50 protein-coding genes and 2 pseudogenes (1 of these 52 running past the window's edge) are annotated in these 57,671 nt (G+C 55.1%); 18 read left to right on the forward strand and 34 right to left on the reverse strand.

Features of this window, described 5'->3' with window-relative positions; genetic code table 11:
- A pseudogene (locus BLO51_RS18315) lies at positions 1–179 on the forward strand (transposase); the annotation flags it as partial.
- Positions 180–272: 93 nt separating this feature from the next.
- On the opposite strand, the gene BLO51_RS28700 reads toward BLO51_RS18315, so the two are convergent.
- From BLO51_RS28700 to BLO51_RS18325, 3 genes are all read right to left on the reverse strand, one after another.
- Complete coding sequence (locus BLO51_RS28700) at positions 273–974, reverse strand: ABC transporter permease (protein WP_143006921.1); 702 nt, start codon at positions 972–974, stop codon at positions 273–275.
- 485 nt (positions 975–1,459) lie between these two features.
- On the reverse strand, positions 1,460–2,452 hold the full coding sequence (locus BLO51_RS18320; protein ID WP_090674174.1) for an acrylyl-CoA reductase family protein: 993 nt from the start codon (positions 2,450–2,452) through the stop codon (positions 1,460–1,462).
- A 27-nt stretch (positions 2,453–2,479) separates the two neighbouring features.
- Complete coding sequence (locus BLO51_RS18325) at positions 2,480–3,382, reverse strand: LysR family transcriptional regulator (protein WP_090674176.1); 903 nt, start codon at positions 3,380–3,382, stop codon at positions 2,480–2,482.
- A gap of 109 nt (positions 3,383–3,491) precedes the next feature.
- Between BLO51_RS18325 and BLO51_RS18330 the strand changes: the two genes are divergently transcribed.
- Positions 3,492–3,863, forward strand: coding sequence for a CidA/LrgA family holin-like protein (locus tag BLO51_RS18330; RefSeq protein WP_090674178.1), 372 nt, complete (start codon positions 3,492–3,494; stop codon positions 3,861–3,863).
- Positions 3,860–4,540 (forward strand): LrgB family protein, encoded by a 681-nt coding sequence (locus BLO51_RS18335; RefSeq protein ID WP_090674179.1) that lies wholly within the window; start codon positions 3,860–3,862, stop codon positions 4,538–4,540. The genes BLO51_RS18330 and BLO51_RS18335 overlap by 4 nt, the downstream gene beginning before the upstream one ends.
- Before the next feature lie 85 nt (positions 4,541–4,625).
- On the opposite strand, the gene BLO51_RS18340 is transcribed toward BLO51_RS18335, so the two are convergent.
- The 3 genes from BLO51_RS18340 to BLO51_RS18350 form a co-directional block, all read right to left on the reverse strand.
- Positions 4,626–4,889 carry a YqkE family protein gene (locus BLO51_RS18340; protein WP_090674181.1) on the reverse strand — a complete coding sequence of 88 codons (264 nt, stop codon included), beginning with the start codon at positions 4,887–4,889 and terminating at the stop codon, positions 4,626–4,628.
- 17 nt (positions 4,890–4,906) lie between these two features.
- The gene (locus BLO51_RS18345) at positions 4,907–5,458 is read right to left on the reverse strand and encodes a histidine phosphatase family protein (protein WP_090674183.1); all 552 of its coding nucleotides are present in this window, start codon (positions 5,456–5,458) and stop codon (positions 4,907–4,909) included.
- A gap of 102 nt (positions 5,459–5,560) precedes the next feature.
- Positions 5,561–5,989: a DUF1284 domain-containing protein gene (locus tag BLO51_RS18350; RefSeq protein ID WP_090674185.1), complete on the reverse strand. Its 429-nt coding sequence runs from the start codon at positions 5,987–5,989 to the stop codon at positions 5,561–5,563.
- A 182-nt stretch (positions 5,990–6,171) separates the two neighbouring features.
- Between BLO51_RS18350 and BLO51_RS28705 the strand changes: the two genes are divergently transcribed.
- Positions 6,172–6,651 carry a hypothetical protein gene (locus tag BLO51_RS28705; protein ID WP_143006922.1) on the forward strand — a complete coding sequence of 160 codons (480 nt, stop codon included), beginning with the start codon at positions 6,172–6,174 and terminating at the stop codon, positions 6,649–6,651.
- Positions 6,652–6,694: 43 nt separating this feature from the next.
- On the opposite strand, the gene BLO51_RS18355 is transcribed toward BLO51_RS28705, so the two are convergent.
- Both BLO51_RS18355 and BLO51_RS18360 read right to left on the reverse strand, forming a co-directional pair.
- Positions 6,695–7,480, reverse strand: coding sequence for a DUF4367 domain-containing protein (locus BLO51_RS18355; RefSeq protein WP_090674187.1), 786 nt, complete (start codon positions 7,478–7,480; stop codon positions 6,695–6,697).
- A complete protein-coding gene (locus tag BLO51_RS18360) occupies positions 7,473–8,045 on the reverse strand; it encodes an RNA polymerase sigma factor (RefSeq protein WP_090674189.1) in 573 nt (190 codons plus the stop codon). The genes BLO51_RS18355 and BLO51_RS18360 overlap by 8 nt, the downstream gene beginning before the upstream one ends.
- Before the next feature lie 317 nt (positions 8,046–8,362).
- Here BLO51_RS18360 and BLO51_RS18365 point away from each other — a divergent pair, with 317 nt between their 5' ends.
- Positions 8,363–8,746: an AbrB/MazE/SpoVT family DNA-binding domain-containing protein gene (locus BLO51_RS18365; protein ID WP_245719729.1), complete on the forward strand. Its 384-nt coding sequence runs from the start codon at positions 8,363–8,365 to the stop codon at positions 8,744–8,746.
- A gap of 69 nt (positions 8,747–8,815) precedes the next feature.
- Here BLO51_RS18365 and BLO51_RS18370 read toward each other — a convergent pair whose 3' ends face one another.
- The 9 genes and pseudogenes from BLO51_RS18370 to BLO51_RS18410 form a co-directional block, all read right to left on the reverse strand.
- Positions 8,816–10,588: a sensor histidine kinase gene (locus BLO51_RS18370; protein ID WP_090674192.1), complete on the reverse strand. Its 1,773-nt coding sequence runs from the start codon at positions 10,586–10,588 to the stop codon at positions 8,816–8,818.
- 70 nt (positions 10,589–10,658) lie between these two features.
- Positions 10,659–11,462 (reverse strand): response regulator transcription factor, encoded by an 804-nt coding sequence (locus BLO51_RS18375; RefSeq protein WP_090674193.1) that lies wholly within the window; start codon positions 11,460–11,462, stop codon positions 10,659–10,661.
- 83 nt (positions 11,463–11,545) lie between these two features.
- Positions 11,546–13,207 (reverse strand): extracellular solute-binding protein, encoded by a 1,662-nt coding sequence (locus BLO51_RS18380; protein ID WP_090674195.1) that lies wholly within the window; start codon positions 13,205–13,207, stop codon positions 11,546–11,548.
- A 67-nt stretch (positions 13,208–13,274) separates the two neighbouring features.
- Entirely contained in the window at positions 13,275–14,162 is an 888-nt protein-coding gene (locus BLO51_RS18385) for a carbohydrate ABC transporter permease (RefSeq protein WP_425415818.1), read from the reverse strand.
- A gap of 13 nt (positions 14,163–14,175) precedes the next feature.
- Positions 14,176–15,039 carry an ABC transporter permease gene (locus BLO51_RS18390; RefSeq protein WP_245719732.1) on the reverse strand — a complete coding sequence of 288 codons (864 nt, stop codon included), beginning with the start codon at positions 15,037–15,039 and terminating at the stop codon, positions 14,176–14,178.
- Between the two features lie 341 nt (positions 15,040–15,380).
- Positions 15,381–16,211, reverse strand: coding sequence for a carbohydrate ABC transporter permease (locus BLO51_RS18395; protein ID WP_090674201.1), 831 nt, complete (start codon positions 16,209–16,211; stop codon positions 15,381–15,383).
- 13 nt (positions 16,212–16,224) lie between these two features.
- The gene (locus BLO51_RS18400; protein WP_090674203.1) at positions 16,225–17,124 is read right to left on the reverse strand and encodes a carbohydrate ABC transporter permease; all 900 of its coding nucleotides are present in this window, start codon (positions 17,122–17,124) and stop codon (positions 16,225–16,227) included.
- Between the two features lie 116 nt (positions 17,125–17,240).
- A pseudogene (locus BLO51_RS18405) lies at positions 17,241–18,525 on the reverse strand (ABC transporter substrate-binding protein).
- A complete protein-coding gene (locus tag BLO51_RS18410; RefSeq protein WP_090674205.1) occupies positions 18,522–20,651 on the reverse strand; it encodes an amylo-alpha-1,6-glucosidase in 2,130 nt (709 codons plus the stop codon). The pseudogene BLO51_RS18405 and the gene BLO51_RS18410 overlap by 4 nt, the downstream one beginning before the upstream one ends.
- 231 nt (positions 20,652–20,882) lie before the next feature.
- On the opposite strand from BLO51_RS18410, the gene BLO51_RS18415 reads away from it, so the two are divergent.
- Positions 20,883–21,893 (forward strand): LacI family DNA-binding transcriptional regulator, encoded by a 1,011-nt coding sequence (locus BLO51_RS18415; protein WP_090674207.1) that lies wholly within the window; start codon positions 20,883–20,885, stop codon positions 21,891–21,893.
- A 136-nt stretch (positions 21,894–22,029) separates the two neighbouring features.
- Here BLO51_RS18415 and BLO51_RS18420 read toward each other — a convergent pair whose 3' ends face one another.
- The 3 genes from BLO51_RS18420 to BLO51_RS18430 all read right to left on the reverse strand — a co-directional run bounded on the left by BLO51_RS18420 (position 22,030) and on the right by BLO51_RS18430 (position 25,141).
- Positions 22,030–23,685, reverse strand: coding sequence for a hypothetical protein (locus BLO51_RS18420; protein WP_090674209.1), 1,656 nt, complete (start codon positions 23,683–23,685; stop codon positions 22,030–22,032).
- Positions 23,686–23,688: 3 nt separating this feature from the next.
- A complete protein-coding gene (locus BLO51_RS18425) occupies positions 23,689–24,477 on the reverse strand; it encodes an ABC transporter ATP-binding protein (protein ID WP_090674264.1) in 789 nt (262 codons plus the stop codon).
- Positions 24,478–24,637: 160 nt separating this feature from the next.
- A complete protein-coding gene (locus BLO51_RS18430) occupies positions 24,638–25,141 on the reverse strand; it encodes a hypothetical protein (RefSeq protein ID WP_245719730.1) in 504 nt (167 codons plus the stop codon).
- A 152-nt stretch (positions 25,142–25,293) separates the two neighbouring features.
- Here BLO51_RS18430 and BLO51_RS18435 point away from each other — a divergent pair, with 152 nt between their 5' ends.
- Positions 25,294–27,735, forward strand: a complete 2,442-nt coding sequence (locus BLO51_RS18435; RefSeq protein ID WP_090674211.1) for an O-antigen ligase family protein — start codon at positions 25,294–25,296, stop codon at positions 27,733–27,735.
- A 365-nt stretch (positions 27,736–28,100) separates the two neighbouring features.
- On the forward strand, positions 28,101–29,339 hold the full coding sequence (locus tag BLO51_RS18440; RefSeq protein WP_090674213.1) for an aminopeptidase: 1,239 nt from the start codon (positions 28,101–28,103) through the stop codon (positions 29,337–29,339).
- Positions 29,340–29,481: 142 nt separating this feature from the next.
- Here BLO51_RS18440 and BLO51_RS18445 read toward each other — a convergent pair whose 3' ends face one another.
- On the reverse strand, positions 29,482–30,069 hold the full coding sequence (locus BLO51_RS18445; protein WP_090674214.1) for a thymidine kinase: 588 nt from the start codon (positions 30,067–30,069) through the stop codon (positions 29,482–29,484).
- Between the two features lie 356 nt (positions 30,070–30,425).
- On the opposite strand from BLO51_RS18445, the gene BLO51_RS18450 reads away from it, so the two are divergent.
- Positions 30,426–30,884: a GNAT family N-acetyltransferase gene (locus BLO51_RS18450; RefSeq protein ID WP_245719731.1), complete on the forward strand. Its 459-nt coding sequence runs from the start codon at positions 30,426–30,428 to the stop codon at positions 30,882–30,884.
- Between the two features lie 82 nt (positions 30,885–30,966).
- Here the strand turns inward: BLO51_RS18450 and BLO51_RS18455 are convergent, their stop codons facing one another.
- Positions 30,967–32,799 carry a PAS domain-containing sensor histidine kinase gene (locus BLO51_RS18455; protein WP_090674216.1) on the reverse strand — a complete coding sequence of 611 codons (1,833 nt, stop codon included), beginning with the start codon at positions 32,797–32,799 and terminating at the stop codon, positions 30,967–30,969.
- A 428-nt stretch (positions 32,800–33,227) separates the two neighbouring features.
- Here BLO51_RS18455 and BLO51_RS18460 point away from each other — a divergent pair, with 428 nt between their 5' ends.
- Positions 33,228–33,596 (forward strand): hypothetical protein, encoded by a 369-nt coding sequence (locus BLO51_RS18460; RefSeq protein WP_090674218.1) that lies wholly within the window; start codon positions 33,228–33,230, stop codon positions 33,594–33,596.
- 77 nt (positions 33,597–33,673) lie between these two features.
- On the opposite strand, the gene BLO51_RS18465 is transcribed toward BLO51_RS18460, so the two are convergent.
- From BLO51_RS18465 to BLO51_RS18475, 3 genes are all read right to left on the reverse strand, one after another.
- The gene (locus tag BLO51_RS18465) at positions 33,674–34,414 is read right to left on the reverse strand and encodes a hypothetical protein (RefSeq protein ID WP_090674220.1); all 741 of its coding nucleotides are present in this window, start codon (positions 34,412–34,414) and stop codon (positions 33,674–33,676) included.
- Between the two features lie 172 nt (positions 34,415–34,586).
- Positions 34,587–35,135, reverse strand: coding sequence for a hypothetical protein (locus BLO51_RS18470; protein WP_090674221.1), 549 nt, complete (start codon positions 35,133–35,135; stop codon positions 34,587–34,589).
- A gap of 104 nt (positions 35,136–35,239) precedes the next feature.
- Complete coding sequence (locus BLO51_RS18475; protein ID WP_090674223.1) at positions 35,240–37,036, reverse strand: ABC transporter substrate-binding protein; 1,797 nt, start codon at positions 37,034–37,036, stop codon at positions 35,240–35,242.
- Positions 37,037–37,192: 156 nt separating this feature from the next.
- On the opposite strand from BLO51_RS18475, the gene BLO51_RS18480 reads away from it, so the two are divergent.
- The 3 genes from BLO51_RS18480 (at position 37,193) to BLO51_RS18490 (ending at position 42,296) form a co-directional block, all read left to right on the forward strand.
- Positions 37,193–37,546 (forward strand): hypothetical protein, encoded by a 354-nt coding sequence (locus BLO51_RS18480; protein ID WP_090674225.1) that lies wholly within the window; start codon positions 37,193–37,195, stop codon positions 37,544–37,546.
- A 24-nt stretch (positions 37,547–37,570) separates the two neighbouring features.
- Positions 37,571–39,100 carry a DUF4153 domain-containing protein gene (locus tag BLO51_RS18485; protein WP_090674226.1) on the forward strand — a complete coding sequence of 510 codons (1,530 nt, stop codon included), beginning with the start codon at positions 37,571–37,573 and terminating at the stop codon, positions 39,098–39,100.
- 82 nt (positions 39,101–39,182) lie between these two features.
- Positions 39,183–42,296 (forward strand): hybrid sensor histidine kinase/response regulator, encoded by a 3,114-nt coding sequence (locus tag BLO51_RS18490; RefSeq protein WP_167670257.1) that lies wholly within the window; start codon positions 39,183–39,185, stop codon positions 42,294–42,296.
- Between the two features lie 89 nt (positions 42,297–42,385).
- On the opposite strand, the gene shc is transcribed toward BLO51_RS18490, so the two are convergent.
- From shc to BLO51_RS18510, 4 genes are all read right to left on the reverse strand, one after another.
- Positions 42,386–44,296: a squalene--hopene cyclase gene (gene shc / locus BLO51_RS18495; RefSeq protein ID WP_090674230.1), complete on the reverse strand. Its 1,911-nt coding sequence runs from the start codon at positions 44,294–44,296 to the stop codon at positions 42,386–42,388.
- A gap of 109 nt (positions 44,297–44,405) precedes the next feature.
- Entirely contained in the window at positions 44,406–45,164 is a 759-nt protein-coding gene (locus BLO51_RS18500) for an HAD family hydrolase (protein WP_090674232.1), read from the reverse strand.
- 118 nt (positions 45,165–45,282) lie between these two features.
- Positions 45,283–45,684, reverse strand: coding sequence for a bactofilin family protein (locus BLO51_RS18505; RefSeq protein ID WP_174551272.1), 402 nt, complete (start codon positions 45,682–45,684; stop codon positions 45,283–45,285).
- Positions 45,684–46,694 (reverse strand): M23 family metallopeptidase, encoded by a 1,011-nt coding sequence (locus tag BLO51_RS18510; protein ID WP_090674235.1) that lies wholly within the window; start codon positions 46,692–46,694, stop codon positions 45,684–45,686. The genes BLO51_RS18505 and BLO51_RS18510 overlap by 1 nt, the downstream gene beginning before the upstream one ends.
- Positions 46,695–46,819: 125 nt before the next feature.
- Between BLO51_RS18510 and BLO51_RS18515 the strand changes: the two genes are divergently transcribed.
- Positions 46,820–47,200, forward strand: a complete 381-nt coding sequence (locus BLO51_RS18515; RefSeq protein WP_174551270.1) for a hypothetical protein — start codon at positions 46,820–46,822, stop codon at positions 47,198–47,200.
- On the opposite strand, the gene BLO51_RS18520 is transcribed toward BLO51_RS18515, so the two are convergent.
- From BLO51_RS18520 to BLO51_RS18535, 4 genes are read right to left on the reverse strand one after another with little or no spacing between them, the layout of a single operon-like run.
- Positions 47,195–48,625: a GerAB/ArcD/ProY family transporter gene (locus BLO51_RS18520; protein WP_090674238.1), complete on the reverse strand. Its 1,431-nt coding sequence runs from the start codon at positions 48,623–48,625 to the stop codon at positions 47,195–47,197. The genes BLO51_RS18515 and BLO51_RS18520 overlap by 6 nt on opposite strands.
- A 30-nt stretch (positions 48,626–48,655) precedes the next feature.
- A complete protein-coding gene (locus BLO51_RS18525) occupies positions 48,656–48,889 on the reverse strand; it encodes a hypothetical protein (protein WP_090674240.1) in 234 nt (77 codons plus the stop codon).
- Positions 48,886–50,067, reverse strand: coding sequence for a Ger(x)C family spore germination protein (locus tag BLO51_RS18530; protein ID WP_090674242.1), 1,182 nt, complete (start codon positions 50,065–50,067; stop codon positions 48,886–48,888). Before BLO51_RS18530 ends, BLO51_RS18525 begins: the two co-directional genes overlap by 4 nt.
- On the reverse strand, positions 50,064–51,692 hold the full coding sequence (locus BLO51_RS18535; RefSeq protein WP_090674244.1) for a spore germination protein: 1,629 nt from the start codon (positions 51,690–51,692) through the stop codon (positions 50,064–50,066). The genes BLO51_RS18530 and BLO51_RS18535 overlap by 4 nt, the downstream gene beginning before the upstream one ends.
- Before the next feature lie 191 nt (positions 51,693–51,883).
- Here BLO51_RS18535 and cls point away from each other — a divergent pair, with 191 nt between their 5' ends.
- A complete protein-coding gene (gene cls / locus BLO51_RS18540; protein WP_090674245.1) occupies positions 51,884–53,314 on the forward strand; it encodes a cardiolipin synthase in 1,431 nt (476 codons plus the stop codon).
- Positions 53,315–53,341: 27 nt separating this feature from the next.
- On the opposite strand, the gene ligD is transcribed toward cls, so the two are convergent.
- A complete protein-coding gene (gene ligD, locus BLO51_RS18545) occupies positions 53,342–54,247 on the reverse strand; it encodes a non-homologous end-joining DNA ligase (RefSeq protein WP_090674247.1) in 906 nt (301 codons plus the stop codon).
- A 182-nt stretch (positions 54,248–54,429) separates the two neighbouring features.
- Between ligD and BLO51_RS18550 the strand changes: the two genes are divergently transcribed.
- The 3 genes from BLO51_RS18550 to BLO51_RS18560 form a co-directional block, all read left to right on the forward strand.
- Entirely contained in the window at positions 54,430–55,113 is a 684-nt protein-coding gene (locus BLO51_RS18550) for a response regulator transcription factor (RefSeq protein WP_090674249.1), read from the forward strand.
- On the forward strand, positions 55,110–56,591 hold the full coding sequence (locus tag BLO51_RS18555; protein ID WP_090674251.1) for a sensor histidine kinase: 1,482 nt from the start codon (positions 55,110–55,112) through the stop codon (positions 56,589–56,591). Before BLO51_RS18550 ends, BLO51_RS18555 begins: the two co-directional genes overlap by 4 nt.
- A gap of 243 nt (positions 56,592–56,834) precedes the next feature.
- On the forward strand, positions 56,835–57,671 hold the 5' portion of the coding sequence (locus tag BLO51_RS18560) for an ATP-dependent DNA ligase (RefSeq protein WP_090674252.1). The gene runs 117 nt beyond the window's last position; 837 of the gene's 954 nt are visible here — the first part of the coding sequence; the start codon lies at positions 56,835–56,837; the stop codon falls past the right edge of the window.

Genomic DNA, 57,671 nt, shown 5'->3' on the forward strand with positions numbered 1-57,671 from the left:
CGAGCAAATTGCCGAGATGTACAAGGCAAGATGGGGCATCGAAGTTTTCTTCCGATGGATCAAGCAAAACTTGAATGTCCCTGTTCTGTTTGGATCCACGAAAAATGCCGTATTCAACCAGTTGTTCGCTGCACTCATGACGTATGTCGTCTTGAGATGGCTATATGACCATTCCAAATCGCTCATCATCGCTTGCAAGTCCATGCCACTCATCCGATTTAAGGAACTCATGCAAGAGAATCAATTCCAGGCGGAATGGCTCATTGCTGTTACTAAGATTCTGGATAAATACGTCTATTTCTCACGTCTTGATATCCCAAAAGTTGGTTAATCAACAGGCGTGAAATAAAGGGGATGTTTGCTGTTCTCGATAGTCCCTTCTGTGTACTCTCGATTAGAGTAACTAATGGATTCATCTTTATAATCGTATTGGTAATATCAGTAACTGTAGATTTTCGATTACTGTCTAAAATAATTCTCGCGCCGGATGTTATAGGAAACGGGTTTGGTTTATAAAGCAGTATCAGGTAATCCGTTGAGTTAGCAAAAGAAGCGCCCATAACACCAATTACTTCAAAATCTTCGCCTTGAAATGAAATGTATTTTTTTTCATTATTTTCTTTAACGTATTTTGTCATTTCCTTTCCAATAACAGCTTTTGCACTTTTATCCGTTTTTGAAAAGAAACGACCCGTTATTATTGGAGGCGACCAATCATCACTTTGTTCCAATAATAAACGATGTGTATCGTTATATTCGATAAAAACTCTGTAACTTGATTTTGATCGTAGAGATTTCAGCCAATCGTAATTATCATTATTAATAAAAACTGCATGATGATTCGTGTAAAGCTCGTTGGATAATACATGAAACCTTTCTTGTTTTTCTATATATATTAGGAAACAATAACAGAGTGAATAAAGACAAATAAAAAAAAGGATAAATATAATGTCTTTTTTTTGGGGTGCAAACATGTTACTTTCCTCATTTCACTGTAATAAAGGTAAAGGCTACTTTAAAAGATAAAGTAGCCTTTATTTCATACACATATGAATTTGATATGTGATCATAAAGGGATTTATTCATTTCCCCAGAAGTACTAATTATTACCTTAATTCGCTTTTTCATACTTTAAACATCCTAATTAAAAGTAAATTATAGAAATTCAAACTAAGATGACTTACCTTATTTTATCTCATATGGAAAATGAATTACAATAGGATAATTATCCTAGTATGTTTTCGCCTATTCGCTATTCGACATGGGTAAAATATAACTGGAGGGCTGCATGATAGGCTGGTTTTTACCTACTACATTTTTGGTATGAATGCTTCGTTGCATAGGGTGAAAGGGGAGTGGTTTGGAGGATTCATATGATAGGCAATCGGCGAAATAGAATGCGTGCCGTAGGAGGCCCCCGAAAACTACACTGCCGAAGTTTTCGGGCGGCCCCCCGCGTTTATCTAAGCTTCACAACAACCTTCCCGCGGACGCCGCTTTGCAGAATGTGCTGCAGAGCGGCAGGCAGTTCGTCGAGCGTCGTTTCCGCATGGACCATCGCTTCAAGCCGCGGCGGCTTCAGATCGGTCGCCATCCGTTCCCATAGCCGCTGCCGGAGCGGAAGTGTGCAGTAGGCGGAATCGATGCCGAGCAGGTTCACACCGCGAAGAATGAATGGGAACACGGCCGCCGTAAATTCGGCGCCGCCGGTCAGTCCGCTAAGCGCCACGGAGCCGCCGCGGCGGATGGCGCTAAGAATATGAGGCAGCGCGGCCCCGCCCACCGGATCGACGGCGCCCGCCCACCGTTCCTTGGTCAAGGGCTTGACCGTGTCCGGGTACAGCTCTTCCCGGTGAAGAATCGAACCGGCTCCCAGCTCGCGCAGGTAGTCATGCTCCTGCGCTTTCCCCGTGCTGGCCGTGACTTCGTACCCCGATGCCGCAAGCATGGAGACGGCGTGGCTTCCGACGCCGCCGGTCGCTCCGGTGACGAGCACGGGGCCGTTCTCGGGGCGCAAGCCGTTCTCTTCCATGCGGTGGACCGACAGCGCCGCCGTCAGTCCCGACGTTCCAAGGATCATCGCCTCGCGGTGAGATAATCCTTTTGGCAGGGGGATCACCCATGCGGCGGGAACTCTCGCATATTCGCTAAACCCGCCGGAATGCCCGACGCCAAGCTCATAGCTTGTCGCCAGCACCTCGTCGCCTTCGCGAAACCACGGATCGTTCGAAGCGGCTACCGTCCCGGCGAGATCAATCCCCGGCACGATCGGATAACTGCGGACCACCTGACCCTTCGGACTAGCCACCAAGCCGTCTTTGTAATTGACGCCGGAGTAGGCGACCCGAATGAGCACCTCGCCTTCCGACAAATCGTCCAAGCTGAGAGTTTGTACGCCTACCAAAAACTGATTCTCCGTTTTGTCCACGACGAGTGCACGAAATCGTTCCATATTTACGTACCCCTTCCGAAAATGGATTTAAAGAGACGGCCTGCCTTGGTTCGTCAAATGCGCCTTCGAGAAGCGGACCCACTCCCGCGCGGCAAACGACAGATAGCGGCCCTTCCGCCAAATCATGCCCAGGTGCCATGGGATGGCCGGGGCGGTTAGCGTGACCGTGGTGACGCGGTTCGGGTCGAGCATGCCGCAGATGCTTTCCGGCAGCAGGGCGACGCCCATTCCCGCAGCGACCATTTCATAGATAAAATCCCACTGCGAGCTTTCGTACCAGATCCGGGGCCGGAATCCGACGCCGCCGCAAGCCTCGATAATCCGCTCGTGCAGCGCAAAGTCTTCCCGGAACAAAATGAAAGCCTCGTCCCGCAGCTCGGCCAGTCGGACTTCCTTTCTGCCCGCCAACGGATGGGAAGGAGGGAGAACGGCCCGCAAGCGTTCGTTCACAAACGAGTACGATTCGAAGACTTCCTCGTCCACCGGCAAAAGCACCACGCCGACGTCCAGCGTGCCGTCCTCCACCTTTTCCGCCAGCTTGACCGAGCCGTCCTCCTCCAACTGAATTGTCAGACCCGGATACGTATCGCGAAACAGACTCAAAATGCCGGGGAAAAACCTCGCGCCCACCATTGGCGGCAGTCCGATCCGGATATGCCCTTTTTTGAAATTCGTCAAATCGCCAAGCTGCAGCTCCAAATGCTTGAACGAAAGGACGATATCCTGCGCCTGATTGGCAATAAGCTGGCCGGCGTCGGTCAGCTCAAGTGTTTTGCCGGAGCGGACGAAGAGCGGGACACCCAGCTCCTCTTCCAGATTTTTGATCGCTTTGCTGATGGTGGGCTGAGTAATGTGCAGCGCCTCGGCCGCTTTGGTAAAGCCGCTGCGGCGGATGATCTCCAGCACATACTCCAACTGCCGGATATCGATGCGCGAACACCTCCTTTACATAGACGATAGGAATGAAAGAAATTCGATATATTCATTTTACCTATGAAAGGAAGGGGTGTAAACTTTGGATGGAAAGGAGCTGTGCAACATGGCGGCTTTTGTGAAAACTTTGGGGCAGGTGCTCTTTTTTGTCCTCGTTTCGTGGTTGTTGAACGGGCTGTCGGCTTTGCTTCATTTACCCGTTCCAGGGAGCATTCTCGGAATCGTTCTGGTCTTTGTGCTGCTTCAACTGAAAATTATCCGGATCGAATGGATCGATCTGGGAGCCAAGTGGCTTTTGGCGGAAATGCTGCTGTTTTTCATCCCTGCGGCGGCCGGGATGGTTCAATATCAGGCGCTGCTGCGGGATTACGGCCTGCCGATTATGCTCGTGCTGGTGTGCAGCCTTGTCGTCGTTATGCTCTCGGCAGGGCTTGTGGCGCAAGCGATCGTGAAGCGAAAGGAGCGGAACCCATCATGACCTGGCTATCATTCGGTTTGCTGCTCTTCACCGTAGCCGTTTATTATGGCATAAAAAGCTTGTACCGCAGGAGACCTAAAATCTACCTGTCGCCGCTGCTGCTGACGCCAACGGTTATCATCGTCCTGCTGGTGCAAGGGGACATTCCTTACGAAACCTACAACGCCGGAGCGCACTGGCTGACGGATATGATCGGACCCGCGACAATTGCCTTGGCCGTGCCGCTCTATAAAAATATTACGCTGTTGCGCAAATATGCCGTAGAAATTATGGCCAGCGTGCTGATCGGCTCCGCGGCGGGAGTCGCGACTTCGGTGTGGATCGCCAAGGGGCTGCGCCTCGACGGGCAGATCATTGACGGTCTGGTGCTGCGCTCCACGACAACGCCGATTGCCATCGCCATCACGGATATGATCGGGGGCATCCCTGCGATGACGGCGCTGTTCGTGCTGGTCACGGGCTTGCTCGGCACGGTCGTCGGGCCGATGCTTATCCGGCTGTTTCGCATCCGCAGCGGGGTAGCGCAGGGCGTGCTGCTCGGAACGAGCGCCCATACAGCCGGGACGACGACGGCGTTCGAGTTCGGCGTCGTCTCCGGCACGGTGTCGAGCATTTCCATGCTCGTGACCGCGCTTCTGGCGCTGGTCGTTGTCCCTTGGCTGGTCCAGCTCCTGTAAGGCCGCCGGAGTAAAATTCAATGACAAAATAAACCCTCCAGGATCACGTCTGAGCGTGATTTTGGAGGGTTTATCGTTTTCTCGCTCAATTGTACTTCTTCTTCCAGTCCATGCCGCTGTTGTTCAGCAAATACTCGAAGTCGTTGTCCAGCCGCTTCTGCTCGGCCTTGCGGGCCGCTTCCGTCTGCTTTCTGGCTTCCTCGCGCTGAATCTCGGCTTCGGCCTTCATTTGATCCGCCTGCGCTTTCAGCTTGTTGACGACGTCCGGATTCAACAAATCCTTCAGCGTAGCGGGTTTGTCTTGGGAAGCGGCGCTCGAAGGAGCCGCCGGCTTATTTTTCTTCGCCATGGCACTCACCTTTCGCGTTAATTTTCGAACAAATACAGCTTGCCGTTCTCTGGTGTGCCGAACTTCGGTCCCCGGAAGCCGCGCGCAAGCAAAGCTTTTCTCATCGCCATCATCAAGGCGGCATGGCTGACGATAAGCACATTTCCGTCGCCCTGCCGGAAAATCTCATCCAACGCAGCGTCGGCCCGTTTTCGGGTATCGTTCATGCTTTCCGGCATCGACCGGGAGGCCTTAAACCACAAGGTTTTGAGCAGCACGGCCCACATCATGAGCGGCAGCCGTACCTTTGTCCGGAACGACGGAGGCGGAACCTCACGCAGCATGTTCCAATGCATAATGGTTCCGTCATAAATATGCTTGGCCGTGCGGGCCGCTCTGGGCATATCGCTGGCATAACAACGGTTCCATTCGATGCCGCCCAGGTCGGTCTGGCCGAGCTCGATATCGGATTCGTCATACTCCGCGAACCATTGCTCAAGCTCTTGGGCCGAGATTAGAAATTGCGGCGGATAATCCTTTTTTACTTTATAATGCCGAACCAAACCGACTTTCATTTCGTCTCCAACCATCCTTGCTTGTAGAAGTCCGTCTCTTTATCATACCTCGGGTGGACGGGATGTTAAAGGGCCAGTTTCCCTATATCGATTTTATCGACCGCTGCGCCGTGTCGGTTACCGGTTGGCGACCGGGGGCAGCGGCTCACCGCTGCGGATCAGGCGGACCCCGTCCTTGCAGACGCCGTAACGCTCCCAAGGACAGGTCGCGCACAGCAGGCCAATGTCGTCCGGACGCATGGTCGCGGAGACGACGGTGCAGATGTCCGCCCACGTCATCGCGGTCCCGGTATGCAGTCCAAGCTTGTCCAGCACGCGGGTGTCCCGGTCGTATACGTTATGGTCGTCGCAATGCGGGGGCTGGTCCTTGGGATACGCGCTGCAGATGTCGTCGGGTCCTTCGACAAGCTCGATTCGGGTGTCCGGCTGCTTCCGGAGCGTTTCGTATACGACCGTCATATTGTCGCAAAACGAATCGGAGTACCCCATTCCACGGTACCCGAGCAGGCAAAGTAAATGATGGCCGCGGAGCCGGATGCTGTTCATAGACCTCTCTCCATTTTCGCATGGATATGCAGAATATTGTTAACTGATTATATCATAATTGCTTGCTTAGCTTCGCGCCCGCCGAATGATTGTTGAAGCCAACATGCTTGAAAATAAAACGTTAGATTTTGAATAGATAAGGCGTTAAGAATAATGAATCGAATTTTAAGGGGGAATCAATTTTGAGACCATTGGCTGCAAAAACGGTAATGATGGCCGTACTTGCGATTGCCCTTGCAATTCCTGGACAAGCTATGGCGGCTAAAACGCCGCCACCGCCGCAAGATGCTACTCCATGTACTTCATGTACTCTATTTACCCGGTTTGACCCCAATCATAAATACCTCGAAAACGGTAACGCTTACATAAGTTATAGCGGGGAAGGGAAGGCAAGTGTATGGGGGGAAAGCATTGCGACTCGTAGAGTGAATACAGTCGGGTTACAGTTGGTTTTACAGCGTTGGACGGGAAGTGAATGGATTGACGTGTACACAGGAGAGAAAACGGAGATGGGCAATTCATCGCGGATGAATACGACCATCGACAATTTGTCCGTTTCGAGCGGCTATTATTATCGGGTGAAATCGTACCATTGGATTACTTACGGTAGTACAAATGAAGATGGTTTTCGTCATTCCTCCGTCTTGCTCATTCCGGATTAAAGAAAAAAAGCGAATAGGGGGGTTCTTCCCCCTTGTTCGCTATTCACTGCAATGATGCTCCAATCTTTAGAACGTCCTCTTTGGCGATGGGACCGGAGATATAAATTTTAATTCGGTCTTTCGTCAGCCATTCCAAGCTTGTTATGCCGCCATTACGATCCACGAATAAGATCGCCGGATGTTCCCCCACAAAAACGTCAAAAAATTCCCCCGCATCGCTATGAATGTCCGTTTTAAGCGCCCCTGTTTTTCCTTCGATTTTTCGTTGACTGATCTTTAACAGCTCTCCATCTTCATCAAGGTATTCAAAGTAGGCATCATGATATGTTCCGTCCGCTTCCTTTGTGATGAACACGGCATCTAACCTGAATTTTTCAGGTACGTAAGATGGAGTCAAGAGAGGGAAGGCCATTTTATTTTTTGCTTCTTCTAAGCTGGTTTTCTCGGGAGCGAAGCTGCTGCCGGGACGATTCGAGACAGGCAGTTTTTCTTCCGGAGGTGCCGTTGTTTTAGCGTTTGCAGCTTCCTGACTCGGCGGAGCCTCATAAAAAATTTCAATAATATTGCCCTGAACCTTTTTCAGCAGCGAGGCAATTTGCGCGTAGGATGTAGAGAAATCGCTATTCAGAAAAAAGCTAATGACAAAGGAACAGGCGATAATCGCCGCGGTTAGCTTCATGCGTCGGACGAACATTTTACGGCGGCCGATCTTTTTTAGCCTGTGCTGCACTTGCAGCCAGGACGCCGAGCCGTTGGGAATTTCTACGTTGGCATGGTTACGTTTTAACATTTCCTTCAGATTGTGATCATCATGGTCTAAATTACGCATCTTGATCAACCCATTTTCTTGAGAAATAATAAAACAATTTCTTGCGGGCTCTTGTTAGGATTTGAGCGAGGGCTTGTTCTGATATCTGTAATTCCTGTGCGATTTCACGGTATGGTTTCTCTTCGATGTAAAACAAAAGCAGCACATGCCGGTATTTGAGATTCAACTGATTGAGAGCTTCATGGAGCATTTCGTCGCGGATTATTTCTTCTACCTGATCAGCTACGGTACGTTCTTCGGTTGGAGAAAAGTACTCATTGTCTTTAACGAGCTGCAGATCGGATACATGCCGGTATTTTTTGTTTTTTTTAAAGCAGTCGTAAGCCGTGTTCCGGGCCACTTTCTTGAGCCAAGCTTTCATATTTAAAGTGTTTTTCAGCCTTGGTGCTTTTTCTATCACTTTTAAGAATGATTCTTGTACTACATCTTCGGCTAAGGCATGATCCCTGAACAGAAAGTATATGTCGTGATAGATCAGTTCCCGAAAAGAATGATAGATCAATTCTTGAGATGAGTTGTCCAGGTGATGGAAATTGTTGCGTAAAAACGTGAGCCATTGCTCCATTTATATTCCTCCAACACCATTCTCTTGTATACAATTGCTAAAACGAGCATTTTGTGTAATTTGTTTCTTTTTTGCGAATTTTTTTGTCAAGTTTGTTCTTGATAGATCGTTATATGTAGTAGGAATCGTGTCTTGTTGGATGATGTACAGATTGATGAGATGGTGAAGAAGGGGTATCCTTCACTTCTATAACGGAAAGGAACTCCAAAAGCTGACGATGGTATATTTATCCTTATTATAGCAGGATTTGCAATGGATAAGCTTATTCTAGGTTACGGGAGTATGGGAATATGAGAAAAACGGGCATCGTCCGACATGTGGACCATCTGGGACGTCTTAATCTGCCGATTGAACTGCAGCGAACTTTGAGTATGGGATTTGGTGATGCAATTGAATTTTTTGTCGATGACGAAAAAAGGCAGGTGCTGATCCGGAAATACCGAGCGGAGGAATGTATTTTTTGTTCCTCCACGGAGCGGCTTGTCTTTTTTCGCGGACGGTTTATCTGCTGGGCCTGTTTAAAGGCGTTGCCCGGGAACAATGAACCGCTGGCTGGAATGAAGCAAAAACGGAATAAGGACACGCGGCTCCTCTTGGCTTCGGTGATGAAACAGTATCCATCGGCTTCGCAAACAGAATGGGGTCATATGATCGGCGTATCGCAGGGCTGGATCAGCCAACTGCTCAAGCAATTGAAATAAGCTTCCCGCTACGGGAAGCTTATTCTTGCCGCACAATTTTGCCAACTTGAGCGATATTGTTCAGCATCCTCACGCCTCCCCCGGACGTCGTCCGGCATCCAGCTCCGCCCGACTGGATACATATGGCGCCGTCCGCGGCACGCACGGCAGCCGGATCGTCACCGACGTCCCGATGCCCAGCTTGCTGTAGATGCTCACGCCGTACGGCTTGCCGTAATGCAGCTCGATCCGTTGGTGAACGTTGCGGATGCCGTACCCGGCTTCTTCGCCGTCGTCGAACTGCGAGATGCGCCGCAGCGTCTCCGGCGTCATTCCGACGCCATCATCGATGATGCGGAACTCGATGTCTTCGCCGATGCGTCGTCCAGCAACCCGGATATGCACCCGGTCGCCAGTCCAGGCATGCTTCAGCACATTTTCCAAAAACGGCTGCAAAATCAGCTTGACCATCTCGTAGCGCAGCAGCTCCGGCTCAATCTCGAACAGGACGTCCAGTCGGTCGGTGTACTTCACCTTTTGAATATCGAGATAGGCCTTTGCTTGCTCCAGCTCGTTCGCTACCGGAATAATCGTGCGTCCTTCGTTGAGCGAAAGCCGGTAAAACAACGCCAGATTGCTGACCATCCGGTGCAGCTGCTCGACTTGCCCGAACTTGGCCAGCAAGCTGATCGAGGACAATGTATTGTACAGAAAGTGCGGATTGATCTGGGCCTGCAGCGATTCCAGCTCGGCTTCTTTCTTCTTGATGCTGGCTACGTACACCTGTTGAATCAGCCCGTCGATATGCTCTGCCATCGTGTTGATGGATTGCGAGATCGTCAAGAACTCGTCCTTTCCTTTGAAGCGTATCCGCTTATGGAAGCTGCCGTGGCGGAACGAATCAAGCACCTTCACAATGTGCGACACCCGCTTGGAGAAGTAGCGGGACAGGAACCCGCCCACGCCCAGAAAGAGCAGGAAGCTGGCCGACCCGATGACGGCGGTTAGCACCTTCACTTTCTTCGCATCCTTCTCGACCCATTCCTTCGGAATGCTGGCCACGAGCTTCCAGTCCAAATCTTGGAACGGCTCCGTTATCGTCAGATAATTACTTTCCCCGACTTGGGCAATCCGGTCGGTCGTCCAGGCGCCCCGCTCGAACAAAATTTGCCCTTGTCCGTCCTCGATCCGAACCGACGTGCCTTCCCCGAAGTCCGGAGAGACGGTCTCGAACATCTCGGTCAGCTTCACGGTGAGCCGCATGAACCCGAAATCCAACTGGCGGTTGAAGGAAGTCGTATCCACGAGCCGCCGCAGGAGCGAAATATTGCCGAATTCGGCATCCCGGTCGATCTGCCGCCATTGCATGGTCATCCCGTAACGCTCCGGGGGAAAGTCCTTATACCACGAGTTGTCAGCGATCCGCTTCAAATACATCATGTTATAGCTCTTGCCGGCATAGATCAGCGGGTCCGAATCGTTATAAAACGAATAAATCTCAGGCAACGTTTCGTTGCGCAAGTAAACGACGAGCCAGATGCGGTGGTTCGTCGCCTTGATAACGCTGTCGAACTTGGGTTCCAAATACTGCGTCACCGATTCGTAGCCGTAGTAGCCTTCATTCAATCTTCTCAGACGGGAAGCGACGGTCTCGTCGTAATAGATCATATCCGACAGACGAACCGTATCCTTCATCCGGTATTCGATATTGTCCTTCATCTGGCGCAGTGTCGCCTGAACGTTCTCGCTCGTCTGCTTGCGGACCGAATCCACGAAGATCCAATTGGCAAAATAACCGAACAAGATCACGTGAACCAAGGTAAGCAGCATATAGGACAGCATCAGCTTGTACCCGAAGGGCATGTATCTTGCTTCCGGCCCGGAAGCGGCAGCGTTATTTTGCCGGAATCGACGGAGTATGGATCGGATTCGACTATTGGCCATTGCGGAATTCCAGCGGGGTCATCCGGTACGTTTCCTTGAATTGCTTGCTGAAATAAGGCATATAGCGGTAACCGACCCGATAAGCGACCTCATAAATGCGCAGCTTCGGATCGCGGAGCAGCTCTCCGGCCTTTTCCATACGCAGCGCGACAAGATATTCATGGAACGTCTGACCCGTCGCTTCCTTGAAGATTTGCCCGAGGTAATTCGGCGAGAACGAGAATCGATCCGCCACTTCCTTCAGCGTGAGCGGCTGATCCAGCCCGCTGCGCATCATGCCGATCATTTCTTGAATCAGCTTCCCGTTTTTGCCGATCCCGTCTGCAGCCTTGCCATCGATAGCTGCGGATGGGGCAGGCCTTGCGCCGCCCGACAGCATCTGCCGGACCTCATGCTCCGCTTGCTCGCGCATGCGGGCGTCGTCCAGATCGCGCCGAATACGCTCAAGCGATTGAATGAGCTCGTCCTCGTTCATCGGCTTCAGCACGTAGCTGTAAGCTTGCAAGCTCAGGGCTTCCTTCACATACTGAAAATCTTTGTAACCGCTGACGAAAACGATCCGCACGTCGTGGAAACGCTCCTTCACACGTTTCGCCAGCTCAAGTCCGGACATGTTGGGCATATTGACGTCGGTGACCAGCACATCGATCTTCTGGGTCTCGATCAGCTCGCAAGCGGAGAATCCGTTCGTCACGGCGCCCACAATCTCCATCCCGAGCGACTCCCAGGGAATAAACGTCTTCATTCCTTCCAGATCCAGCGTCTCATCGTCTGCGATCAGCACTTTGTACATGTCGGTCCTCCTCTGCCTTGGATCTTCGAATGAAATGGAAAAGCAGGTGCGCTGGTAGCGCACCCTGCCTTGTCTGCATGTCCTTATTTCTTCTTCATTTTCTCTTCGTTTTCCTTCCAGCGCTTCGTCAAATATTCGTTCAGCTTGTCGATGCCGAGCGTTTGCGCGTCTTTCTCGCCTTTGTCGATGATTTCAATCACTTCTTGCTCGCTTTTGGCGAGAATCGCTTGGGCGCGGACTTTCTTATACAATTCGATCCAGCGCTCGCGAATGAGCCCTTCGGGGCTGTCCTGCGGCGGCTCGATCCCGCGAAGCGTCGTCAGGTCCATATGCGTCTTCCAGGTGATGGCATCCTGGTATCTCGTTTCCCAAGAACGCTTCTCTTCCGGCAAGGAAAGCTCGGCCTTCACTTTGATTTTGTCGTTGTACGTCGAGTTGCCGACAATTTGAAGGTCGGTCGTCGCGTTCACGTTCTTCGTACGTTCCGCCGGATCGCTGAAAAATTTGTCCGTCAAGTTCGGCAAGCCCTCGCTGTCCAGACCTTTCCAGTACTGACCTTCCGGACCCCACGCGATTAAGCGCATGCCCTCCGGACTGGTCATCCAGTCCAGCACCGCAAAAATTTTCTCCGGGTCCTTTGCCGTCGTCGTAATCGCTGCGGCGTTCCAGCCCAGCCGGTCGTAGTGGGCCACTTTAATTTTGTTTTTGTCCAGTCCCGGCTTATGGATCGGCCAGATCATGAAGTAGCCGGCATTCGGATCGGATTTGGTCAGCTCGGCATGCGCTTTGGAAGCGTAGTCGGTAGCGGTAATGTCAGCGTATACGGCGACGCGGCCTGTATTGAGCTTTTCGCGGACCTGATCGACCGTTTGCGTCAGCGCGTCCTGCGTCATCAGCTTCTCGCGGTGCAGCTTGTTGACGAAGGTCATCACCTCTTTGTACACCGGATCGGCGAAGATCGACGTGAACTTGCCGTCCTTCGGCACGGCGCGCAGCGTTCCCGCGTAGCTCGCCGGGTTATTTTCCGCGAAGGCGGAGAACAGCAGGTCGACGCCTTTGCCTTCTTTGGCCTGGCCTGGCTCGAACGGAATGATGTTCGGGTACTTCTCCTTGACGAGCTTCAAGTAATTGTACAGGTCGTCAGTCGTTTCCAGCTTCGGCTTGCCGAGCTCTTCGTAAATTTTCTTGTTTATAACGTAACCGGCGTTGCCTGTCGGCTTGTTCGTGTACCAGTTCGGGAACATATACAGCTTGCCGTCTTTGGCGCGCAGCATGTTCAGAATTTCGTCGCCCGCCCATTTTTTCAGGTTCGGGTATTTGTCCAGATACGGGTCAAGCGGCACGAGGACACCGTTCTCGCGCAGCCGCTCGAACTTGTCGCGGTCGCCCCAGATGACGTCCGGCAGGTCCTTGCTGACGATCATTGTGCTCAGCTTGGCTTCCGCGTTGCCACCGGCGTTGATAGCCGTAATGTTGATTTTATACTGCTCTTGAATGTGCTTGGAGAACGCGTCTTTGCCCCAAGGAGGCATTGTATACCAGCTGTAGTTGCCGAAGAACGTGAAGCTTACCGGCTCGCTGCCGATTTTCCACGGCTCCGATGACGATGCGGTCGGCGTCTGCGTTCCGGACGCCGCTTTGTTGTCGGCAGGAGCGCTGCCTCCGCCGGAGCACCCGGAGATGACCGTGCCTAGCGCCATGACGGCTGCCAGCGGCCCCATTCCTTTTTTGACCCAATTGTTCATTGTGTGTATAGCCCCTTTCCCATTGTAAATTCAAGCTATGCTTAAAGCGATGCGCTTTGAAGCCGGACTATTCTTTCAGGGAGCCGACAAGCACGCCCTTGACGAAATACCGCTGCAAGAACGGATAGACGAGAATGATCGGAATCGTCGTGACCATCATGGTAGCCATGGTAAGCGACTTGGTCGTGAACGATTGCCGCTTGGCGAGAAAGCTTTGGGCCGCCGAGTCCTGAGTCATCTCGGAAGCGATATTGGAATCGAGCGTCTGCTTCAGCAGCGCCTGAACCGGCAGCAGGTCCTGATTGTTGATATAGATGGACGCGACGAACCAGTCGTTCCAGTGAGTGACGGCCGTGAACAGCGAGAGCGTTGCGACGACCGGACCGGACAGCGGCAGCACGACGCGCAGGAACGTGCCCCAATAGCCGCAGCCGTCAATCCGCGCCGCATCTTCGAGACCAGCCGGAATTTGGCGGAAGAACGTGCGGAAGATGATCATGCTCCATACGCTGATGATCGACGGAATGACGAATACCCAGAACGAATCGAACAGGCCGAGACCGCGAATCAGCAGGTAGGTTGGAATCAAGCCGCCGCCGAAATAAAGCGTGATGATGCAGAATGTCATGTAATAGTTCCGGCCGATCAACTCCTTGCGGGACAGGCCGTAGGCTAAGATGGACGTCGCCGCGATCGTCAGGAAGGTGCCGACGAGCGTACGGGCGATGGATACGCCGAAGCCTTTCAATATTTTAACGTCTTTTAACACGACTTGGTAATTTTCCAAGGTAAAGGCTCTGGGCCAGAACGTAATGCCTCCGAGGCTCGTATCCGAACCTAGGTTGAACGAGATGACGGCGGCGTTCCAGAACGGATAGAACGTTACGAAGGCCAGAAAGAGCAGCGCAATATGGATAAAGACGCTAAAGACGCGATCCTCCAATGCCAGTTTCATCAATACATCCTCCTTACCACAAGCTGTTGCCGGTTTTTCTCGCGAGATAGTTCGCAAGAGTCAGCAGTCCGACGCTCACGATGGCCTTAAACAAGCCGACGGCTGTCGCGAACGAATAGCGGTTTAACGTAATCCCCATCCGGTATACATACGTGTCCAGAACCTCCGATACGTCGCGCAGCGCCGGATTGACGCCCAACAGCAGCAAATCCTCGAAGCCCGCGTTCAGCAAGTTGCCGATAGCCAGAATGGAGAAAACCATCACGACCGGCAAAATGGATGGAAGCGTTATCAAATAGGTCATACGAAAACGGCTCGCTCCGTCGATGGCGGCGGATTCGTACAGGTGAGGATCGATGGAAGCGATTGCGGCCAAGTATACGATAGAGGCAAAGCCAATCTCCTTCCATACGTTCGTCGAGACGAGGATCGTCCAGAAATATTCCGTGACCGACAAGTAAGGAATCGGTTCGTCGATGATTCCGAGATTTTGCAGCAAAATGTTTACGCTTCCATTATCGGTCGAAAGCAGGGAGATCACGAAGTTCGCGACGATGACCCAAGACAGGAAATACGGCAAGTAGCTGACCGTCTGCACGAAGCGCTTGAAGACCATATTTTTGACTTCGTTCAGCAGAATCGCCAGAATGATCGGCGCCGGAAAGCCGATAGCCAGCTTCAGGAAGCTGATGACAATGGTGTTACGCATCACGACCCCAAGCTCGGGCGCTTGGAAGAAATCGATGAAATGCTTAAAGCCGACCCACGGGCTGGCTGCGAATCCTTTAAACACCGAGAAATCCTGAAATGCGATGATCACACCGTACATCGGGAAATAGCTAAACACTAAGACCAAGACGAGCGCGGGCAGCACCATAAGCTGCAAATCCCATTGCTGGAGCCAGACCGCGACTTTCGTCTTCCCCGGCTTTGCCGCCTGACGACCCTTAGGGACCGCTGTCGCGGTTTCTTTCAAGCCGACCACCCTTTCTTGTAGATTATTGTCGATCTGTCTTTATCTTAAAAGGGATACGATGCGCGCGGCTACTTGCCTAATCAATGAAATGTTATATAAATCAATGATCAGGAACAATTTTCTTCCGTTATGAGAAGTTTGGAGGGGAGAGGGCGGCGGGGAACAAAAAAACAGCGGTCTCCCCGGGAACCGAATCGTCCCGGCGGGAGAGCGCTGTTTTGACGCATAAGCTTGGTGTGGTTTTACTTGCCGCCCGTAAACGTAATGCCTTTGATGAAGAAGCGGTTGAAAAAGGCGTAGATGAGCAGCGCCGGCAGCGTGAACACCATCGACGCGGCCATGATATAGTTCCAGTAGCTGATGTATTGGCCTTTGAAGGTGTTCAGACCGAGCGTCAGCGTGAACATCGACTTGTCGGAAACGAACATGAGCGGCTTCAGGAACTCGTTCCAGGCGCCCATGAACACGAAGATCATCTGCGCGGCAAGCGCCGGAACGGCCAGCGGCAGCGCGATGCGGAAGAAGATGCCGAAGCGGCTCAGCCCGTCAAGCTGGGACGCTTCCTCCAGCTCCTTCGGGAAGTTGATGAAGAACTGGCGCATCATGAACGTGAACGTGGCGTTCGCCATCATCGGTACCGTCAGCGCGGCGTACGAATTCAGCCACCCGAGCTCTTTCATGATCAAGTACGCGGGCACGATCGTGAGCTGGCCCGGAATCATCTGCACACCCAGGATGATGAGGAACATCACTTTGTTGCCGATGAAATCGATGCGTGCAAGCGCATAGCCGGCCATCGAGTTGAACAAAATGTTGCAGACCGTCGCAACGACCGCGATCAGGGCGCTGTTAAACATCCAGCGGGTGAACAGCGGCTCGCGGACGAAAATATCATAGTAATTTTGCAGTGTAAAATGCTTGGGAATAAAGCTGATGCCTCCGGCGACAATCTCTTCCAACGTCTTGAACGAGGAGGAGAGCGCCCACAGGAACGGCACCATCGTCACCGCAGCGTACAGGAACAGCAGTGAGTAAATAACGTACTTGATCCACGGTTTCGGCTGTTTAGCCATCGTCTCAGCCTCCTCAGTTCAGCTTTTCTTCGGCGAACAGCTTCCGCTGCAGCAGCGTCGCGATCATGATGACCAGAGCCAGCACGACGGCGAGCGCAGAGGCGTAGCCGAAGTCCAAATTTTTGAATGCGTACTGGTAAATCAGCAGCGCCACGGTCAGCGTGGAGTTGTTCGGTCCCCCGGACCCCGCCGAGAAAATGTACGACTGGTCGAACAGTTGGAACGTTCCGATGATGCCCATGACGACGGTGAAGAAGGTCGCCGGCTTCAGCATCGGCAGCGTGATGGCGGTGAATCGTTTCCATGCGCCCGCTCCGTCCAGCATCGCCGATTCGTAGAGCGCATCCGGGATGTCCTGCAGCGCCGCGAGAAAGACGACCATGAAGAACGGCGCCGTCGACCAGATGTTCATCAGCATGATTCCCTTAAGCGCAACGGCGGGATCGCCTAGCCAGTTGTAGCCGGGCAGTCCGATCGCTTGCAGTGCATGGTTGAGCAGCCCGTTGGAGTTATAGATCCACATGAAAATGAGCGTCAGCACGGCGGACGAGGTGACGGTCGGCAAAAAAAAGACGATGCGGAAAAAATTCCGGAATTTCAGCTTTGCATTCAAAATGGACGCGAGTCCGAGCGCCAGCGCCGTTTGCAGCGGCACGACGAAGAGGGCGAAGGAGGCGGTGTTTTTCAGCGCGATCCATGCCCGCTCGTCCTGCACCATTCGCTCGAAGTTGCTGAAGCCGACCAGCTTGTAGCTGACCTCGCCCAGCAGATTCACTTTATGAAACGACAGGAACAGCGAATAAAACACGGGTAAAAACAAAAACGTGCCGATGACCAGCAGGGTAGGGAGTAAAAACAAATAGCCGGTGATCGTGCTTCTCAGCTTCCGCTTCCAAACCGAACGGCTTGCCATAGGGAAACCTCCCTTTCAAAAGAGGCAGGGGAGCCGTGTCAGACTGAACAGGATGACGTCCCCCGCTTTTTAAGTGGATGAAGGGAGGGGCACAGCCCCCTCCCGGTTCAGCTTCGTTACTTGCCGGCAGCAATCTCTTTGTTGGCAGTTTCCTGCGCTTTTTTCATCGCATCTTCCAGCGAGGATTTGCCCAGGAACGCGTCGAGGAACTGGTTGTTGAAGTTGTTCATGACCGTCGGCAGTGTCGGTCCTGCTTGCCATGGCGTCGAATAAGCCGAGCCTGCAACCAGGGCGCCGCGCAGCGGGTCCTTATCGTAGCCGAGCTCCTTGGCGACGGATTTGCGCGTCGGCAGGGCGAACCCTTTGCTAGTCCACGTTTTCATGCCTTCCTTGCCGGTCAGGTACGAAATCAGCTCCCAGGAAGCTTCTTTTTTCTTGGACGCTTTGTTCATAACGTAGGCAACCGTGAAGGCCATCGTGCCTTTTTTGCCGTTTACCGTCGGCAGCTCGGCGGTTGGCGTATTGAAGGTCTTTATAGTTGTTGTTCAGGAACGGAATCGCCCAGTTGCCTTCGAAGACGATGGACGCTTTGCCTTGGCCGAACATCTCGCCGCCCCAGCCTGCGCCGACTTCCTTCGGCTCGCCGGACGATTTGTCCTTGTTGTGCAGGTCGACGACAAGCTGCAGCCCTTTGAGCGCTTCCGGGGAAGCGTAGGCGGCGTTGCCTTTGTCGTCGGACACTTTGCCGCCGAACGCCTGCGCCATGTACATTTGCCGCGCTAGCTCGGGAGCGACGCCGAAGCCGAAGCGGACGGTTTTGCCGCCTTCGGTTTTGGTCAGCTTTTTCGCGGCGTCCTGCAGCTCTTCCCACGTGGTCGGCGGCTTGGTAATGCCTGCCTCTTCGAAATGCTTCTTGTTGTAGAACATGGCCAGCGTGGAGGAGTCTTTCGGGAAGCCGTATGTTTTGCCGCCGATCTTGAACGCGTTCAGCAGCGGCTCTTCGAAATCCGCCACGTCGAATTCAGGCTTCACGTAGCTGTCGAGCGGCTCAATGACACCTTTCTCGATCAGAGCCGGAGCTTCGAACGCATCCAGATAAAACACGTCGGGGCCTTCGCCGCCGATGAGCCGCGTCTTGATGACGTCCATGTACTGGTCGGCGATCACTTCGTATTTGACTTTGACGTTCGGATGCTTGCTTTCGAACTCTCGAATCGTCTGCTTGAGCAAATCCTGCTCCTCCGGCGAAGATCCCCAGCCGGCCAACGTTACGGTTACAGGCTCGCCGCTTTTCGGAGCATCGCCGGCCGGAGCCGGCTTAGCTTCTTGTTTGGCGCAGCCCGCCAGCACCATGCTGGAAGCCAGACCTACGGAGAGAATGACGGATAGCGATTTTTTCATTTCACAACATCCTCCTCAAATGGTTGAATAAGAACTTGATACCCCGTATGATTCTCCAAAATGTCCACTTGATACGGCGCGTTGACGTTTCCGGTTCTGCTGACCCGCAAATGCAGCGTTCCTTGACCGATGCGCAGGTTCGTCACTTCCAGCTCGCTCATGCCGGGGAGCAGCAGCGGCCGCAGCTCGATCGTTGCGGTCAGCGCATTCGGGCGGATGCCCAGCATCGTCTGCAGGAACGTCAGCGGTGTGCCCGCGGCCCATGCCTGCGGCGAGCAGGCGACCGGATAAGGAACGGGATGCCCGAGCTCGTCGGAGTAACCGCAGTACAGCTCCGGCAGTCTGGCATATTCGAAGCCATCCGCCGCTTTCATCAGCCCTTGCATCACCTTCAACGCCTCGGTCCCGTATCCGCCGAGACTCAGTCCGAGGAGGCAGAGGGAGTTGTCGTGCGGCCACACGCTGCCGTTGTGGTAGCTCATCGGGTTATACCCGGACGAGCCGGTACTCATCGTGCGGATGCCGTAGCCGCCGAACATGTCGTCTGTGACGAGCCGCGACGCGACGGCGCGGGCTCGCTCCGGCGACGCGATGCCGGACATCAGAATGTGACCGGTGTTCGAGGTCACCGACTGCACCTGCTTTTTGTCCCGGTCCAGCGCGATGGCGTAATACTGCTCGTCTTCCATCCAGAACGACTGCTCGAACTGCTCGCGGAGCACAGCCGCTTCTTGCTCCAGACGGTCGGCGTCTCCGCTGCGGCCGAGCGCGCGGAAGATCGGAGCGAGGCGCGTTTTCGCCTGATACACGTATCCCTGCACTTCGACGAGCGCAATCGGCGCCTGGCCGTAATCCCCGCTGCGGTGAACGACGGAGTCGGCCGAATCTTTCCAGCCTTGGTTGGCGATGCCTTTGGAAGACTCCTGGAAATATTCCACGAAGCCGTCACCATCCCGGTCGCCGTAACGCTCGATCCAGGCGAGCGCCGCTTCGAGATTCGGCATCAACTGCTCGATCAGCGCCAAATCGTTCGTCCAGTGGTAATATTCCGCGGCCAGCATCAGGAAGAGCGGCGTCGCGTCAATCGTTCCGTAATACGGTGTGAACGGCACCATCCCGGCACCCGCCAACTCGCCGTAGCGAATTTCGTGCATGATTTTGCCCGGCGTTTCGTCCCGCCAAGGATCTTCATTCTGCCCTTGGTAAGCGGCCATCGTGAGCAGGGTGCCTTTCGCCGCCTGCGGGTTCAGCGAAAGCATCTGCAGCGCGGCGATCAGGCTGTCGCGGCCGAATGGGACTGAGTACCACGGAAGCCCGGCCACCGGGAACGGCCCGTAGCCGACATCGGTCAGCAGCACGCGCAGGTCTTGAACTCCCCGGTGAAACAGCTTGTCGAACGCGGCGTTGTCGCTGCGGACGGCCGTCGATCCGGCGTTCCAGCCGGCATAGCTCGCTTCGAGCTTCGCCATTGCCACCGGCGGGTCATAAAACCGGGGGCCTTCTCCGTTCACGAACGGCGCGACGAAGAACGTGATTTCCCGACTCTCGCGGTGGTCGAGACGAACCCGGAAGCCGACGGTGTTCGTCGTCTCGTCGATGAAGCTTTCCTGCGGCTGCCAAGCGATGCGGGTTTCCCGGGCGACATGGTCCGCGCCGGCGTAGCCGATCGTCAGCCCGCCGTTCTGCCTCTGCGTTCCCGTCTTGTGGCCCGTCTCGCCGTGCTGGAAGCCGCGCACCGTGAACATATCCGTAAAATCGGCGTCGGCCAGCACCGAGAAGTCGAACTCGATCGGCTTCGGATAATAGCTGGTCAGGCGGAAGGTTTCGTAGAGCCCGCCTTCGTAAATAAACCGCGTACGCTCGATCTCGACGGATTCCCGCCAAAGAATCAGCTCGCCGTTCTGCTCCATATGCGGATTCGTTAGCCGGATGACGGATATGTAGTTCGCATCCGCCGCGGAGGACAGCAGCACCGGCTTTTGGCCGTTGATGGCAATTTCCAGCCGGCTCAGAAAGCGGGTATCCTTGGTGTACAGCCCGTAGCCGGACGGATGACCATGCGGAATATCGCCGTCCTTGTCGGAGTAGAGGAAGAGATCGTTTTCTTTGATGATTCGATAATCCAATGCGGTCACCTCACGATAGAAAAGTCATCCGAAACGTTTCGGAAAACGGGTAAAAAAATATTTCTTCTTTGAAAAAGAAAGGAAAGTTCTCTTTCCAAAACGTTTTGGATACGATATACTTGATTATATTGCAAGCTGAAAGCATTTACAACTGCTTTTTTTAGCAAATATTTTTTTGCGGCTGCCAACAAGATAAACATCATAGATTCAAAACGTTTCGGAGGAGAGAACATGGTTACGATTAAAGATATCGCCAAGGCGGCCGGCGTGTCCGTTACAACCGTATCGCGGGCGCTGAACGGGTATGACGACGTCAATGAAGTTACGCGCCAGAAAATCAAGGATATTGCGCAAGGGCTCGGGTACAGCCCGAATATGGCCGCCCGCTCGCTGATCTCGAAGAAAACGAAAACGCTTGGCCTGCTGCTGTCCAACGTGACGCGGGCCAGCTCGAAGGACAATATCGCTTTTGAAATATTGTGCGGCATGAACGACCGGGCGGGAGAGCTCGATTACGATCTCGTACTGTTCAGCACGACGCCGCAAAAGCAAAAAATTAAATCGTACAAAACGCTGTGTCAGGAGCGCGGCGTGGACGGCGTCATTATTATGGGCATCCGCTTGGACGACGAGTACTTGAAGGAAGTCGTTTCGTCTCAAATTCCTTGCGTGCTCATCGACATTCCGCTGGAGGGGCCGAACGTCGGGTACGTGACCTCCGATAACGTCGGCGGCGCGAACCGTGCCGTCAGCTATTTGCTGGAAGCGGGCCACCGCAAAATCGGCGTCATCAACGGCCATTCCCAGGCGGACGTCAGTGTGCAGAGGCTGAAAGGGTACAAGCAGGCGCTTGAGCGCTTCGGCATCCCGTTCGACGAGTCGCTCGTTATGGACGGCTACTTCTCCGAGGCGGGAGCCAAAGAAGCGGTGTACAGGCTGCTGGCGCAGCAGCCGGACATCACGGCGCTGTTCTGCATCAGCGATCTGATGGCGCTCGGGGCATTGCAGGCCGTCCGCGGGTTAGGGCTTCAAGTGCCCGGGCACATTTCCGTCGTCGGCTTCGACAATATCGACGTGACGACGTACTGTTCGCCGGCGCTCACAACCGTAAACCAGAACAAATACGAGATGGGGTACCAGGCCGCCCAGATGCTGATCGATCTGCTCGAAGGCCGCAAGGTGAGCCATCAGCTCATGTTGGACACGGAGCTGATCGTTCGGGAGAGCGTGAATCCGCGGTAGGGTAGGGTGATTCTTCGCGCAATCAGCGAAGGTCCGAATCATTTGTATTCACGCAGCAGCAGAAGCAAAAGAACCTCCGAATCCACCGATATCGTGGAAATGGAGGTTCTTTTCATGCCTGGGGTCCGGCTCCTACTTATCCCTTGTCCCGTAAGGCATCCCACGAGATGGCAAACCCTTTCCGCCAGACCACGGCATTCAGCACGACCAGCAGCGCCATATACGCGTAGACCCCGCCGGTAACAAACGTGCTGGCCAGATGAACGCCGGCGAACAGAGCGAGGAGCAGCAGAAGCGGTAAGAAAGTGAGGCTGTCATTCTGCTTTACCGCCTCGAAAGACTCCGAGAACGGCAGCGCCTTGCGGAAAGTTCGGAAGCAAATGACTGTGTACAGCAGCACGCTCAGCGCGACGACGATTAAATCCGGAACGATGCGCACCCCGAACAGCGCGATAAAAATAACGCTCTCGATCAGGTAAACGGGCATAAACAGCCTGACGAGGAACGCTTTGATCGTCCCCCGGAAAATCGGCGCCGGACTTGACAGCGGCATCGTTTTGTAGAGCCAGGCACCCTTGGGCTTGCCGGAATAACGCAGCATCATGACGACGGTCGGAATGAGCAGCGCGCAGAAATAAATGTTCAGATACCACTTGCTCGCTGCGATCTCGACGAAGGATTGGTTCCGCAGCACGTTGAAAAAGAAAATGAACGGAAACACGATCGAGAAGCCCAGCGAAGGATATACCTTGAGCTTAAATTCCCTTTCGTTGCCCATCATCAGCGAGCTGAACCGGAAAAAGGTGCGCTCCTCCCGTCCTGAACAAATGAATCTGGAAACGACATCCAACCATCTTCCGTGCTCCCTGCCTTTTTTCGCGCTATCGTTCGCCAACTTGTGCAAGCTGCGCTCGAAGAAGGGCACCAGTCTCGTGTAGATCAGAATTGAAACGATCGGCGTGACGAACGCCAGCAGCGTAAAGACAATGAAATGCGGAGCCGCCTGACCGCGCAGCAGCCATTCGAACGACGCGCCAAACCACAGGGGAGGAATCAACGCCTGCCACCATTTCGGTTCGAACGCGACATGAAGCTGCATCAGGTCGAACGACCGTCCGACGAATTGATAGCCGACGGTAATCGCGATGGACAGGATGATCTGCACGTTGTTGATCATGTCCTTCAGCTTTTCCCCATCAAAAAACTTCAGAATCAGCATGTACAAAAAGGCCGTCACAACGACAATCAGCACGTCCGTCAGCACGATTTCTACCACAAACAAGAGAAAAAACAAAACGCCATGCTTGACCAATGCCGCAATCATCGGCGCAGCGCAGAGCGCTGCGGTCAAAAAGAACAAATAAAGCAAAATATGCAGCGTCTTCGCCATGCCGATCGTCCGGCGGTTGACCGGCTTCGAGGCGATAATATTCCGGTCCCGGATATCGAGCAGCACGGTAGAAAAGTCCGAAATCAGGGAAGTCATGACCAGGAACATCAGCACGCCGAACAAAAAGCTCATCTGGAACATATAGTTGTCGCCCATGACGACGAAGGGGACCATAATCAGCCCCATCAAGGCATACAAGCCGAGAGACTTCACGAAATTGTTCTGATCACCCGTCTCATGCCCGTTCTTTTTGGCGGACTGGTTGAAGATGGTAGGCATCCGCCGTCCGTCCATCGTCAGCTTGATCTGCAAAATTTTACGCATCAACGGGTAATCAACGCCCAGCCTCTCGAACAGGGTTCTGAACCGGTCCAGCACCTTAAGCGATACGAATTCCCTCATCGCCTACACCTCTTGCACGACGGAGACGAACCGTTCCGCGATCTCTCTATGCTCATGGAAGCCCGTCAACCGGTTGAAGATTTCTTCGAGCGATCCTTCCCGGCTCTGCGCCTTCAGCTCGTCGAAGCTTCCGTCCGCCACGATCTCGCCGCCGTCCAGCAGCACGATGCGGTTGCTGATCTTTTCGACCACATCCATAATGTGCGAGGAATAGAAGATCGTCTTGCCCTTCGCGGCCAGCTGCGCCAAAATTTCTTTCACCACCATGACGCTGTTCGCATCCAGGCCGCTCAAGGGCTCGTCCAAAAACAAAATGTCGGGGTTGTGCAGCAGGCTGGAGATGAGCAGCACCTTTTGGCGCATGCCTTTGGAGTATGAAACGATCCGCGCGTTATACGCGTCTTCCAGCCCGAACAGGTCAATCAGCCGTTTGGCTTTCCATTCCGCCTGCTCGTCCTCCAGTCCGTACAAATTGCCAATAAAGGTCAAATATTCTTTCGCCGTCAGGGCGTCGTACACTTCGGCCGTTTCGGGCACATACCCGATCCGCTGCTTATACTCCAAGCTGCCGTCCGAGATGTCCTTGCCGAAAATACGGATTTCTCCGGTGTAGCCCTCCACGAGGCCGAGCATCGTTTTGATCGTGGTGCTTTTGCCCGCGCCGTTCGGCCCGATATATCCGATGATTTGTCCCGGATATACTTCAAGATCGATTCCTCTGAGCACATAGTGGTCTCCATACGTCATTCGCAAGCCGCGAATGGACAGGATCGCTTCTCTTGCGGTTTCCATCAGCACACCTCTCATCCCTGAACTCCATCCGAAATAAAAAAGCATGGCCGTTTCCAGGCTTCGGCCGGTTCGGTCATGCAACCCCATTTTATGCCACGGTCCAATTCAAGTCAATGCGCAGCAGGCTTATGGAAAAATGTTCAAGAGCGAACGGAGGGGCTCATTTGGGCGAGTCCTCCCCCGATTTGCCGCCGTTGCCGCTGCCGTTAAACAGCGCCTCCGTCAGCGTTCGCAGCTTATCCATCAGCTTGCCATAGCCGAATCCGACGAGAAACGCAATGCCGATCTTCGCTTCCATTGAGGCGCCGGTCTGGAGCAGCATAATGCCGCTTTTGAACAGGACGATCGTCATCATGGCCGCCCCGGCGCACTTGATCGGACGAAGCAGGTACCACCAGTACCAGCGCGGGGTCATGCTGTCGTAATACTCGAAAAACAAGCGCATGGCGTACATAGTGCCTCCGATGGCTCCGGCAAGCGCATAGTAAGCGTACTCCGTGACAGGGGGAAGAAGCTCAATCCCCAGCCATTGCGTGATACGGCCGCCGCGGATGGCGCCTGTCATCCAGAAGCTTCCGACGAACCAAGCGAGCATATAAACGAGCACTCCGAGCTTGAACCCATGTTCCCGGGTCATCATGGCTCCCGCCCCTTTCGCTTGCATCCTTCTTCTAATTCAACCTATGCGCTGTCCGGGAAAATGATGAAATAAGGGGATGATATAGAAACATTATCCAGATCTGATGCGTCTAATGAATGAGGAGAATGGGCCTTTGCCGCCTTTTCCCATCCTACAGACGGAGTTGAATTGTCGTAATGAACACGCCTTATGTTCCAAAAAAGCAGTGGCTGGAAAGCCGGGAGCAGGAGAAGGGGTCGCTGCTTTTTTATTCGGTGCTCGGATTCGTCCTGTTGTTTCTGTTCATCGCCCCGTTTCACCAGGGATTGTTTCTGATGTTCTCCTACGAAGCCAAGCCGGGGAACAACATCTTTTACAACTTCCCGCTGTACAGCTCCTATATTTTTGTTTACATCGCTTTGTTCCTGACTTCGCTGTTTCTGATGACCTCGTTTAAAGCAACCGGCAAGCGGGACATGCTGCTGCTGCTGGTGGTATGGCTCCTTCCGCTCGCTTATCTCATTCCCGTATTGACCCGTCCGGCGTCCTTGCACTTGGCGCTTCAAGGATGGTACGCCGAGCTCATGTATGCGGCGTTTTTTGTCATCAGTTGGGCGCTGGCCCGGAACAAAAAAGGGGCGGCCCTCGTTCAATCCGGCATTCTGTATTCGGGGTACGCGCTCGTCATCTACGGGCTGCTGGTCTGGTACGGCAATATCCAGGCCCAGGGTATCATCATAGCCGACAGCAACGGCATGCGCTTAACGTCTTCCTTTACTTACGCCAACTCGTATGCCGCCTACTTAATTGCCATCATCCTAGGCGCGTTGTATAGGATCGCCTCTTCCTCCAAATGGGCCGCGGCCGCAGGGAACGCCTTCATTTTGGCGCCGGCTCTGCTGTCGCTCATCCTGACCTTATCCCGCGGCGGTCTCGTGCTGCTGCCGGTCGTGCTGCTCGCTCTGCTGCCTTTTATCCGCTTGTCCGGGCAAATCGTCATGATACTCAATCTGGGTATCGCAGCGGCTGCCGCCTTCATTCTGTCCGGGCCCAGTACGCGGATCGGAGCGGAATTGTTCAAGACCTCGAACGCAGCGCTGTCCGCGCAGGCTTGGCTGCAATTGGCGGCCGGATCGGTTGTGGTGGCGCTGCTGTCGGCGGTCATTCACAAGTACGTGCCTCCGGCTGTCCAGAAGCTGGAGGAGAAATTCAAGCTTCGTTATGCCCGGCTCTGGTTCCCGCTGGTGATCGTGCTGGTCGGCGGCATCGGCATCGCGGTCGTGCTGAACAGCCAGTGGGTGCTGAACCTGCTGCCGGAGAACCTGCAGCAGCGGATAGCAAGCATCAACTTCCAGCAGCACAGCGTGCAGGAGCGGGGGTATTTTTACAAGGATGCGATGCAAATCGTAAACGAAGCGCCATTGTTCGGGAAGGGCGGCGGGGCATGGGCCGCGCTGTATCAATCGCACCAAAGCTACGGCTACGCTTCGAACCAGGCTCATAACTTTTTGTTCCAGACCTTGACGGATATCGGTTGGGTCGGCGCGCTACTGCTGTTTGCTTTTATCGGCTGCATTGTGTACGTTTACGTGCGCCATGTTATCAGGCATCACGAGACGGAGGACGGAAGGCGGCATTTCGTTTATTTCATCGTGCTGGCGGCTATCCTTGCTCACAGTTTCATGGACTTCGACTTAAGCTACGGTTATTTGTCCGCTCTTGTCTTTATAGGCCTGGGAGGGCTGCTGGCGGGCGCTGCTCTGCCGGGGACCAAGGATCAAGAGCGGCCGGTCGCATCGGGAAAAGCGAAATGGATTTACCCGGGGTTCATCCTGCTGGTCAGCTTGTGCATGCTCATCGTATCCATTCGACTGCTGAAAGCGAACACCGAAGCGGGCAAGGCGTATAATGAGTTTTCGCAGCAATCCGTCAAACTGGAAAAGTTTATCGGCTTCATCGACAACGCCATGGCGCTTCATTCGACCAATGTGGATTATGCGCTGTTGAAGATTCGGATTCTGAACGACGTGTACAACCAGACGAAGGACAAGCAGTATCTGCAAGAGGCCCAGCAGCTCGCCACGAGGTTTATGGACAAGGAGCCTTACGCGCACGGCATCAATGAGTACCGGTACCACTGGGCGGTTCAGGACAATGCCCAGCAGGCGCTGGCGATCGCGAGCGAGTCGATCCCGAAATACCCGTGGGATATGATGTGGTACGAACGGGCGATGGTGCTTTTGTACGAGCTGGGATACGCTGCGGGAGAGGGGAAGAAGCCGGCGGAACGAGACGCGTATTATCAAAAAGCCGTCGGTATTTATCAGCACGTGCAGGAAAAACGGGAGTCGCTGAAATCGATTCCGTCTTCGATCAGCGTGCCTCCTTTCGAGATTTCGAAACCGATGCTTCTGGTTTTGGGGAGAATCTCCTACGACCAAGGCAAGTATACTGAAGCGGCGGATATTTTGCGGCCGGCCTTATCGGACAACATGGATTCCTCGGTCCATCGGTATATCGCGCGCTGGTACGTGGCGGCGCTGCAGAAGCAGGGCAAGACGGATCAGGCATGGGTGGACAAGCTGGTCGCCAAAGACCCGAACGAAGCTGAAGAGCTTAAGAAGCTGGCGGGAGCTTGAGGCCGCTGGTCCGGGCCGCTGATCTCGTGCGGTTAATTGACCACTTGTTGGCGGAGTGGTCATCGCGTACGTTTTCATGTATGGCTGCCGGGCGGATCGGAGACACTACGGGCGAATCCCAAATCCCGGAAGGAGGCGTCCCAATGTCCCGAGACAATGCCAACAACAACGGCAAAAAATCGCAGCCCGGCAACAACCGAGACTCGGAAGTAGCGGAGTCCAAAACGAAAAAATAACGGGACTCCAAAGCCAGCCGTTCGCGGCTGGCTTTTTGGTTTAACGAGGAATACGTCATTTGGTAAAATGCGGCGTAAACCGTTATACTGGGAACGTAGGACAACCTTTCATTAGTTGGAGGAATTTTAATGAGTACATTTGCCCAAAAATTGGAAAAATATGCAACGCTGGCTGTTCGGGTAGGCGCCAATGTCCAACAGGGACAAACGGTGGTCGTCACGGCTCCGGTCGCCGCTGCGGAGCTGGTGCGGCTTGTCGCCGTCAAGGCTTATGAGGCTGGCGCGAAGAATGTCATGGTGGAGTGGAACGACGAGGAACTGACGCGGATCAAATACAAGATGGCGCCGATGGAAGCATTCCACGAATTTCCGATGTGGAAGGCGCAGGGCTTGCAGGAGCTGGCGGAGAACGATGCGGCCTTTATTCAATTTTACGGACCGAATCCCGACCTGCTCAAGGACGTCGACCCGGAGCGGGTCTCCACGGCGAACAAAACGAGTTCTATCGCATTGAAAGGGTACCGCAGCCAACTGATGGCGCACCGCGCGTCTTGGACGCTGATGGCTTACGCAACCCCCGAATGGGCGTCGAAAATATTTCCCGATTTCTCGCCGGAGGCCGCTCTCGATGCATTGTGGGAGCGTATTTTCGAAGCGACCCGCGTGAACGCGGACGATCCTGTCGAGGCTTGGAAGGAGCATAATGCCCGCCTGGCCCGGACCGTGAGTTACTTGAACGATAAACGGTACAAGCAGCTCGTATACGAAGCGTCGGGCACGAGCTTGACCGTGGACCTTCCGGAGAAGCACCTCTGGCTCGGCGGCGCGAAAGAGAATGCCAAGGACGCTCCCTTCAACCCCAACTTGCCGACGGAGGAAGTGTTCACGATGCCCCGGCACGACGGCGTCAACGGCGTCGTTCGCAGCACGAAGCCGCTTAATTATGGGGGCCAGCTGATCGAAGGGTTCTGTCTGACGTTCAAGGACGGCAAAGTCGTCGATTTCTCGGCGGACAAAGGCTACGAGATGCTGAAGCGGCTGCTCGATACGGACGAGGGAGCGCGCAAGCTTGGCGAGGTCGCCTTGGTTCCGCACGAATCGCCGATCTCCAATACGAATCTGATCTTTTACAACACGCTGTTTGACGAGAACGCATCGAGCCATTTCGCCCTCGGACAAGCGTATCCGGTCAATCTGGACGGCGGTACGGAGATGAAGGAAGAGGAATTTTCCCGGCACGGGGCGAACAGCAGTCTTGTGCACGTCGATTTCATGATCGGCTCGGCTGACATGAACATCGACGGGATTACGCAGGACGGCGTACGGGAGCCGGTATTCCGCTCCGGCAACTGGGCGCTGCCCGTCTAAAAAGCAAAACGGAGCAAGGCGCCGAGGCGCTTCGCTCCGTTTTTGTATTCCGTTGATCGACTATATAAATTTTCGCAACTATGGCTTCGCATCAACCTTGATAAACGCGCCGGTCCCTGTAAGACAAGGACGGCGCAGCCGTTTATTCCGGTGAATGGGGTTGCGTTTGTTTTTTTTGCATGGAGTAGCATTTGCGGCATACCGGCAAATAGCTTTCGTTGCCGCCGATTTGAATCTGCGCGCCCTCAAATACCGGCTTGCCGTCGGCCAGGCGCATATTCATCGTCGCTTTGCGGTCACAGTACCAGCAGACCGTCTTGATTTCCTCGATTTTGTCCGCCAGCGCCAACAGATGATAGCTGCCCTCGAACAGTTGGCCGAGAAAATCCGCCCGCAGCCCGTACGCAATGACGGGAATGCCCAGCGTATCCGCGATTTCCGTAAGCTGCAGCACCTGCTGCTTGTTCAGAAACTGCGCTTCGTCGATCAGAATGCAGTTCGGCCGCTCAGCCGCCGCCATTCCGATCATGTCGAGGCTGTCGTCAATGACAATGCCGTCCTTCTTCATCCCGATGCGGGAAGCGACGACGCCAACCCCGTCCCGGTTATCGACCGCAGGGGTGAAGAGCAGCACTTTCTTTCCTTGCTCCTCGTAATTGTGTGCGACGCGCAGTACTTCGATCGACTTGCCGCTGTTCATCGTTCCGTAACGAAAATATAGCTTGGCCACGCCTCTAGTCCGCCTCTCCCTGAGAAATCATGAAGATTATCATAGCACAAGTTGAGGGGGAGGTACAGGTTTTGATCTGAGGATTATTGATCCAGATATAAGTTATAATGTATAATTATGGTCGTCGAAGAATTGCAGATGAAGGGGGTTCGTATGATCTATAGAGCAAAATTGCCGCTACTCAGAGTAAGTACCTCGCCAATTATACTCAGGGATGAAATGGGGAACTGAAATATTAAAGCCCAAGTGGTTTGTTTGACTGGACTGAAAAAACGGCTTATATCCGAATCTTCCCTACGCTTCCGGCGGCGCTTCCCGTATGATGGTTCTATAGACTAACGCGAGGAGGAACCGCTTTGAGGAACGCGCCGAAGGTAAGATTCGAAGCCATTCATCAGGACAATTGGGAAGATTGCGTGAAGCTGGAGGTGAAGGAGGAGCAGCGGAAGATGGTGGCGCCCAACTGGTATTCGATTATTCAAGCCGCCTACGACAAAACGTACACGCCACTTTCCATTTATCACGAAGACACGATGGTTGGCTTTTTCATGTACGGTAAGGACCCGGAAGACGAACTGTACTGGATTGTGCGGCTGATGATCGATAAAAGATTTCAAGGCCGGGGCTACGGCGAGGCTGCGATTCGGCTGGGCCTAGAGCTGATCGAGCGTCTGGAGGATTGCAGCCCCGAGATCGTCATCAGCTATGTGCCGGACAATGAAGCGGCCGGAAAGCTGTATAAGCGCGTCGGCTTCGTGCCGACCGGACGGATCGTCGAAGGGGAGACGGAAGCGAGATATAAGGTTTTGAGATGAGCGTGGCCGGACGTTCGCGCACACGAAGGCTCCCTTATCGTCGGATAAAGGAGCCTTTGCTTGTGGCAGGTTCTTACGTGCTTTAAACCGGTAACGTAACCGTCACGGTCGTTCCCACGCCGGCTTCGCTTGTGATGGCCATGCGGCCTTTATGCTCGGTGACGATTTTTTGGCTTACCATCAGACCGAGGCCCGAGCCGTTTTCTTTCGTCGTATAGAAGGGCTCGCTGATCCGCAGTAGCAGCTCGGCGGGAATGCCGTCGCCCTCGTCCCGGAAGGTGATCGCGAGCGTGCCCGGATCGGCCAAGACCGCCACAATCTCCACGGTTCCGCCCAGTGGCATCGCTTCGACGGCGTTTTTTACGATATTGATGAACAGCTGCTTCAATTGATTCTCTTCACAACGAACCGCAGGCAGGTCCGGTTTGATCCACGTCTTGAAATGGACGCTGTTCAGATTCGCTTGCGCTTCCAAGAGGGAGAGGACATCGGCGAGAATGGGGCCAATTTGCTTATAATGGAAGATGGCCGCTCTAGGCTTGGCCAGCAGCAGCATTTCGCTGATGATGTGCTCGATGCGCGTGAGCTCCGACGACATGATGTCCAAGTACTGCTCCTTGTAATGTCCGGCCGTCTTCATAAACTGCGTAAAACCTTTCAACGAGGTCAGCGGGTTGCGGATTTCATGGGCAATGCCGACGGCGAGCTGCCCGGCGACCGACAGCTTCTCCGAGTTGCGTAGCAGCTCCTCGGTAGCTTTGCTCTCGCTAATATCCCGCCCGATAATAAAGACCCCGGTAATGTCCTGATCCTTACCGACAACGGGGGAGATTGTGAGGCTTATATCGAGCGGCGTGCCGTCCTTGCGCATGCGCTTCGTTTCGTAGCTGGAGATTTGTTTGCCTTGCAGCGCTTTGCGGAACAGCAGCTCCGACTCGATCCATAGCTCCTCTGGCACGTTCGGCGGACGCTCGCCGATCAGCTCCGCTTCGCTATAGCCGAACAAGTCGATGAACGCTTTGTTCACCTTGGTCAGCCGGAGGTCCGCGTCGAGAATCGCAATGGTGTCCGCAGCATACTCAATCATGGAATCAAGCTGCTGCTTGGTCGCACGGAGCGTCTCTTCCTGTTCCTTGTGCCGGGTAATATCCCGGATAAAGACGGACAAGCCGGGCTTGCACGGATAGCAGCTGACTTCCAGCCATTTTTTGACCAATGGATAATAACCCTGATAAAAGACGGGGACCGCTTCCTCTATCGCCCTCCAGCATGCTTTGTAAAAACCCGCGCCAAGCCACTCCGACGCCATGCCCCGAATGCCGTGTCCGAGCAGCTCCTCCCGCCTGAGCTGCAGGAGCTGCTCGGCGTTCCGGTTCACATAAACGAGCTCTCCGCTTCGATTCAGCATAATATAGGCGTCGGCAAACGTTTCGAGGAGGGACGTCATGCGGATGAGCGATTCCTGAAGCGCACTTTCGGCAACTTTTTGTGCGGTGATATTCTGGGTTTGCATATATATGTAAGCTGGTCCGTCGCTGCCGTCCTTAAGTTCGACCGCATAAACGTTCATCCATAAGGGTTGTCCGTCCGCGCTTAGCCAGCGTATCTCGGTTTCGTAACGGGAAAGCTGGCCTGATACGAGCTGGCTCATATGGTGCATGCACAGGAGAAGCTCCCCGGGATGCACCAAGGCCTGAAGATTCATACGCTCCAGTTCTTCCGTCCTGTAACCGAGCTTCTTGCCAAGCGATTCGCTGGCCATCAGCATGTTGCAGTCCTGATCAAGCAGGAGGGAGCCGGTGTGGGGACTGGCGAAGCTTTTCAGCGCCAGGTCGACAAACATTCGTGAAAAAGTCCCATCCGCTGTGGTTTTCAATTGCTCCGGGACGGATGGCGATGCGAGCAAATCGTTCATGAATGAGACTCCCTCCACTTTTTTAGGCTGAAAGTTAACATTCGTCAAAAATGAACACAATCCCTTTTTTTGAATTGCTATAATAAGAATCGGATGGTAATATAAAACATAATGAGCATCAGGGATTTCATAGAATTGTCACATCTGGACGTAGACTGAAGGAGCTATCCCTCTTTTTTTGTGAACATAACTTCATCTCTATAAAGCACCACCTTTTTTGCCCAAAATCCGAAATGAAAGGTTTCGCGAGGCGGCGAGAGAGGCGGAATGGTATTTTATGGGTTTCAAGAACCTGTCACGAAGACAACGAAATAAAGGGCGAACGGCGTCGAAGGACGCAGTCGCCCTTTTCGCAGCTTTACGGCAGGTGTCGTTTTGATGTCCGGACATGTCGTTTTTAGTCATATATAATAGGAGGCGGAAGTCCAATGGTGGGAAAGGACTCGAAAAGCTTGTTATCGCCGCAGGAGCTCGAAGCATTGACGCATCGCCCTGAAGGAAATGGAGCGGGAAGCGACGGGCGTGCGGAGTTGGAGAGCGAACTGGAGCGGCTTCGTCTCGAAACGGCCCGGTTGGACCTGACGGTCGCCCGGCTTATCGAACGGGTGGAGCAGCTGGAGCTCTGGCTGGAAAGCCACTCCGCGTACGAAGCGGTCGGGGGCGTCTCCGAGGCGTCCGCGGCAGGCGAATGGAATGCGCGGGAAACCGCTGCCGCGAAATCCGTTACGGCCCCACCCGCCCCGGAGGAGCCGACGCTTTCCCGGGTGAGAACGTACGGCCGCAAAAAGCGTTCCTAGGGAAAGCGGACTACCTTTCGCGGCCGTTACCCGGAACCGGGAGCTGCGGAATCCTCAGAAACCGAAGAGGATCGCCACTACGACTGCGGCATCCGCGGCGTCAGGAACCGGCCGATTTCCTCCGGCAGCAGCTCCGTGTCCGACGGATGGAAGTAATAGTTGTTGTCGTCGCGGAACAAGCTCTGCTTATGCGCGACCGGCTCGCCGGTTTGAAACACGATGCGGTACTCTTTCGGGTCTCCGCCGTTCACGACCGGCCGGTAGTTTTCTTTCTTTTGCCCGTGTCCAAGCAGCTCCATGAACAGCCCGCTATCGGCTCTTTCGAGCGAACGGAACCGCTGCCAGGCGTCCGCTTGCTTGGAATAGACATACACGTCGATTCGTGTCACCCGCCCGGCCGGAACGTCCTTGTAGCTCCAGGTGTGGGCAAGCTTGCCCTCTGCGTTTTTTGCGCTGTACAGCTTGTAGCCGCCCACTTCGTTGTCCGCCTTGGCGGCAATCAGCGAATGGTCCGGGTACCCTTTGACGGCATAAAGGCGCGTGCCTTCCTTTAAAAACGCCGCATCCCCGTCCTTCGTCGCATAGCTCGGGTTGGTGACGGCTCCCTCGACCCTGAACTTCACGGTGCCGACAACCTCATCCGTCACGGCGTCCGGGGAGGCGGCCACCGCTTCATAAACCCTGTTATATTCCTTTCCGTTCAGCTTGACGAAATCCACCCAATCGATAACGGTATTTCCCGTCTTCCATGGGTCCGTTTTGGCATTGCAGGCAGGCAGTACGAGTAGCAGCAGGCAGAGCAGCAAACGCCAAACCATCGTTGTCACTTCCTTTCGTACCGGGCAAAGTGTGTAATGTAATGGACGCATGCCTTCGTCCGAAAGTTGCGCAGCGGCAAGAGCGAAGGCGTCCCCTACAAAACCTTTACCCGGCTGTAGCCGCAATAAAACCGGCCGGGGCCTTGGAATAAAGGCGCCGTCGGTGAACCGTTCAATTCCGGTGTGGAGCGAGGCACTTTTTCTCGTTCCGGCAGCACTGCTTGCCGATGGCCCCGGTTCCGGCGGCGCAAACATGCTTCGCACGGTAAGGCACCGAGCGGGCCGTGTTCGCCTGAGGAAGGAAGCGGATCGAAGCGGCGATGCGGGGAGCGTCCTGATTGACCATTCGCTTGAGCAAGCGGATGGCCGCCCCGTACCTTTTGTAGTCGTAGTCGTTCGTCTTCGGATCGTAGAAGGCTTCCGGGAGCTCCTCTGGCGTCATATAAGCGAATACGCGGCCGCCGTGCTCCGCGAGGAAGACGAGCGGCGAATCGCCGTAGCCTTCGCGGTTCCATTCCTGACGCGTTATGCGGAACACCAGAATGGCTAGCGCGTCGTCATACACTTTGCCTTTGTACCTGAACCGGAAATGCAGCTCGTACTCCGTATCGCTGTTCTGTCTCCGCCGGTCGACGACCGCATACGTCCTCCACCATGCTGGGAAGCGGAGGGTAAATCCGTATCTCGCGTTGCGATACACGAAATGGCTCGGCTTGTTCACGTCGCTCGGGTCCCCTTTCGAACCTAAGGTTGTGTTACTACTGTATTCGTAGAAGCCCCGGATTATAATCCTGCGTCGTCAAAGCCCCGTATCGCCCCCGTCAGTCACGGCTTAAACCAGATGTTTTTGAACTGCACCCAGTCCAGCGCGTCCAGCGAAATGCCCTTGACGGATTCGTGGTAGATCGTTTTCAATCGTTTGAAATATAAAAAGTGAAGCACCTGCTTGGCGGTCAAATGCGCTTCAATCGCCTGCAGCAGAGCCGAACGGCGGCTGGATGACGACTCGCGCAGCGCCTCTTCCGTCAGTGCGGCGACTTTGGCTTTGACCGCAGGCTCCAAATGCCGCTGCATGCTCTTGTACAAGTCGATGAGCCGAAGCTCCGCATCGTTGTCCAGCATGATGGAGAACAGCAGCAGATCGGCGTGCAGCCGCTGCTCGCTCTTGAACTCCTCCACGGAAAGCAGCTTGATCTCCACGGAAAAGCCGGCTTCCTGAAGCAGCGCCTGCACATGCAGCGCATCCGGCTCGTAATGCGTGATCGTGCACAGCGTCAGCCGCTGGCCGTCATAGGCGGCTCGCTTGAGCAACGCGCGGATGCGGTCGGTTTCATGGGCAAGCGGCTCCGCTTCCTGCCCCGTGCTTCCATGCCCGTGGCCGATAAAGCTGTCGGCCGTATAGATGGCGTCGCCGCCGATCCGCTCCAGCAGCTTGCGGCGGTTCAAGGCGGCGCATACCGCGCCTCGCAGTGCAGGATCGCTGAGCGGCCCCTGCTTCAGCAGGTTGAAGGTCAGGAACCGGCACGTCGCTCCCGGCTGCTGTACTTGCTGCCAGGTTTCGGAAGCTTCGTCGGGCAGACGGTAGTTGTGGATAATCTGAAAGCTCTCCAGCGTCCGCTCGCTGCCCTGCACCTGCATGTCGGGAATATGCCACAGCTCCACGCGGTCGAGGTGCGCCCGGCCTTGGAAATAAGCGGGGAAAGCATCGAGCACGCACATGGACGCATCCAAGTGCGTCAGCTTGAACGGGCCGGTGCCGACGGGAGCGAGCGCAAACCGGTCACCCAGCTCCTCGCACAGCTCGGCCGGGACGATGGAGGCGCGGTTCGTGCCGGCATATTGAGGCAGCAGCTCGCAAGGCTCGGAGAGCCGGATTCTGACCGTGATCGGATCTGCCGCTTCCACGGAGTCGATATGCCGGTGCACCCAGCCGTACAGCGCGCCGGTCGCCAGCCGCTTGAGCCTCTCGAACGTATACGTTACGTCGTCCGCGGTCAATTCTCTGCCGTGATGGAACTGGATGCCTTTGCGCAGATGAAACGTCCAGACCGTCCGCGCTTCGTTTACCTCCCAAGCGTGAGCGATATGCGGCTCGATCGTTTGGGTCAGCCGGTTGTAGCGTACAAGCGGATCGAACAGCTGGTGCACGAGGTGGGCTTCCGTCCGGAAATTGGTCATGGCGGGATCGAGTGACAGCAGCGACTGGGTGAGCGGAAACCGCAGCGTATCGAAACGCTTGCTGCCCAGCATCTCACTGCTGTAGCCAAAATAGCCAGCCAGCCAGCGGTGAAAGCTGTCTTTTAGCGACCCTTCCGGCGAAGAGACGTTCAACTGCTCAAGCGCGCCCCGCAAATCTTTGCGCTCGACAAGGTCTTGCGCGATCGAGAGGATGAGATCCTCGGCAGGTTTATAGAACGTCAGGGCAGACTTTTGGCCGCGCCCGCGCTTCGGCAGCCAATCGAGCCAGGCTTCGCTTTGCATTTTCTTGAGCAGCAGCACGACATTGCGGTGCGTGCAGCCGAGAACGGCCGCCAGTTCGTCGAGATGGACGAGGTGCGGCTGCTGCTCGGCGATATGCGGGTACTGTTCGCGAAGGCGGATATAGCGGTTTGCCAGCTTCATAGAGCAACCTCCGGGGGTTCTGAAAAATATGAAATTTATATTTCAAAATTTACTCTTTTTATTCGTGTTTTTCAAGTTACAATAAACGTGGATGGGCAATTCGACAAAATTATAACGAAATGGAAAATAGTTCATCAACATTGAGGAGGAATTCGGATGTACTGTCCTTCATGGTCCGATCAAGAGCAAATTCGAGGAGTAAAGCGGCTTCCGCTTACGGTCGCCTGGGGCGATCAACTGCTGTCGGAGGCCGAAACGGCCGTGAACGTGGCGCATACGGACGAGGAATTGCGGAGGGCGGTATGCTCTCTGGCGCGGCTCGCCTACGGGCATATTCACGGAAAAGACCTGCTCGACCTGCTGCAAGTCGACGACGAGGAAATTTTGCGGGATCTCGCGGGGGATAGCGATCGTATACAACAAGCAAGTTTTTACGAGCTGCGGCAATGGGCTAACCGATGGAGCCGGCAAATCCGGCAAAGCAAGCATGAGGCGGCCCTGCTGCAATAAACTTAAAGGAGGCTCGGAAAGCTCATGAAGACGGAATCCGCTCCGGTTCGGAGCGAAGGAAAGCTGCTGCTTGCCGCGCTCGGCTGCGCAGTCGTCCATCACTATTTGTTTTACGTAAAAACGTGGGGCGTCTCGTTTCCACTGTTCGTGTTATTATTTTACGTTTATTATTATTGGGCTGTCCGGGAAAAGCGGGAGCTTAGGTTGGAGCCGTCCTTGGCGTTGGCCGTTCCCGTGCTCCTGCTGTCCTTTACATATGCGGTGCATTCGAACATGCTTCTGCTCATTCTTAACGCTTTGGCGGTGCCGCTGCTGATTGTGGCGCACACGACTTGGCATATGTCGGAGGGACGGCCGAAGATGCCGTTCTTCCTCCGCATGCTCGATCAGGTGTTCGTGCAAACGCTCCGGTACGTGCCTCAACCGGTCGTCGTCGCCTTTCGGGCCTTATCGTTCAAAACGAAAGCAGGCCGCTCCCAAGAGCTGATAAAGGTGTTGATCGGTCTGATCGTTTCGATCCCGCTGCTTCTCGCGGTCATCGCCTTGCTGGCTTCCGCCGATTCCGTGTTCGACCGCACGCTGGCCTGGCTGCCGGAGCTGGCAAGCGGCCTGGAGCTCGGCCGTACGCTGTTTCGCGCCTTATGGATCGTCTGCATCGCGACGGGATTGTTCGCTTACGTGCGGGGCTTGCTTCAGCCGAAGCGTTGGCCGCCCCGGGTCGCGAAGGAAGACTTCGCCCCCGGAGATGAACCCCCGGCAATTACTCCGGCGGCGGCTGCCGTCACACCATCGGCGGGGGTGCCTCGTATCGATGCGACCGTCGCAGCCACCATCCTGGTTGTGCTGAACGCCGTGTACCTGCTGTTTGCCTTCGTGCAGTTTTCATACTTCTTCGGAGGCGGCGCCGCCGAGCTGCCGGAAGGCATTACCTACGCTTCCTATGCGCGAAAAGGCTTTGCCGAGCTGGTTGTCGTCACGCTGATCAATTTGACCGTTCTGACGATCATGCTGTACGGAGTGAAGCGTCCGGGTCTCGCCGCCTGGCGGTTTCTGCGCACGCTGCTTGCGGTGCTTGTCGGCTGCACCGGCATTATGCTGAGCTCCGCCTACTTGCGCCTCTCGATGTACGAGCAGGCCTACGGCTATACCGAGTTCCGGCTGCTGGTGCACGCGTTCATGCTCTTTTTGCTTGTACTGTTCGTACTGGCTCTCGTCAAGCTGTGGCGGGAGCGGCTGCCGCTGCTTCGCTGCTATGCGGCCGTCACCGTGACAGCGTATGTCATCGTCAATTATATCGGCGTTGATGCGGCGGTGGCGCGGGGCAACATTCAGCGCTATGAGGCGACAGGCCAGATCGACACCGCTTATTTGAGCAGACTGGGCTATGAGGTCGTGCCGCTGCTGCTGGAGCTGAAACGGAAGCATCCGGAAGATATAGGGGTGTACGAAGCGCTTGAGAGCTTCCGAAGCCGTGTCAAGCACGGGGAGCCCACCTCGTGGACGGAATTCAACTGGTCCAAATGGAGAGCTGCGAAAGCGTTGAAGGAATCATAGCGCGTTTGCCCCGGTGGCATCAAAATCTTTTTAATTCGACGGGGTAAAAGGAAAGCCGGAACGTTTGTCGAAATTTACAGCTATGACGCAGACACCAAACAACAAAGCTCTCAAAGTGAGTGCCATAATTTTATTGTTCCTGTCCGTTCTTCTGGGCCTTCGGTGGTTTTGGTTTTGGGCGTATGCGGCCCCGGAGCATCCCCGCGCGGTTCAAGGTGTGCTGGATCTGCGGGGCTGGAATCTGGAGCATTCCCGCACCTTTACGCTCGATGGCGAGTGGGAATTTTACCCTGGCGCCTTCCTTTCCTATGAAGACCTAGGGAGTCCATCTGCCGGCCATCCGAATGTTGTCCAAGTTCCCGGGGACTGGAGCAAAGGGATGCCTGAAGGCTCGGAATCGTCGTTCGGCTACGGTACCTATCGGCTGCGCATCCTTGTTGATCAACCGTTAAGCCAGCCGTACGGCTTCTGGATTCAGGAGATCATGGCCTCGTCCGTTATCGAAATTAACGGGCGGAAGGTGGCAGAATTTGGCCGGCCAGCGGAGAACGCGAAGGCGTACGAACCGAGAAAAGTTTCGTACACCGCAACGTATGAGCGGAACGACGTGAAAGAAATCGAACTGCTGGTGCGTGCAGCCAATTACGAGAATCCTCATTCCGGAGGAATTATCAAGTCGATTCGCTTCGGCTCTCAGGCGGCCATTGACTACCAACGCGGGTATTCCATCGGGTTTCAGCTCGTTACCTACATGGTGCTGCTGCTGCATGGCTTGTACGCCGTCATCTTATATTTGTTTAACCCGCGGCATAAGGTGCTCCTGATCTTTTTCCTGCTGCTTGCGGATGCAGGCATTTCTGTCGTTTCCGATCATGATACCCTGCTTCTGCTCTGGCTGCCGCTAAATTTCGCCTGGGCCCTGAAAATCAAGCTGCTTTCCTACTTATGGCTGCCCTTCTTCATGCTGCTTCTGGCCAGAAACTTTGAAGGCTATGCCGCCGGTAAGCGATGGTTCCGTGCTTATGGCGCCGTGTTGGGGAGCTACTCGGCATTTCTGCTCGCCGCAACCCCGCCGCTTATTTACGATTCGATAGACGCCCAAGTGTTCGTTTTGCTTTATTTGTTTCCCGTCGTCTGGTTTGCGTATCTGCTCGGCCGCAAGGTGGCCCGAAACGAACAAGACGCCTTGTTTTTACTGTTTACCGCGACGAGTATTGTATCCAGCATTGCCTGGGGCGTCCTCTCCCCTTATAACGCAGCGGGAAGCGTGTATTATCCAATCGACATTATCGCAGCCATTGTTTGCTTCTCGGCCTACTGGTTCAAGCGGTTTTTCCGCAACGCCGAGGAGAACGCCAAGCTGAACGAGCAGCTGCGGGCGTCCGACAAGCTGAAGGACCAGTTCCTTGCGAATACGTCGCATGAGCTGAGAACGCCGCTGCACGGCATTTTGAATATCGCCCGGACCGTTGCGGTCAAAGAGAAGCATGCCATGGACCGCGCCAGCTTCGAGAACATGGAGCTGCTGATCACGATCAGCCGCCGGATGTCGCAGCAGCTCGACGACCTGCTCGACGTGGCGCAGCTTCAGGAAAAGCGCATCGTGCTGCAGAAGGAGCCGCTGCGCATTCAAGCGGTTGCTTCCGGCGTCGCCGGGATGCTCCGGTTTATCACCGATTCCAAGCCCGTTCAGCTAAAGATTGAGATTGCGGATGCGGTGCCGCCGGTATGGGCGGACGAAAAGAGACTTGTGCAAATTTTGTTCAACCTGATACATAATGCTCTGAAATACACGGACGAAGGAACGGTGGTCATTTCCGCCGATGCCAGCGGCGAGCTGGTAGTCGTTCAGATCTCCGACAGCGGCATCGGGATGGATGAGGAGACGCAGGCGCGCATCTTTTTGCCCTATGAGCAGGGGGCTCACGGACGAAGCGACAGCGGGGGAATCGGCCTTGGCTTAAGCATCTGCAAGCAGCTGGTGGAATTGCACGGCGGCGAGCTGATGGTCCGCTCCGAACCGGGCCGTGGCTCTGTATTCAGCTTTGCGCTTCCGCTGGCCGCTGCGTCGGGCCTCCCGCCGAAGCACACTCCGCAATCACAGGCTGTTGAAGAGGAGAAAACGGGGGGCGGCCTGAGCCTGTCTGAGGAGTTAAGCGGCGTGTGGCCTGACCTGCCGTCCACTGCGCCTTCCTTTGCCGGAGAAAAAATGAATATTCTCGCGGTCGATGACGATCCGGTCAACCTGAAGGTGCTCGTCGGTATTCTCTCTGCGGAGCCATACTATATCAGGACCGTTTCGTCAGGCCGGGAGGCGCTGGAATTGCTTGACGCGGAGCCTTGGGACTTGCTGATTGCCGACGTCATGATGCCGCATATGTCCGGCTACGAGTTGACACGGCGGGTGAGGACTCATTTTTCCATTTCGGAGCTGCCGGTGCTGCTGCTGACCGCCCGAAGTCAGCTTGCGGACATCTACACCGGATTTTTGTCCGGGGCCAACGATTACGTGACCAAGCCGGTCGATGCGCTTGAGCTGAAATACCGCATCTGGTCGTTAACTACGTTGAAGCAATCCGTCAACGAACGGCTGCGTATGGAAGCCGCTTACTTGCAGGCGCAGATCCATCCTCATTTTCTGTTCAACACGCTGAACTCGATTATGGCTTTGAGCGACATGGATACGGACAAAATGCGCGATTTAATCGACGCCTTTGCGTCGTATTTACGAATCAGCTTTGATTTTCTGAATTCGGGCAGACTGGTGGAGCTTACTCATGAGCTGGAGCTTGTTGAGTCGTTCCTCTATATCGAACAGGAACGGTTTGGCGACAGGCTATCTGTCGTGTGGGAGGTTGAGCCCGATATGGATTTGACGCTTCCTCCGCTGACGATCCAGCCCCTTGTGGAAAATGCGGTCAAGCATGGCCTCCTTGGCCAAGGGAAGGGCGGCACGCTCATGATCCGGATTGTCCGTCGCGAGGGCTCCGTACGGATTGAAGTTAAGGATAACGGCATCGGGATGGAACAAGAACGGGCCGATCAACTGCTGAATCTGACGATGAGAAGCAAAGGCGGAATCGGGCTGTCCAATACGAACCGGCGGCTGAAACAGCGATATGGGAAAGGCTTATCGATCCAAAGCAAGCCCGGCGAAGGCACGACGGTATCGTTCGCGATCCCGGACATAAAGTGACAAAACCCCTGGTCGCTTTGGCGATTCGGGGTTTTTAATACTTCCATCCGTCCGGGGGATCGCTACTCTCGGCATCCAACTCGGTACGTTCAAGACCCGTATTTGTTCCTGTAATGCGCCAGCGCCAGCAGCGGCCAGATCGCGTTGTAGCTATGATAGCGCACGTAAAAATCCCCGGGCAGCGCCGCGCCGGTAGGATACTTGGCCGGCCAGGAGGCGTCCCCGGCCTCCAGCATGTCCGCCAGCGCACGCGCCGCCCGGTTGATGGCGTCCGTCGGCGTCGGATGCACGGCGATCAGCGCATCGAGCGCCCAAGCGGTCTGCGAGGGCGTGCTGGCGCCAAGCGGGATGTAGAGCTTGGCCCGGTCGCTGCGGCACGATTCGCCGAAGCCGCCGTCCGGGTTTTGGATGCCGGTGAGCCACCGCACCGCTTGCTGCAGCTCCGGCTGATCCGGTGGAACCCCGACAGCCGCGAGCCCGGTCACGGCGGCCCAGGTGCCGTAAATGTAGCAGATGCCCCAACGGCCGTACCAAGAGCCGTTCCGCTCTTGGCGGCCGAGCAGCCACCGGACGGCGCGCCGGATGAACGGCTGCTCTTGGCGGATTCCCGCCCAAGTGCCCAGATATTCCAGCGTGCGTCCGGTCAGGTCTGCGGCCGAAGCGTCAATCGCCGCCTCCGCGCCGTCGATGGGAAGGGCGGCGAGCAGTGGGGAATTTTTGTTCCGCTCGAAGGCCGGCCAGCCGCCGTCGTCGTTCTGCAGCGACAGCACCCAATGAAGGCCGCGGCTTCTTGCTTCGCCGTACCCGGCCTCGGGCCGCCCCGGACTCCGGCGCAGTGCCCGCAGCGCAGCGGTCGTATCGTCCACGTCCGGCACGATCGTATTGACGTCGGAAAACCCCCAGCCGCCGGGAACGGGGTTCGCGACATCGGCGCTCCAATCGCCGAGCTTCGTTTGCTGGCGCGAGAGCAAGTAGGCGTCCGCCCGCCGGATCGCCGGATGCGAGGCCGGCAGCCCCGCTTCCTGCAGCGCATGGCTAAGGAGCGCCGTATCCCAGACGGTGGAGGGGGAGTTTTGGATGTGAAGCTGTCCGTCGGGTTCGCAGGCGAGCGAGATCAGCCCTTGTACCGCTCTTGCGATGACGGGATGCCGCTCGTCGTATCCGAGCGCCAGCAGCGCATACACCATCAGGAACGTGCAGGATGCATAGCTGTACAGCGTCCCGTTCGGTTCGATCCGCTCAAGCATATAGCGCTCGGCATGCCGAAGCGCCAGCCTGCGGAGCTCTTGCGGCAGGTAAGGCAGCTTATGCAGAGCGCGTTGGATGTCGTTCCACCAGCCGGAGAGGCGGCGGTCTTCCCCGACATCCCCTTCCTCGGCATGCGCCGACCAGCGCCCGCGGGCCGGCAGCAGCTCGGACAAGTCGGGCATCCCCGCCGTTTTGACCGTGAACTGCCGGACGCCCAATATCGCAACGGGCGCCAGATGCACGCGCGCGTAACTGGAAAAACGATAAAAGCTCAGCGGGAACGACCGGGGAAGCAGCAGCAATTCAGGCGGAAAGGGGAACGGCCGCGGCCAAGGGTACTGACCGATGACAGCCAGCATCGCCTTGGTCAACAAACCGCTGACGTTCCGCAGGCCGCCCTTGGATAAAATAAACCGTCTCGCCCGCCGCAGCGCTTCGTCGGAAGCGGGCAGCCCGGCATACCGCAGCGCCGCATAAGCCTCGACCGTCGCCGACAAATGCCCGTCGCCGTCGTCGTAAAACCATTTCCACGCGCCGTCCGCTTCCTGCTTCGATAAAATCCGGTTTGCTAAACGCCGTATAAGGTTTTCGTCCTTGACGTTTAACGATCTTAATAACACGATCAGATACCCGTCCGTTACGATCCCGTTTTCAAAACAAAAACGCCACGTCCCGTCCGGCGATTGCCGCGTCAGCAGCATCTGCATCAAACGATCGGTGGCGGTTTCGACAATCCGGTGAAGGCTGCTCATTCTCATCACCCTTTCCCCATCATTGTATGGGGGCTCCTGGCAAATCATGCGCGGGTTCGCGAGGAAACGGGACGAGCCTGCGGGCCTCCGGCCCGGTATTCGGCGGTGGTCAGGAGCCTGCAGTGATTTTCGCAGCGGTATAATCGCGAATCGTTTCGGGGATGTACCGCAAGGAAGAGAGCGTGAAATAGGCGCCGGAAGGTTCTACGTCCACTTCGACCTGATTGTAGGCCCACTCCAGCTCCACGGGCATGAAGATGGCGTGAATACCCGCCTTGAGCGCCGGGATAATATCGGTGCGAAGCGAATTGCCGATCATCCAGGTGTTGTCCCGGTCGAATTCTTTCATGCGGATGAGTCCGTCGAGGTAATCGGCGTTTTTATGGCGCGTGACATAGATCCGGTTGCCGAAGAACCGTTCCAGCCCCGCTTCTTTTACCTTGCGCATCTGAACCGTCGGGTCCCCTCCGGTATACAAGTGAAGCGTATGGCCGTCTTCTTGCAGCATGCGGAGTGTCTCTTCCATATAAGGATACGGCTCGATGCTGTGACCGTAGACGGAAGCGCCGAGCTCGATCAGCCGTCTGACTTCCGCTTCATTTTTGGATCGGCCGGTCAAATCGGCATAATATTCGTACGTATCAACGAACGATTGGGGGAAGAAGTCCGGCACAAAGCCGCTGACAAGCACCCGCTCCAAATCGATTTCCGCTTGTTTTTTCTTGATTTCCACGATGGACAGGTGGTAGCCGTGAAACCACGCTTCCATTTGGTCCGCGAATTGGTCGATCACCATGTCGAAAAATTTGTTGCAATACAGAAGCGTATCGTCCATATCAAACAGAATCGTCTGCTGCACTTTGGTCATAGCGATTTCTCCTACTCTCTCTAAGCTTTTTGTTGTTTTTTGAATTCCTTTTTCTCGCAGGCCGGACGCAGCCTGAAGCACGGCAATCAACCTCAACAACAAAAAGCTTTTCTCTTCATTATAGCACGGCTATCACGAGAGACGCATCCTCCTGCGGCGCTTGGCCCATCTCGCTCTGGCCTTGGAACACGGCCCCGGGCTCGATAATAAGCGTAGCGGCGCGGACGGTGCCGACCAAGCGTCCAGTCGGAGTAATGCGAACAGTGCCCTCCGCCTCAACGCGCCCGTCCAGCCTTCCGGCAATGACAACGTCGCGGGCGCGCAAATCGGTAGAGCGAACGATCCCTTTCTCTCCGACCGCTACCTCGCCTGCGGCTTGAAGCACGCCTTGAAACTCGCCTTCGATACGCACGTCGGCTTCCGAGCGGAACGCTCCTTCGAGGACGCTCCCCTCGCCGATCAGCGAGACAGAGTGCCCGGAACGCGAAGACTGGCTTCGCCAACCGTTCATTCGAAACATCACTTGTTCCTCTCCTTTTTTCGATTATCGTTTGGTATATAGGGGGCAGGATCGGTGCTTTTGCCGCTAAGCAGCACCTCGTAGTGAAGGTGGGGTCCGGTGCTGCGGCCGGTTGTTCCCAGTTGACCGATCGCCTGTCCTTTATCGACCGGATCGCCCCGATCCACCTGCGCGCTGTTCAGATGCATGTACCACGTCCGCAGCCCTTTGTCATGCTCGATCACAACGTTATGCCCGTGCAGCCGGTCATAGCCGGCCGAGTGGACGACGCCGCCCGCGACCGCATAGACCGGATCACCCAGCTTACCCGCAATGTCGATGCCGCGATGGAAGCTGAGCTTTTTCGTAAACGGGTCTTTGCGGTAGCCGTAAGAGGAGGTAACGACTTTGGATAACGTAGGCCATATATCGGGCGTGCGCTGCTGCCGCTCCTGCTTTTCCTGAAGCTGCCGCTTCGTTTGGCCGAGCCGGGAGGCGAGCTCCTTCATCTCGGCGTGCAGCGACGCGTAACGGGCTCCCGTCGCCTCGGCCAGCTCATGCGTCTGCTCCTCGGTTACGGGGAACGCTTCGCCGCCCATCCCCCCTTCACCGGCAGAAACGGCTGAGGATACAGGCTGTCCGTCGGCTTTCCGGCGCTCGATGCTGCCGGGAGCCAGCTTGTGCAAATCCTGCTCGAGCCGCTGCATCCGCTCCATTTGGCTCCGAACTTCCGCGGCTTGCTTCGAAAGCGCATAAATATCGTTTTGCAGCCGTTCGATGGCCGCGTTTTTCCGATGCAAATCTTGCTCCAGCTGCACGGTTCGCCCCTTCATCTCCACCGATTTCAGCGAAATGGACACGGTGGAGTGCAGGCTGCGAACAGACAGAACGCAGGTTGTCCCGAACAGCAGCAGCATAAGAGAGGCTGCGCACCATAGGGCGGCGCGGGGCAGCTTGAGGCGTACCACGCTTCCGTTCGCCTCGGGAATGATGACGAACGTCAGCTTGCTTTGAAACCACGTGAACTTCATGACGGCTCCTTTCGGTGGATCTGCCTCGGCCCGAAACGGTTATTTGGCGAGGTCGGTCTAGAAAAGTCCTTCTTTCTCATACACATACCTAATAGAACAGATTTGTGTATGATGGAGGGATTCGCTTGGCATTTTTACATACAACCCACATGGACCTGCTGGAGCGTCTGACGCTTCATCTGAAGCAGGATATCGCTCTGCAGGCCGAAGACTTCGAGAGCGGAGCAGACGTGCTGAATCAGGTCGGCAAACGGTTTATCCGGATGGGTGAGCGCTATTTCGTACCCGCCTCGATGCAGGAAATCGTCCTTTTTGATATCCGGAAGAAGGGGGCGGGCTCCCGCGTAAACGTCCGGACAACGTATGCCGGCACATTCGAGGCGGTTCTGCTCTGCACCGGGGCCGATTTTGTCGAGCTGCTCGTAAACCGGGCCGAAGAAGAGGAGGAACTGGTCATTCTCATCCCCTTGAGCCGGATCGTTGGGATCGAGCGTGCCAGGTCATGACGTCTGCGCCGAATGGGGGGAACTCCTCGCGGCAAGGTCCTTGGCTTTCCGCATCTCCATGTGCGTAACGAATAGCAATAACGCCAGAACGAGCGCATAGCCGAAGCCGGCCAGCTTGCCGATGACCGCATAGTTCCGGCTGAAGATAAGGCCCGCGCCGACGAAAACAAATCCGAGGGCGAGCAGCACATTGCCGGCTCGCAGCCAGGTACGGCCTGATATCGCGTCCAGACGCGAGCCGAGCTGTTTCCCCGGGTGGCGATTTCCCCCTTTGGACATCCCGTCCCGGTCATGTCCCTGACTTTTTCCCGAAGATCCTTCCGCATGGCGCTCGGGGCTTCGTTTCGGGAATCTTCGCATGAGCAGCAGCATAGCCGCCAGCAGCACCGGTTGATAGCTGAGCACCAACACGGGCGAGCTGTAATTGCCAAAGCTGAAAACCTCCGGCGTGCTCTTGAAAGCAAGAATCGTGGTCAGCAGCAAAAAGAGGCTGACCGGGGAATTAATAAGCGTGTAGTCCCTTTGCCGGATCAGGCTGGTGATCCCGATCAGGAAGGCAAGATAAATGAAGATCATCTTGCCGACGATAATCGGGAACCAGATGCTCAGAATGAGCAGATCCATCCGGTCCAAAAAGTCCGTAATTTGAATGTGCTGTACCAAGCTGTAGCTCGGATAAATCAGGTTGCCGGGAATGTTCGGCCCGAGGACGGACACTTCCATCAAGAGGAAAAGCGACAGCAGCGCCGTAGCCATCAGCGAACCGTGCCGAAGGGCGGAGTGAATCTGACTGGAATTCCAGATCATATGCAAAAACGCCCCTGCAACGATGATATCCCCGTACCAGCCGACACTGAGAAGGCCTGCGTATCCAAGCTGCTTAGGCGAAGTCGTCAATACCGGCTGCAGTAGATGGAAGCTCATTTCGTTGGACAACAGGAACGGCAGCATTAACGTGAGCGCGAAGAACACGGGAAAAAACAAATCGTTGACCCGGGAAATCACTTCAGCACTGGTCCGGCCGTAAAACATAAGCATCACGACGAGGAGCAGAACGAGCATTTCCTCGGGAGTGTTCGGGAGAAGAAGCGTGCCGATGAACTTGCCGAACATCCGAAGATCGCGCAGCAGGATGAACCATAGGTGGATCAGCAGTATCATGTTCGCAAGCATGCCGAACCAGCGGCCAAACAAAATAAAGTTGATCTCGAAAAGATGCTTTCCCGGAAGCCGCATACTGAGCTGTGCAAAAACGTATGAGATGAAAAGAATATAGACGGTGGGCAGCAAATAGACGAACCAGATATCCATATGCGAGATCCGGACCAGATCGTGCTGGATGCTAAGCAGCCCGCCGCCGATTAGCAGCGATCCCACCAGCCAGGAGAGCTGTCTTTGGTTAATGACTTGCGTGTTGACAGGCATGCGTTCACCCGCTTTCCTCCATCGCTTCGTTTACTGAGGATGGATAATTGAGAAAACCCACGGCGATACCCGATCGATAAAAAAACGTGTCGGCATCGGGGGTTGATAGCCGGACGCCACGCAGAGAAAGAGACCCAGCGTCACAAGCGTAATGCATGTGTACAGCCGTGCTGTTGCCTTCGGCTGTCTCGCCCAATGCTTCATGTTCAAAAATAAATGAAACGCCATCAGCACCATGAACCAGACGAGAAACTGGGAGTTCATCGGGCAGGCTCCGCTTTCGTCACGTTCTCGTAAATCAGACCCGTTTCCGTAAGCACGCTTTTTACCTCTATGCGGAAATCGGCGTCCTTCATCCCGGCCGGCCAGCGCGATGCGTACTCCTTCTCCCAAAGCCCCGGATGCTCCCGCCACAAATACGATCCGAATTGTGCGGAGTCGGTGTCATTGCCGATCATTTTGCGGATCGCTTTCCGCATCGCTTGTTCGATGTAACGGTTCATCGCTTCCTCCACCTTTTGGACCTTGCCGGTTTGACTGAGGTCGTACATGCCCAAGCTTTCGGTTACTTTGGCCTTGGCTTCCGTGCGGATGTCAAATCGAAGCTTCCCGCTTACCGTATGGGCCCGAATCTGGCTTTTCGAATCGAAGATGCTCAGCGTAATCGTATACCGGTCGTCGATTTTTACGGTAGCGGTCGACTGTACGGGCATGTTTTTCAGCCAGGCGAGCCCGCTTGCCTCCGCATTCTCGAACACGCCGGTCATTTTGTCATTGCGAAATTGCGCATAGCCCAGGAACTCGATTTCCTTCGATTTCTTCGCATTTTTGGAGGTTTTCTCCGATTCTTTCACGCCCATGTAGACCGTTACGGCATCGCTGCCGGGGCTGCTGAGCGCGAGGGCGACTTGCTTCATGTTGATATGGATGACGTTCCGGGCCTTCACAAGCTCCCGGATCGCTTCCGACGGGAAGCGTTCGAACTGCGGCGTTGCTTGCAGCAGCTCGTAAGCTTTTCCTCTGGTGACGACCATATAAATCGTCATCCGGCTTTCCGGAGAGCGGGGCGTCGTATCGAAGACGTTCCGGATCCCCTGTTTGGCAAAATCCTCGCCGATCAACAACGTTCTGCGGTGCGCGAAAAACATGCGGCGGGACATCCGCCGCTGCAGCCGGGCCTGCGCCTCCCGAAACGTGGTGCCGACTTCGGAATCGATGTAGTAGCTTTTGGTTCCGGCCGTTCCGCCTCCTCCTCCGGAGGCTCCGCCCATATTGCCGGGGAGCGGCATCATTACGCTGTACCGGATCTTGCCGTCTTGCTCCACATCCACCGCAGTCGTCAAAATAAAGGCAGTGTCGTTGATTTCCACCCGGTCCCAGCACCCGGTCAGGCAGAGCAGGGAGAGTAGAACGAGGAATAGGCGGGTCCGGCGCAAGCTCATTCCACAGGCTCCTTTCTTTCCTCTTTCGTATGGTCGATGGTTTTGCCCCGCTGGCCGGATTGCTCCGTAATTTCCTGCGGCAGCGTATCGTCTATCCTCTTGCTGTCCTGCAGGGGCATAAAGGACTGACGTTGTCCCATCGCCCACCAAGGCGCGCGGAAGAGAATATCCTTCAGGTCGCCGGAGGATAGCGGCCCGATCGGCGATAAGTAAGGAATGCCGAAGGAGCGGAGGTTAGCCAGATGTCCCATGATCAGCATGATCATAATCAAGATGCCGTACATTCCGAACAGCGAGGCGGCGATCAGGATCGGAAACCGCAGCATCCGGATCGCGATCGCTCCATTAAACCGCGGGATCGTGAACGAGGCGATCCCGGTGAGCGATACGACGATCACCATCGGCGCAGATACGATGCCTGCCTGCACCGACGCCTGTCCGACGACGAGCGCGCCCAGAATACTGACCGCCGACCCGATCGCTTTAGGCAGCCGGATGCCCGCTTCTCTGAGCGCCTCGAAGGTCACTTCCATGATCAGCGCTTCGATGACGGCCGGGAACGGGATCGCTTCCCGGGCGGCGGCGACCGACAGCAGCAGAGACGTAGGGAGCAAGTCCTGATGGTAGGTTGTAATAGCGACGTATAAGGCCGGCGTCAGCAGCGACAGCACCATGAACGTATACCGCAGCCAGCGGATCAGCGTGGCCACCTGATACCGCTCGTAATAATCCTCGCTGGCCTGCATAATTTCGGCGAAGACGAACGGCACGATGAGCGTAAACGGCGTCCCGTCCACCATAATGCCGACGCGTCCCTGCAGCAGGGCGGCCGCGACGACATCCGGCCGTTCGGTATATTGAAGCTGCGGAAAGGGCGAATACGTCGAATCTTGAATGAATTCTTCGATATAGCCCGATTCCAGTACGGCATCGATGTTTATTTTTTCGAGGCGTTTGACCACTTCATGGACGACGCTCGGGTCCGCCAGATCGTCCAGATAAGTAACGACGACATTGGTGTTGGTTTCCCGGCCGAGCGTCATCGGTTTCATTTTCAAATGCGGCGTTTTCAGCTTGCGGCGGATCATGGACGTGTTCGTCCGGATATTTTCTACGAACCCTTCGCGGGGGCCGCGTACGACCGATTCGGTATCGGGCTCGTTGATGGACCTTTTTTCCATCCCCCGCATGCCGAGCAGCAGCGCCTTGTTGTTGCGCTCGACGATCAGCCCCGTGTCGCCGCCGAGTACGGAAAGCAGCATATCCGCATAATTGTCCGCCTTCTGAATCTGGGAGACGGGCAGCGTCATATCGGAGATGTTGTCGATCAGTTCCTCTCCGCCCTCCAGAATCATCAGCGACTTCATCGTCTCGTTCACCAGCTCCGTCTTGGCCATGCCGTCGACAAAAAACAAAATCGCCGGCAAGCTTTGCTCGATGCGGAACTCGCGAATGACGAAATCGGAGCAGTCCTTGAACAGCTCCTCCAAATAACTTTTGTTTTCTTCGACGCTCATAAAGACAGGCACGGAGCGCAGCTCGTCGATAAAACGGTATTCCGCTTTCCGCAGCGGGTGTTCCGAGGCGTCCTGTCCTTTTTTCTTGCGGCTTTTCGGTTGGGTCATGACACTCCTTCCTGCCCGCGGCATCTTATCCAAGCATTGCCGGAGCGTGTCTTGTATATTTTCCACCATTTGCGAAATTTTATGACAAACCGTTGGGTTCCTGTGCCATGATGGGGAATAGGCGGGCGGGCGGAAGTAAAAGCTAGAACAGATTGGCAAGCGCCTGTTGTTTCAAAAGGAGGAATGACGACGTGCTGTGGCTCGTCATCGCACTGACCTTATTCATCATTCAGATTCTCACGATTCTGGTCGGGGAGTTTCGCCGCCCGGCCAAGGCGATGGCGTGGCTTTTCATATTGTTTCTCATCCCGGTCATCGGCTTTGTAATGTATTATTTTTTGGCCAAAGAATACACACAGCGGAAAAAAGTGAAGCGCAACGGGCTGCGGCTCGTAAACGATATCCGGCATCTCGGCAAAAAGCAGCATTCGGCGGATTTCCAACCCGAAGAGGACCGGCTGCGCGGCTGGCGGCACGAGCCCAGACTGTTCTCGCTGCTCAATAACATTCCCGGGGCTCTCATTACAATGCATAACGAGGTGCGGGTGCTGACCGATGCCGCCGCGGCGTATCCGGCGATGCTTGCTGCCATGGAGCAGGCGAAGGGGCATATTCATTTTGAGTTTTACACCATTCGTAACGACGGCATCGGCCGGCAGTTCCATGAGCTGCTGATCCGCAAGGCGCAGGAAGGCGTGAAGGTGCGCTGCATCTTCGACGGCATCGGCAGCTACCAGCTCGATAGCCGGTTCGTGCAAGAGCTGAAGCAGGCCGGGTGCGAGGTGTACTTCTTTTTGCCGGCGGTGATTGCTTTTTTCGACAAGCGGATGAATTACCGGAATCATCGCAAAATCGTCGTCATTGACGGCGTCCGCGGCTTTCTCGGAGGAATCAACATCGGAGACGAATACCTGGGGGCGAATCCCAAGCTAGGCTACTGGCGGGATACGCATTTGGAGCTGGAAGGCGACGCGGTGTACTCGCTGCAGTATACGTTTCTGACCGACTGGATGTTTGTGAGCGGAAAGCGGCTGGCGGATTCGGAATTTTTTCCCGAGCACGATTGCGCGGGCCGCAAGCCCGTACAGATTATTTCAAGCGGACCGGATGCGCATTGGGATGCCGTTCTGGAAATGTTTTTCGCATCGATCACTGCAGCCAAACGAAGAATTTACATTACCACTCCATACTTCATCCCCGATCCGAGCATTACCATGGGGCTAAAGACGGCGGCGATCAGCGGGGTGGACGTCCGGATCATTTTCCCGCAAAAGGCGGATTCGCGCATCGTGAACTATGCTTCCCTGTCGTATCTGGAGGAGCTGATGCAGGCCGGAGTCCGCTTCTATGCTTATCAAAAAGGGTTTATCCACGCGAAGGTCCTCCTAATCGACAATCTGCTTGCTTCGGTCGGTTCCGCGAATATGGATCTGCGCAGCTTTTACAATAATTTCGAGCTGAACGCCGTCTTTTTCGACAAAGAGACGATTCATCGGCTGGAAACCGATTTTATTCTCGATTTGAAGGAAAGCCGCGAGGTCAAGCTGGGGACATTCGAGAAGCGCTCCCGCTGGCAGAAGGGCAAGGAAGTCATTGCGCGGCTCCTGTCGCCGCTTTTCTAACAAGCGGCGCGGCGCCGGGTTCAAGGATTAACGAATAAAGGACAGCACGTGATCCAACTGCTGCGGGGGGACTTGAGCGATCAGGTCTCCTTTTTGCTGCAGGCGCTGCATAATGTTCAGGAGGTGAAAGTCCCGGGGATCGGGGCGGAGCGCCACTTCGTCCCAAGTCAGCGGAGTCGACACCGTGGCGTCCTTGCGGGCGCGCGGCGTATAGGGAGCGGACAGCGTTTTGCCGTACCAGTGTTGGAGATAATCGATGTAAATCAAGGTGCCGCGATCTTTTTTGAGCCGCTCGACGGTGAACAGCTTCGGGTGTTTTTGCACCGCAAACGTGGCGACGAACTGTCCGATCCGCCGGAGCTGCTCGAACGTATAGCCGCGCTCCCGGGCAATCGGGACGTAGATTTGCACGCCCGTGGCGCCGGACGTTTTCGGTACGGACCGGATGTTCATGCCATCCAAAATGCCGCCGATAATATGGGCCGCCTCCATAATGCGCGGCTCGGGGTCGACGCTCGGATCAATATCGATCACCCATTCGACGGGCAGCGTTTCGCCGATTCGGTGAAAAGACGGATGGAACTCCAGGCAGGCCAAATTCCCCAGCCACAGCAGCGTCGGCAGGGAATCGAGATGAACGTAGCGGATCGATTCCAGCATCGCCGTCTTGACGAAATCCGGTGTCGGCTCGGGAGCGTTTTTCTGGTAAAACGACTTGTCGTTCCAACCATGGGGAAACCGGATAGTCGTCAGATAGCGGTCGCGGCAATACGTCAGCAGGTAGGGGGACAGCTCGGCGAGCTTTTGCAAATACATCGCTTTCGTGATCTTCTTCTCCGGCCACAGCGGCTTATCCGGATTCGTCACCGTCAGCTCCCGGCCTTCGACGATCAGCGTGCCTTTCGTTTTCGGATATTTGGCGGGTGCGGACATCGGCTCTCCCTCCTGTTCCTGAAATATATTAGCTAGTATATACTCGCTCTCCCCTTTTCATAAGGCTGTCGGGCAAAATTCGTTGGGTAGACGGCGAGGGCAAGCTGAAAGTTCGCTGAATCACTCCGAACGCTTCCGTCAACGGGCAGGGATTGGTGTACAATGAAAAGAGAGGTGACACTATGCAGCCAATCAAAGGCGTGAAAATATTAATCGTCGACGACGAACCGAATATCGTCCAGTTTTTGGAGCTGGGCTTGCAAAACGAAGGCTTTGAGGTTTTTACCGCGCCGGACGGATTTACGGCCGTCACGTTAGCCAAGCAAGCCCGGCCGCACATCGTCATTCTGGACGTCATGATGCCCGGCATGGACGGGTTTGAAGTGTGCCGGATGCTGAAGAAAACCGAGCAAGTCGCTATTATCATGCTGACGGCCAAAGAAGAAGTGGAAGACCGGGTCAAGGGACTGACGCTGGGGGCCGACGACTATATGGTCAAGCCGTTCAGCTTCGAGGAGCTGCTGGCCCGGATTTATGCGCGGCTGCGCAACCAGTTTCCCCATCTGTTCGCGGAGGTGGCGTACGGGCCGTTTCGCATTGACGACCGCCGCAAAGAAATCCGCTACGAAGAACGGGTGCTGGAGCTTTCGCCGACGGAATACGAGCTGCTGTCTTTTTTGGTCGTCAATCACGGTCTGGTCCTGAGCAAAACGGTCATTTTGGACAAGGTCTGGGGGTATGATTTCCGCGGGGAGGACAATATCGTCGAAGTGTACATCCGCTCGCTCCGCGATAAATTGAACGACAAGGAGCACCGGATCATTCGGACCCTGCGGGGATCGGGCTACCGGGTGGATTTCGGATGATACGGAGGTGGCACCGGCTTCGCCATGTTTTCGCGCCCCGCTCGCTTCGTCTTCAGCTTCTGTCACGTTCCCTGTTTATTTTGGCGGGCTTGCTGCTGTTGATCGGCGTGCTGCAATATGTGTTCATGGAGCAATTTTTAATTAAAAACAAGGTTGCCAGCATCCAAAGCCAATTTTTTTCCGTTTCGCTGGATATATGGGTCAATACAAATTCCGACAATGGCCGATCAAGAGGCCTTTTTCTGCCCGAAGCTTCGCTGGCGTTCGTCGGCCCGGGCGACAGCTTCCGGATCATTTCAACAAATCCCCGTTCCGGTTCCGTGCCGCGGCTTTCCGCCGAAGATTACAGGGAAGCTTTGGGACGGGAGCAAAGGCCACCGCATTATCGGATCGTCAAGGACGACAAGGGGATGGAGCAGTTGGTCATTCTCCAGCGGATCGCTCCGCGCGGGCGTCTTGCGCAGATCAGCACGAGCATGGAGCCGATTCGGAATGTGCTGGTCAGCCAGCTTTGGACCTTTCTAGGTTTGGCTGCGGTGGCTCTGGGAATGGGGGTTGCGGCATTTCTTCCCGTTTTGCGCAGAACCCTCGTGCCGCTTTCCAACATGATCGAAACCGTCGAGCAGATCGATGCGGGGAAGCTGGACGAGCGGCTGCCGGCGCATCAAGGCCAGTTGGAGATCGACCGGCTCTCCCGATCGTTCAACCGGATGCTGGAGCGGCTGGAAGCCTCGTTCGAAACGGAGAAAGAGGCGAAGGAGCAGATGCGGCGCTTTATCGCCGACGCTTCCCACGAGCTGCGCACACCGCTGACGTCGATCCACGGATTTCTGGAGGTGCTGCTGCGCGGAGCAGCCCAAAAGCCGGATCAGTTGGACAAAGCGCTCCGAAGCATGTACGGCGAGTCGGAACGGTTGAACAAGCTCGTTCGGGACCTGCTGCTCTTGGCCCGCTTGGATCGTCATCCAACCGCGGATTTGAAGAAAGAATCGCTGAGCGGTATCGTCGATGAAATGGAGCCGCAGCTCCGGCTGCTGGCAGGCAGAAGGAACGTGCAGTTCTCCGTTCAGCCTGATGTGTCCGCCTGCATCGACAAGGACAAAATCAAGCAAGTGCTGCTCAACTTGTTCCACAACGCCGTGCAGCATACCGATCCCGACGGCGGAACCATCCGCGTTTCACTGGAACAAACGGAGGAGGAGGCCCTGCTGACGGTCCAGGATAACGGAAGCGGCATCCCGGAGGAGCATGTATCGCGCTTGTTTGAACGATTTTACCGGATCGACTCGTCGCGCGCCCGCATTCACGGAGGGGCCGGGCTGGGACTGTCGATTACGAAATCGATCGTCGAGCTTCACGGCGGCGCGATTGAAGTGAATAGCCGGGTCGGCGAAGGCTCCAGCTTTGTCATTCGCCTTCCCGTACATGGGATCGCCTCGTCAGGAGACGGCCCGCAAGAGGATGAGTGTCGTCCGTAAATATGCGTGTTATTTCCGCACCCTGAAAGCTCCCAGCTATAAGATTGGGAGCTTTTTTGTTGATTGGGAATTTGCGCGGAGCCGAAATTTGTGAGTTTTTGTGAGAATCGTTTGTTAGATTACACAAGGTTGGTACCAACCTTGTGTAAGTTTTTTTGTTTTGGAATCATGCTTTCTTGAAACAAACCATAGGATATGGGGGATAATTGAATATGAATTATAGCTAATTTTGCGAGGGAGATTATGGAGCTAAAGCCGATTTTTCCGTTCGAACCTGTCAGTACGAACGTCTCCCCATCCGGAAGCGATTGGGTAGCCCAAATAAAATGGGATGGGGTAAGGATGCTGCATTATTTTAACGGGGTTGAAACCCGGTTATTTAACCGGAAGCTGAATGAGCGGACGTTACAGTACCCGGAATTGCTTGATACCAAAGCATTCTGTCATGCGGACTCTGTTATTCTTGATGGCGAGATCATTGCTTTCGACAACAACAAGCCCTCCTTTCATGAAATCATGAAGAGGGATAGTCTGAAACAAACTCAGAAGATCCAATTATCTATTGCCAAGGTCCCCGTAACCTATATGATTTTCGACGTATTATTTTACAACGGAGCATGGATGACCGGGAATACATTAGCGAATCGACTACAATTACTGGAGAGAATCATTACGCCGAGAAATAACATTCAAGTGACGCAAAACTTCCCAGATGGAAGCGCACTATTCAGTCTTATGAAGGAATACCGGATGGAAGGCGTGGTGTATAAAGATCTTTCCAGCAAATACGCCATCAACGGAAAGGACGGAAGGTGGAAAAAACAAAAAATTTATAAAGATCTTTATGCGATCGTAGGGGGCGTCACCCTTCGGAACAAAATTGTTAATTCCTTGTTGCTGGGCTTATACACGAACGAGCAAGATCTATTATATATCGGCCACGCGGGTACGGGAAAATTAACAAACCACGATTGGGTGCGGATTACGGAACTGACCAGCCGCATGGTTATTGACCGTAAGCCTTTCATGAATGAACCGGAAAGGTCCAAAGACGCAGTTTGGGTAAGGCCGGAGCTCAAA

The sequence above is a fragment of the Paenibacillus tianmuensis genome (assembly GCF_900100345.1).
Taxonomy (GTDB): Bacteria; Bacillota; Bacilli; order Paenibacillales; family NBRC-103111; genus Paenibacillus_G; species Paenibacillus_G tianmuensis.

Excerpts from the sequence above, each read along its gene's own strand:
- BLO51_RS28700 (WP_143006921.1), bottom strand. The coding sequence starts at position 974 with ATGTTTGCACCCCAAAAAAAAGACATTATATTTATCCTTTTTTTTATT.
- BLO51_RS18320 (WP_090674174.1), bottom strand. The coding sequence starts at position 2,452 with ATGGAACGATTTCGTGCACTCGTCGTGGACAAAACGGAGAATCAGTTT.
- BLO51_RS18330 (WP_090674178.1), top strand. The coding sequence starts at position 3,492 with ATGGCGGCTTTTGTGAAAACTTTGGGGCAGGTGCTCTTTTTTGTCCTC.
- BLO51_RS18335 (WP_090674179.1), top strand. The coding sequence starts at position 3,860 with ATGACCTGGCTATCATTCGGTTTGCTGCTCTTCACCGTAGCCGTTTAT.
- BLO51_RS18340 (WP_090674181.1), bottom strand. The coding sequence starts at position 4,889 with ATGGCGAAGAAAAATAAGCCGGCGGCTCCTTCGAGCGCCGCTTCCCAA.
- BLO51_RS18345 (WP_090674183.1), bottom strand. The coding sequence starts at position 5,458 with ATGGTTGGAGACGAAATGAAAGTCGGTTTGGTTCGGCATTATAAAGTA.
- BLO51_RS18350 (WP_090674185.1), bottom strand. The coding sequence starts at position 5,989 with ATGAACAGCATCCGGCTCCGCGGCCATCATTTACTTTGCCTGCTCGGG.
- BLO51_RS18355 (WP_090674187.1), bottom strand. The coding sequence starts at position 7,480 with ATGCGTAATTTAGACCATGATGATCACAATCTGAAGGAAATGTTAAAA.
- BLO51_RS18360 (WP_090674189.1), bottom strand. The coding sequence starts at position 8,045 with ATGGAGCAATGGCTCACGTTTTTACGCAACAATTTCCATCACCTGGAC.
- BLO51_RS18370 (WP_090674192.1), bottom strand. The coding sequence starts at position 10,588 with ATGCCCTTCGGGTACAAGCTGATGCTGTCCTATATGCTGCTTACCTTG.
- BLO51_RS18375 (WP_090674193.1), bottom strand. The coding sequence starts at position 11,462 with ATGTACAAAGTGCTGATCGCAGACGATGAGACGCTGGATCTGGAAGGA.
- BLO51_RS18380 (WP_090674195.1), bottom strand. The coding sequence starts at position 13,207 with ATGAACAATTGGGTCAAAAAAGGAATGGGGCCGCTGGCAGCCGTCATG.
- BLO51_RS18385 (WP_425415818.1), bottom strand. The coding sequence starts at position 14,162 with ATGAAACTGGCATTGGAGGATCGCGTCTTTAGCGTCTTTATCCATATT.
- BLO51_RS18390 (WP_245719732.1), bottom strand. The coding sequence starts at position 15,039 with ATGGTGCTGCCCGCGCTCGTCTTGGTCTTAGTGTTTAGCTATTTCCCG.
- BLO51_RS18395 (WP_090674201.1), bottom strand. The coding sequence starts at position 16,211 with ATGGCTAAACAGCCGAAACCGTGGATCAAGTACGTTATTTACTCACTG.
- BLO51_RS18400 (WP_090674203.1), bottom strand. The coding sequence starts at position 17,124 with ATGGCAAGCCGTTCGGTTTGGAAGCGGAAGCTGAGAAGCACGATCACC.
- BLO51_RS18415 (WP_090674207.1), top strand. The coding sequence starts at position 20,883 with ATGGTTACGATTAAAGATATCGCCAAGGCGGCCGGCGTGTCCGTTACA.
- BLO51_RS18420 (WP_090674209.1), bottom strand. The coding sequence starts at position 23,685 with ATGAGGGAATTCGTATCGCTTAAGGTGCTGGACCGGTTCAGAACCCTG.
- BLO51_RS18425 (WP_090674264.1), bottom strand. The coding sequence starts at position 24,477 with ATGGAAACCGCAAGAGAAGCGATCCTGTCCATTCGCGGCTTGCGAATG.
- BLO51_RS18430 (WP_245719730.1), bottom strand. The coding sequence starts at position 25,141 with ATGCAAGCGAAAGGGGCGGGAGCCATGATGACCCGGGAACATGGGTTC.
- BLO51_RS18435 (WP_090674211.1), top strand. The coding sequence starts at position 25,294 with ATGAACACGCCTTATGTTCCAAAAAAGCAGTGGCTGGAAAGCCGGGAG.
- BLO51_RS18440 (WP_090674213.1), top strand. The coding sequence starts at position 28,101 with ATGAGTACATTTGCCCAAAAATTGGAAAAATATGCAACGCTGGCTGTT.
- BLO51_RS18455 (WP_090674216.1), bottom strand. The coding sequence starts at position 32,799 with ATGAACGATTTGCTCGCATCGCCATCCGTCCCGGAGCAATTGAAAACC.
- BLO51_RS18460 (WP_090674218.1), top strand. The coding sequence starts at position 33,228 with ATGGTGGGAAAGGACTCGAAAAGCTTGTTATCGCCGCAGGAGCTCGAA.
- BLO51_RS18465 (WP_090674220.1), bottom strand. The coding sequence starts at position 34,414 with ATGGTTTGGCGTTTGCTGCTCTGCCTGCTGCTACTCGTACTGCCTGCC.
- BLO51_RS18475 (WP_090674223.1), bottom strand. The coding sequence starts at position 37,036 with ATGAAGCTGGCAAACCGCTATATCCGCCTTCGCGAACAGTACCCGCAT.
- BLO51_RS18480 (WP_090674225.1), top strand. The coding sequence starts at position 37,193 with ATGTACTGTCCTTCATGGTCCGATCAAGAGCAAATTCGAGGAGTAAAG.
- BLO51_RS18485 (WP_090674226.1), top strand. The coding sequence starts at position 37,571 with ATGAAGACGGAATCCGCTCCGGTTCGGAGCGAAGGAAAGCTGCTGCTT.
- BLO51_RS18490 (WP_167670257.1), top strand. The coding sequence starts at position 39,183 with ATGACGCAGACACCAAACAACAAAGCTCTCAAAGTGAGTGCCATAATT.
- shc (WP_090674230.1), bottom strand. The coding sequence starts at position 44,296 with ATGAGCAGCCTTCACCGGATTGTCGAAACCGCCACCGATCGTTTGATG.
- BLO51_RS18500 (WP_090674232.1), bottom strand. The coding sequence starts at position 45,164 with ATGACCAAAGTGCAGCAGACGATTCTGTTTGATATGGACGATACGCTT.
- BLO51_RS18505 (WP_174551272.1), bottom strand. The coding sequence starts at position 45,684 with ATGTTTCGAATGAACGGTTGGCGAAGCCAGTCTTCGCGTTCCGGGCAC.
- BLO51_RS18510 (WP_090674235.1), bottom strand. The coding sequence starts at position 46,694 with ATGAAGTTCACGTGGTTTCAAAGCAAGCTGACGTTCGTCATCATTCCC.
- BLO51_RS18520 (WP_090674238.1), bottom strand. The coding sequence starts at position 48,625 with ATGCCTGTCAACACGCAAGTCATTAACCAAAGACAGCTCTCCTGGCTG.
- BLO51_RS18525 (WP_090674240.1), bottom strand. The coding sequence starts at position 48,889 with ATGAACTCCCAGTTTCTCGTCTGGTTCATGGTGCTGATGGCGTTTCAT.
- BLO51_RS18530 (WP_090674242.1), bottom strand. The coding sequence starts at position 50,067 with ATGAGCTTGCGCCGGACCCGCCTATTCCTCGTTCTACTCTCCCTGCTC.
- BLO51_RS18535 (WP_090674244.1), bottom strand. The coding sequence starts at position 51,692 with ATGACCCAACCGAAAAGCCGCAAGAAAAAAGGACAGGACGCCTCGGAA.
- ligD (WP_090674247.1), bottom strand. The coding sequence starts at position 54,247 with ATGTCCGCACCCGCCAAATATCCGAAAACGAAAGGCACGCTGATCGTC.
- BLO51_RS18550 (WP_090674249.1), top strand. The coding sequence starts at position 54,430 with ATGCAGCCAATCAAAGGCGTGAAAATATTAATCGTCGACGACGAACCG.
- BLO51_RS18555 (WP_090674251.1), top strand. The coding sequence starts at position 55,110 with ATGATACGGAGGTGGCACCGGCTTCGCCATGTTTTCGCGCCCCGCTCG.